The 54,117-nt window shown below is 68.4% G+C and carries 55 protein-coding genes (2 of these 55 only partly in view); 32 read left to right on the top strand and 23 right to left on the bottom strand.

The window, feature by feature from the left end; all coding sequences use genetic code 11:
* Positions 1-823: the 3' portion of a pirin family protein gene (locus ACX9OW_RS10145; protein ID WP_065174835.1), read on the top strand. 29 nt of this gene lie to the left of the window's left edge; only the last 823 of its 852 coding nucleotides appear in the window; its start codon lies beyond the left edge, outside the window; it ends in the stop codon at positions 821-823.
* A gap of 161 nt (positions 824-984) precedes the next feature.
* On the opposite strand, the gene ACX9OW_RS10140 is transcribed toward ACX9OW_RS10145, so the two are convergent.
* The 4 genes from ACX9OW_RS10140 to ACX9OW_RS10125 all read right to left on the bottom strand — a co-directional run bounded on the left by ACX9OW_RS10140 (position 985) and on the right by ACX9OW_RS10125 (position 6,035).
* A complete protein-coding gene (locus ACX9OW_RS10140) occupies positions 985-1,443 on the bottom strand; it encodes a hypothetical protein (protein WP_053518999.1) in 459 nt (152 codons plus the stop codon).
* A 197-nt stretch (positions 1,444-1,640) separates the two neighbouring features.
* Positions 1,641-2,360: an aquaporin Z gene (gene aqpZ / locus ACX9OW_RS10135; RefSeq protein ID WP_340043890.1), complete on the bottom strand. Its 720-nt coding sequence runs from the start codon at positions 2,358-2,360 to the stop codon at positions 1,641-1,643.
* A 121-nt stretch (positions 2,361-2,481) separates the two neighbouring features.
* Positions 2,482-3,345 (bottom strand): pirin family protein, encoded by an 864-nt coding sequence (locus ACX9OW_RS10130; RefSeq protein WP_053518997.1) that lies wholly within the window; start codon positions 3,343-3,345, stop codon positions 2,482-2,484.
* Between the two features lie 626 nt (positions 3,346-3,971).
* Entirely contained in the window at positions 3,972-6,035 is a 2,064-nt protein-coding gene (locus ACX9OW_RS10125) for a 3-hydroxyacyl-CoA dehydrogenase NAD-binding domain-containing protein (RefSeq protein ID WP_368866169.1), read from the bottom strand.
* Between the two features lie 235 nt (positions 6,036-6,270).
* Here ACX9OW_RS10125 and rpoE point away from each other — a divergent pair, with 235 nt between their 5' ends.
* The 9 genes from rpoE (at position 6,271) to recO (ending at position 14,920) form a co-directional block, all read left to right on the top strand.
* Positions 6,271-6,891, top strand: a complete 621-nt coding sequence (gene rpoE / locus ACX9OW_RS10120) for an RNA polymerase sigma factor RpoE (protein WP_065174837.1) — start codon at positions 6,271-6,273, stop codon at positions 6,889-6,891.
* Positions 6,888-7,775, top strand: coding sequence for a sigma-E factor negative regulatory protein (locus ACX9OW_RS10115; protein ID WP_053520401.1), 888 nt, complete (start codon positions 6,888-6,890; stop codon positions 7,773-7,775). Before rpoE ends, ACX9OW_RS10115 begins: the two co-directional genes overlap by 4 nt.
* Positions 7,776-7,849: 74 nt before the next feature.
* Entirely contained in the window at positions 7,850-9,382 is a 1,533-nt protein-coding gene (locus ACX9OW_RS10110; RefSeq protein ID WP_263175256.1) for a DegQ family serine endoprotease, read from the top strand.
* A 173-nt stretch (positions 9,383-9,555) separates the two neighbouring features.
* Positions 9,556-11,349 (top strand): translation elongation factor 4, encoded by a 1,794-nt coding sequence (gene lepA, locus ACX9OW_RS10105; RefSeq protein ID WP_053520238.1) that lies wholly within the window; start codon positions 9,556-9,558, stop codon positions 11,347-11,349.
* A gap of 54 nt (positions 11,350-11,403) precedes the next feature.
* Positions 11,404-12,198: a signal peptidase I gene (gene lepB, locus ACX9OW_RS10100; protein ID WP_053520237.1), complete on the top strand. Its 795-nt coding sequence runs from the start codon at positions 11,404-11,406 to the stop codon at positions 12,196-12,198.
* 37 nt (positions 12,199-12,235) lie between these two features.
* A complete protein-coding gene (locus ACX9OW_RS10095) occupies positions 12,236-12,619 on the top strand; it encodes a DUF4845 domain-containing protein (protein WP_053520236.1) in 384 nt (127 codons plus the stop codon).
* Complete coding sequence (rnc, locus tag ACX9OW_RS10090; RefSeq protein ID WP_053520235.1) at positions 12,609-13,289, top strand: ribonuclease III; 681 nt, start codon at positions 12,609-12,611, stop codon at positions 13,287-13,289. Before ACX9OW_RS10095 ends, rnc begins: the two co-directional genes overlap by 11 nt.
* Positions 13,286-14,182, top strand: coding sequence for a GTPase Era (gene era / locus ACX9OW_RS10085; protein ID WP_053520234.1), 897 nt, complete (start codon positions 13,286-13,288; stop codon positions 14,180-14,182). The genes rnc and era overlap by 4 nt, the downstream gene beginning before the upstream one ends.
* 18 nt (positions 14,183-14,200) lie before the next feature.
* Positions 14,201-14,920, top strand: a complete 720-nt coding sequence (recO, locus tag ACX9OW_RS10080) for a DNA repair protein RecO (protein WP_053520233.1) — start codon at positions 14,201-14,203, stop codon at positions 14,918-14,920.
* A 99-nt stretch (positions 14,921-15,019) separates the two neighbouring features.
* Here the strand turns inward: recO and ACX9OW_RS10075 are convergent, their stop codons facing one another.
* Positions 15,020-15,748, bottom strand: a complete 729-nt coding sequence (locus ACX9OW_RS10075) for a response regulator (protein WP_053520232.1) — start codon at positions 15,746-15,748, stop codon at positions 15,020-15,022.
* A gap of 129 nt (positions 15,749-15,877) precedes the next feature.
* Between ACX9OW_RS10075 and rlmD the strand changes: the two genes are divergently transcribed.
* The 9 genes from rlmD to ACX9OW_RS10030 all read left to right on the top strand — a co-directional run bounded on the left by rlmD (position 15,878) and on the right by ACX9OW_RS10030 (position 23,203).
* Entirely contained in the window at positions 15,878-17,212 is a 1,335-nt protein-coding gene (rlmD, locus tag ACX9OW_RS10070) for a 23S rRNA (uracil(1939)-C(5))-methyltransferase RlmD (RefSeq protein WP_065181808.1), read from the top strand.
* A 33-nt stretch (positions 17,213-17,245) separates the two neighbouring features.
* Positions 17,246-17,731 (top strand): CYTH domain-containing protein, encoded by a 486-nt coding sequence (locus ACX9OW_RS10065; RefSeq protein WP_053520230.1) that lies wholly within the window; start codon positions 17,246-17,248, stop codon positions 17,729-17,731.
* Between the two features lie 49 nt (positions 17,732-17,780).
* Positions 17,781-18,473, top strand: coding sequence for a DsbA family oxidoreductase (locus ACX9OW_RS10060; RefSeq protein ID WP_053520229.1), 693 nt, complete (start codon positions 17,781-17,783; stop codon positions 18,471-18,473).
* 103 nt (positions 18,474-18,576) lie between these two features.
* Positions 18,577-19,584 carry a beta-N-acetylhexosaminidase gene (gene nagZ / locus ACX9OW_RS10055; protein WP_111186713.1) on the top strand — a complete coding sequence of 336 codons (1,008 nt, stop codon included), beginning with the start codon at positions 18,577-18,579 and terminating at the stop codon, positions 19,582-19,584.
* On the top strand, positions 19,584-20,138 hold the full coding sequence (locus ACX9OW_RS10050) for a hypoxanthine-guanine phosphoribosyltransferase (RefSeq protein ID WP_053520227.1): 555 nt from the start codon (positions 19,584-19,586) through the stop codon (positions 20,136-20,138). Before nagZ ends, ACX9OW_RS10050 begins: the two co-directional genes overlap by 1 nt.
* Before the next feature lie 82 nt (positions 20,139-20,220).
* Positions 20,221-20,967 carry an S-methyl-5'-thioinosine phosphorylase gene (locus ACX9OW_RS10045; protein WP_053520226.1) on the top strand — a complete coding sequence of 249 codons (747 nt, stop codon included), beginning with the start codon at positions 20,221-20,223 and terminating at the stop codon, positions 20,965-20,967.
* 88 nt (positions 20,968-21,055) lie between these two features.
* Positions 21,056-21,262 (top strand): cold-shock protein, encoded by a 207-nt coding sequence (locus ACX9OW_RS10040; RefSeq protein WP_005410590.1) that lies wholly within the window; start codon positions 21,056-21,058, stop codon positions 21,260-21,262.
* 221 nt (positions 21,263-21,483) lie between these two features.
* Positions 21,484-22,752: an FAD-dependent oxidoreductase gene (locus ACX9OW_RS10035; RefSeq protein WP_262218612.1), complete on the top strand. Its 1,269-nt coding sequence runs from the start codon at positions 21,484-21,486 to the stop codon at positions 22,750-22,752.
* A gap of 178 nt (positions 22,753-22,930) precedes the next feature.
* Positions 22,931-23,203, top strand: a complete 273-nt coding sequence (locus tag ACX9OW_RS10030) for a hypothetical protein (protein WP_053519542.1) — start codon at positions 22,931-22,933, stop codon at positions 23,201-23,203.
* A gap of 18 nt (positions 23,204-23,221) precedes the next feature.
* On the opposite strand, the gene pdeM is transcribed toward ACX9OW_RS10030, so the two are convergent.
* From pdeM to ACX9OW_RS10010, 4 genes are read right to left on the bottom strand one after another with little or no spacing between them, the layout of a single operon-like run.
* Entirely contained in the window at positions 23,222-23,863 is a 642-nt protein-coding gene (gene pdeM / locus ACX9OW_RS10025) for a ligase-associated DNA damage response endonuclease PdeM (protein ID WP_065181810.1), read from the bottom strand.
* Positions 23,853-26,312: a ligase-associated DNA damage response DEXH box helicase gene (locus ACX9OW_RS10020; RefSeq protein WP_459062229.1), complete on the bottom strand. Its 2,460-nt coding sequence runs from the start codon at positions 26,310-26,312 to the stop codon at positions 23,853-23,855. Before ACX9OW_RS10020 ends, pdeM begins: the two co-directional genes overlap by 11 nt.
* The gene (locus ACX9OW_RS10015; protein WP_459062228.1) at positions 26,309-27,916 is read right to left on the bottom strand and encodes an ATP-dependent DNA ligase; all 1,608 of its coding nucleotides are present in this window, start codon (positions 27,914-27,916) and stop codon (positions 26,309-26,311) included. Before ACX9OW_RS10015 ends, ACX9OW_RS10020 begins: the two co-directional genes overlap by 4 nt.
* The gene (locus tag ACX9OW_RS10010; protein WP_459062227.1) at positions 27,913-28,911 is read right to left on the bottom strand and encodes a ligase-associated DNA damage response exonuclease; all 999 of its coding nucleotides are present in this window, start codon (positions 28,909-28,911) and stop codon (positions 27,913-27,915) included. Before ACX9OW_RS10010 ends, ACX9OW_RS10015 begins: the two co-directional genes overlap by 4 nt.
* Positions 28,912-29,023: 112 nt before the next feature.
* On the opposite strand from ACX9OW_RS10010, the gene ACX9OW_RS10005 reads away from it, so the two are divergent.
* On the top strand, positions 29,024-30,661 hold the full coding sequence (locus tag ACX9OW_RS10005; protein ID WP_053519547.1) for an acyl-CoA dehydrogenase family protein: 1,638 nt from the start codon (positions 29,024-29,026) through the stop codon (positions 30,659-30,661).
* Between the two features lie 59 nt (positions 30,662-30,720).
* Here the strand turns inward: ACX9OW_RS10005 and ACX9OW_RS10000 are convergent, their stop codons facing one another.
* From ACX9OW_RS10000 to ACX9OW_RS09990, 3 genes are all read right to left on the bottom strand, one after another.
* A complete protein-coding gene (locus ACX9OW_RS10000; RefSeq protein WP_053519548.1) occupies positions 30,721-31,131 on the bottom strand; it encodes a hypothetical protein in 411 nt (136 codons plus the stop codon).
* Positions 31,132-31,277: 146 nt separating this feature from the next.
* Positions 31,278-31,619 (bottom strand): hypothetical protein, encoded by a 342-nt coding sequence (locus ACX9OW_RS09995; RefSeq protein ID WP_053519549.1) that lies wholly within the window; start codon positions 31,617-31,619, stop codon positions 31,278-31,280.
* A 122-nt stretch (positions 31,620-31,741) separates the two neighbouring features.
* Positions 31,742-32,917: a thiolase family protein gene (locus tag ACX9OW_RS09990; RefSeq protein WP_053519550.1), complete on the bottom strand. Its 1,176-nt coding sequence runs from the start codon at positions 32,915-32,917 to the stop codon at positions 31,742-31,744.
* Between the two features lie 183 nt (positions 32,918-33,100).
* Here ACX9OW_RS09990 and ACX9OW_RS09985 point away from each other — a divergent pair, with 183 nt between their 5' ends.
* A complete protein-coding gene (locus tag ACX9OW_RS09985) occupies positions 33,101-35,929 on the top strand; it encodes a S8 family serine peptidase (RefSeq protein WP_459062226.1) in 2,829 nt (942 codons plus the stop codon).
* A gap of 58 nt (positions 35,930-35,987) precedes the next feature.
* Here ACX9OW_RS09985 and ACX9OW_RS09980 read toward each other — a convergent pair whose 3' ends face one another.
* Complete coding sequence (locus ACX9OW_RS09980; RefSeq protein WP_053519551.1) at positions 35,988-37,085, bottom strand: Glu/Leu/Phe/Val dehydrogenase dimerization domain-containing protein; 1,098 nt, start codon at positions 37,083-37,085, stop codon at positions 35,988-35,990.
* Between the two features lie 280 nt (positions 37,086-37,365).
* Between ACX9OW_RS09980 and ACX9OW_RS09975 the strand changes: the two genes are divergently transcribed.
* The gene (locus tag ACX9OW_RS09975; protein ID WP_065181815.1) at positions 37,366-38,448 is read left to right on the top strand and encodes an HDOD domain-containing protein; all 1,083 of its coding nucleotides are present in this window, start codon (positions 37,366-37,368) and stop codon (positions 38,446-38,448) included.
* A gap of 3 nt (positions 38,449-38,451) precedes the next feature.
* Here ACX9OW_RS09975 and ACX9OW_RS09970 read toward each other — a convergent pair whose 3' ends face one another.
* From ACX9OW_RS09970 to ACX9OW_RS09960, 3 genes are read right to left on the bottom strand one after another with little or no spacing between them, the layout of a single operon-like run.
* Complete coding sequence (locus ACX9OW_RS09970; protein WP_197601114.1) at positions 38,452-40,020, bottom strand: phospholipase D family protein; 1,569 nt, start codon at positions 40,018-40,020, stop codon at positions 38,452-38,454.
* Positions 40,021-40,062: 42 nt separating this feature from the next.
* Positions 40,063-40,761, bottom strand: coding sequence for an RNA pseudouridine synthase (locus ACX9OW_RS09965; RefSeq protein ID WP_459062225.1), 699 nt, complete (start codon positions 40,759-40,761; stop codon positions 40,063-40,065).
* 48 nt (positions 40,762-40,809) lie between these two features.
* Positions 40,810-41,310, bottom strand: coding sequence for a M48 metallopeptidase family protein (locus ACX9OW_RS09960; RefSeq protein WP_459062224.1), 501 nt, complete (start codon positions 41,308-41,310; stop codon positions 40,810-40,812).
* A gap of 63 nt (positions 41,311-41,373) precedes the next feature.
* On the opposite strand from ACX9OW_RS09960, the gene ACX9OW_RS09955 reads away from it, so the two are divergent.
* On the top strand, positions 41,374-41,931 hold the full coding sequence (locus tag ACX9OW_RS09955) for a DUF2058 domain-containing protein (protein ID WP_053519556.1): 558 nt from the start codon (positions 41,374-41,376) through the stop codon (positions 41,929-41,931).
* A gap of 125 nt (positions 41,932-42,056) precedes the next feature.
* A complete protein-coding gene (locus ACX9OW_RS09950) occupies positions 42,057-42,323 on the top strand; it encodes a DksA/TraR family C4-type zinc finger protein (RefSeq protein ID WP_053519557.1) in 267 nt (88 codons plus the stop codon).
* A 10-nt stretch (positions 42,324-42,333) separates the two neighbouring features.
* Here ACX9OW_RS09950 and ACX9OW_RS09945 read toward each other — a convergent pair whose 3' ends face one another.
* Both ACX9OW_RS09945 and ACX9OW_RS09940 read right to left on the bottom strand, forming a co-directional pair.
* Entirely contained in the window at positions 42,334-42,927 is a 594-nt protein-coding gene (locus ACX9OW_RS09945; protein ID WP_080375333.1) for a mechanosensitive ion channel family protein, read from the bottom strand.
* A 35-nt stretch (positions 42,928-42,962) separates the two neighbouring features.
* Positions 42,963-43,142: a hypothetical protein gene (locus tag ACX9OW_RS09940; protein WP_053519558.1), complete on the bottom strand. Its 180-nt coding sequence runs from the start codon at positions 43,140-43,142 to the stop codon at positions 42,963-42,965.
* Between the two features lie 124 nt (positions 43,143-43,266).
* Here ACX9OW_RS09940 and ACX9OW_RS09935 point away from each other — a divergent pair, with 124 nt between their 5' ends.
* The 3 genes from ACX9OW_RS09935 to ACX9OW_RS09925 are packed head-to-tail and all read left to right on the top strand — an operon-like array spanning position 43,267 to position 45,271.
* Entirely contained in the window at positions 43,267-43,845 is a 579-nt protein-coding gene (locus ACX9OW_RS09935) for an RNA polymerase sigma factor (protein WP_065174854.1), read from the top strand.
* A 2-nt stretch (positions 43,846-43,847) separates the two neighbouring features.
* A complete protein-coding gene (locus ACX9OW_RS09930) occupies positions 43,848-44,381 on the top strand; it encodes a hypothetical protein (protein ID WP_459062478.1) in 534 nt (177 codons plus the stop codon).
* Positions 44,382-44,389: 8 nt separating this feature from the next.
* The gene (locus tag ACX9OW_RS09925; protein WP_053519561.1) at positions 44,390-45,271 is read left to right on the top strand and encodes a DUF4097 family beta strand repeat-containing protein; all 882 of its coding nucleotides are present in this window, start codon (positions 44,390-44,392) and stop codon (positions 45,269-45,271) included.
* Between the two features lie 48 nt (positions 45,272-45,319).
* Here the strand turns inward: ACX9OW_RS09925 and ACX9OW_RS09920 are convergent, their stop codons facing one another.
* From ACX9OW_RS09920 to ACX9OW_RS09910, 3 genes are all read right to left on the bottom strand, one after another.
* Positions 45,320-45,502: a hypothetical protein gene (locus tag ACX9OW_RS09920; RefSeq protein ID WP_053519936.1), complete on the bottom strand. Its 183-nt coding sequence runs from the start codon at positions 45,500-45,502 to the stop codon at positions 45,320-45,322.
* Between the two features lie 11 nt (positions 45,503-45,513).
* Positions 45,514-45,807, bottom strand: coding sequence for a YkgJ family cysteine cluster protein (locus tag ACX9OW_RS09915; protein WP_080375345.1), 294 nt, complete (start codon positions 45,805-45,807; stop codon positions 45,514-45,516).
* A 229-nt stretch (positions 45,808-46,036) separates the two neighbouring features.
* Positions 46,037-47,398: an Hsp70 family protein gene (locus ACX9OW_RS09910; protein WP_459062223.1), complete on the bottom strand. Its 1,362-nt coding sequence runs from the start codon at positions 47,396-47,398 to the stop codon at positions 46,037-46,039.
* 167 nt (positions 47,399-47,565) lie between these two features.
* Here ACX9OW_RS09910 and ACX9OW_RS09905 point away from each other — a divergent pair, with 167 nt between their 5' ends.
* Entirely contained in the window at positions 47,566-47,901 is a 336-nt protein-coding gene (locus ACX9OW_RS09905) for a zinc ribbon domain-containing protein YjdM (RefSeq protein WP_053519938.1), read from the top strand.
* 7 nt (positions 47,902-47,908) lie between these two features.
* Here ACX9OW_RS09905 and ACX9OW_RS09900 read toward each other — a convergent pair whose 3' ends face one another.
* Positions 47,909-49,057 (bottom strand): transglutaminase-like domain-containing protein, encoded by a 1,149-nt coding sequence (locus ACX9OW_RS09900; RefSeq protein ID WP_459062222.1) that lies wholly within the window; start codon positions 49,055-49,057, stop codon positions 47,909-47,911.
* Positions 49,058-49,286: 229 nt separating this feature from the next.
* On the opposite strand from ACX9OW_RS09900, the gene ACX9OW_RS09895 reads away from it, so the two are divergent.
* From ACX9OW_RS09895 to ACX9OW_RS09880, 4 genes are all read left to right on the top strand, one after another.
* Positions 49,287-49,889 carry an HD domain-containing protein gene (locus ACX9OW_RS09895; RefSeq protein WP_053519939.1) on the top strand — a complete coding sequence of 201 codons (603 nt, stop codon included), beginning with the start codon at positions 49,287-49,289 and terminating at the stop codon, positions 49,887-49,889.
* Between the two features lie 50 nt (positions 49,890-49,939).
* Complete coding sequence (locus tag ACX9OW_RS09890) at positions 49,940-50,113, top strand: oxidoreductase-like domain-containing protein (protein WP_065174857.1); 174 nt, start codon at positions 49,940-49,942, stop codon at positions 50,111-50,113.
* Positions 50,110-50,727: a DUF998 domain-containing protein gene (locus ACX9OW_RS09885; protein ID WP_053519940.1), complete on the top strand. Its 618-nt coding sequence runs from the start codon at positions 50,110-50,112 to the stop codon at positions 50,725-50,727. The genes ACX9OW_RS09890 and ACX9OW_RS09885 overlap by 4 nt, the downstream gene beginning before the upstream one ends.
* A 93-nt stretch (positions 50,728-50,820) precedes the next feature.
* Positions 50,821-52,164, top strand: a complete 1,344-nt coding sequence (locus ACX9OW_RS09880; RefSeq protein ID WP_459062221.1) for a virulence factor family protein — start codon at positions 50,821-50,823, stop codon at positions 52,162-52,164.
* 52 nt (positions 52,165-52,216) lie between these two features.
* Here the strand turns inward: ACX9OW_RS09880 and mprF are convergent, their stop codons facing one another.
* A protein-coding gene (gene mprF / locus ACX9OW_RS09875) for a bifunctional lysylphosphatidylglycerol flippase/synthetase MprF (protein ID WP_459062220.1) crosses the window boundary here: on the bottom strand, positions 52,217-54,117 show its 3' portion. 664 nt of this gene lie beyond the right edge of the window; only the last 1,901 of its 2,565 coding nucleotides appear in the window; its start codon lies off the right edge, out of view; the stop codon is at positions 52,217-52,219.

Below are 54,117 nucleotides of genomic sequence, written 5' to 3'. Positions count from 1 at the left end.
GCGCACCATCCGTGGCATGCCCACGTCCGACGGCGCCGGCGTGCGCCTGACCCGTGTCATCGGCGGCCCGACGCTGCCGGATCTGGATCCGTTCCTGCTGCTGGATGAATTCGGTACGGACCGCGCCGAAGACTACATCGCCGGTTTCCCGGAGCATCCGCACCGCGGTTTCGAGACGGTCACCTACATGCTGGACGGACGCATGCGCCACCGCGACAACCACGGCAACGAGGGCCTGCTGACCCCGGGCAGCGTGCAGTGGATGACTGCAGGCCGGGGCCTGGTGCATTCGGAGATGCCGGAACAGGAAAGCGGGCAGATGCGCGGTTTCCAGCTGTGGGTGAACCTGCCCGCGCGCGAGAAGATGACGGACCCGAAGTACCAGGAGTTCGCGCCGGAACGCATCCCGGTGGTGCAGCCGGAGCCGGGTGTGGAGGTGAAGGTGATCGCCGGTACTGTCGATGGCACCACCGGCCCGATCGTGCAGCCGGCCACCGATCCGTTGTATCTGGACGTCCGCCTCGAGGCCGATCGTGCCTGGACCTACACGCTTCCGGAAGGCCACAACGCGTTTGCCTATGTCTTCGAGGGCGCGATCACGGTCGGCGAGCAGGATGCCGCACGTGATGTGGCGCGCCAGGAACTGGCGGTGCTCGGTGGCGGTGAACAGCTGCACGTTTCGGCTGGCAGCGAAGGGGGGCGGCTGATTCTGGTGGCCGGCCGGCCACTGCGGGAGCCGGTGATGCGGCATGGCCCGTTCGTGATGAACACGCGCCAGGAACTGATGCAGGCCTTCGTCGATTTCCAGGAAGGCAGGTTCTGAGGGCCGACGCCGCCCCCCAGGAGGAAGCCGGTAGCGCCGGGCCATGCCCGGCGGCTCTCCGGCACAGCACGCGTAAAGGACATCCATCAGGCCATGCCCGGCGTTGCCGCCAACGCGTCGGATCCGGCGGGGATGCTGCCAGGCAGTCATCCCCGTCACCGTCAACGTCCGGCGGCCACGGCTGAAGGCGTCAGGCTCATGCCCTGCGCCAGCTGCTGCAGCGACCCCAGTTCCTGCGTGCTGCCCGGGTACAGGGCAATCTGCGCATAGCGGCCCTTGTCCAGCTTGATCACGCTGATGCGTCGTTCGGCGTATCCCGGCGGCTGCTGTCCACCCAGATCGGGCTGGTACCAGTACAGTGACTCGCCGGCGAAACTGCCTTTTTCCTGGCGCAGCGAGCGGCTGAGCGGAATCGCCGGATCGCGTGCGCTCAGCATCAGGCTCAGTACTTCCCGTCCATCCTCGGTGCTGGCGCGGCAGAGCAGGAAGTCCGACTGCACCTGCTGCTGCCATTTCAGGCCGCTGCTCGCCGGCAGCGAAGGACATTCGGCGGGTGCCTGCGCGGCGGCCTGGGCCGCAGCAAACAACAGGCTCGACAGGACAACAGGCGCGAACTTCATGCATCCCCCAAGGTGGCGTGTCGTGTGACGCCGCCATGCTGCTGGCGGCCGTGGCATCCCATCCCCGGATGCCATCCCCGCCCGGCATGTGCACGGGCGGTCAAACAGACCTTAACGGAACGTGAGTGCCCGCACAAATTGCGGTTACAACCGTAACCATTGCGGCCGACTGTCGGCCGCAATGGTCCGGGCAGCACTCAACGGTCGTTACCGACCCACTTGTAGATGATGCCGCCGATCATGCCGCCCAGCAGGGGGGCGACCCAGAACAGCCAGAGCTGGCCGACCGCGCCGCTGCCGGCGAAGAACGCCACCGCGGTGGACCGAGCCGGGTTCACCGACGTGTTGGTGACCGGGATGCTGATCAGATGGATCAGGGTCAATGCCAGACCGATCGCCAGCGGAGCGAACCCTGCCGGCGCCTTGCCATGGGTGGCGCCCATGATCACGACCAGAAATACCGCAGTCAGCACCACTTCGCACAGGAAGGCGGCCGCCACGCTGTACCCGCCGGGCGACAGCACGCCGTAGCCGTTGCTGGCGAAGGCCCCGGCCTGGCTGCCGTCGATGGCGAAGCCGCTGGCGCCGGAAGCGATCTGCAGCAGGATGAAGCCGGCCAGCAGGCCGCCCGCGACCTGGGCGATGATGTACGGCACCAGGTCGCGGGCCGGGAAGCGGCCGCCGGCCCACAGGCCCACGCTGACTGCCGGATTGAAGTGCGCGCCGGACACGTGACCGAACGCGTAGGCGCCGGTGACCACGGTCAAGCCGAACGCGAGTGCCACGCCCAGGAAGCCGATGCCCAGCGGATTGCCGTCGCCGCCGAACTTGGCAGCCAGTACCGCACTGCCACAGCCACCCAGAACCAGCCAGAAAGTGCCGAGGAACTCGGCGGCCAAGCGTTTACCCATGCTCATGAACTGCACTCCTTTGATGAACTAAAATGTGAAACAGGTCACATTTCAGTGACCGGCGAGTGACGATAGCGTCAAAGGCCGGTGCAGGGATACACCTCAGGGTGTGTGCAGCGCGCGATGCTCAGTACTGCGGCAGCGGGATGAACTCCTTGTCGTCGCCGGGAATGCTGCCGAACCGGCCGGCTTCCCAGTCCTGTTTCGCCTGTTCGATGCGCTCCTTGGAGCTGGAAACGAAGTTCCACCACAGGTGACGCGGGCCATCCAGCGGTTCGCCGCCGAACAGCATGGCCTTGAGCGGGGTCTTCGCGCGCAGCCGGCCGCGCGCGCCGGCCTCGGGAATCACCAGGTGCTGCGCCGGGATGTCCACGCCATCCAGCTGCGCCTGGCCTTCGAGGATGTACAGCGCCCGCTCGCGGTGGCCGTCATCGATGTCGATCTCCGCGTCGGGATCGAGGTCGATGGCTACATTGAGCGTGTCGGCGAAGACCTTCACCGGCGACTCCTCGCCATAGGCGCGGCCTGCGATCACGCGCAGCCAGGCACCGTTGCGGCGCTGCTCCGGGAGGGTCGCGGCGGCGTGGTGATAGAACGCCGGCTCCACTTCCTCGTGCGACTTCGGCAATGCCACCCAGGTCTGCATCCCGTGGATCGGATGGTCGTGACCGCGCTCCGGCGGGGGCGTGCGTTCGGAGTGCGCGATGCCGCGGCCGGCGGTCATCCAGTTGACGTCGCCGGGACGGATCACCTGGTCCGAGCCGAGCGTGTCACGGTGGCCGATGGCGCCGGACCAGAGGAAGGTGACGGTGGCCAGGCCGATATGTGGATGAGGACGCACGTCGATGCCGGTACCTGCGGTAAGGACGGCCGGGCCCATCTGGTCGACGAATACGAACGAACCGATGCTGCGGGCCTGCAGGGTGGGGACGGCGCGGCGGACTTCCAGGCCGCCGATGTCGTGTACGCGCGGGGCGATGATGGTGGTCATGCGGGCGTCTCGCTGGCAAGGATCAAGAGTGCCAGCATGGCATGCGGCCGTGACGGGCACATGCCCCATGCGGGTAACAGGGTGTTCCAGCCAACGGCGCAGCCCCTCGTGGCTGGCTGCTTGGCCGAGTAAAGCAACAGCCGCGCTTGGCCGGGCGGGGTGGGTTCGCGGGGGGCGCCGTGAACCCGTCCATGGGGGCTTGGCCGCGGCATCCATGCCGCGGACACCCCCGCGAACCCACCCCGCCCGGCCCCTGACAGTTTCCGTGTGCGTCCAGCCACGGAGAAGAAAAAAGAAAATCAACATCAAACGCCGGTCGCTTCGCTCCTGGTGGCGACCAAGGTCGACACCCACCAGTTCGCAGTGATCCACACCGGAATCGAGATTCACCACCGTCACCGGGAAACTGTCGGGGGTGGGGCGGTGTCGGGTTGCGGGGTGTCCGCGGCATGGATGCCGCGGCCAAGCCCCCAGGGACGGGTTTACGGCGTCCCCGCAACCCGACACCGCCCCGCCCGACAAACAGAAAAGCCAGAGCCGGCTGTTGCTCCGGCTCTGGCTTCTGCTGTGGAACTTGACGTTGCCTCTGCGGGTGCCGGGCCGCAGGCCCGGCCGATCACATCACATCACACCACCGGTTCGCGCAGGGCAGGGTTGTCCCAGCCCGGGCGCGGGGCAAAGCGGTCACCGTGACGCTGCTGCAGCGCCTTCAGGCGCTCGACGATCACATCGGCACCCACCGCGCGGATGTGCTGGATCGGACCCCCGCGGAACGGCGCGAATCCGGTGCCGAAAATCACGCCGGCATCCAGCAGGTCCGCATCGGCCACCACGCCTTCGTGCAGGCAGGCCACCGCCTCGTTGAGCAGCGGCAGGATCAGGCGATCTTCCAGGTCCGCAGGGGCCTGGTAGTCGCTGGCGACATCGGGCTTCTTCGGCTTGCCGTTCTCCCAGGTGTAGATGCCCTGGCCATCCTTCTTGCCGCGCTTGTCGGCTTCCACCGTCTGCAGTGCCGCCGGAATCTGCAGGCCGAGGAACGGCGCCAGCTCGCGGCCCACGCCGGCGGCGACATCCAGGCCGACCGTGTCGATCAACTCGATGGGGCCCATCGGCATGCCGAACTTCACCGCTGCCTTGTCGATCACCGGGCCCGGGATACCTTCGGCATAGGCGGTGGCCGCCTCCAGCATGTACGGGAACAGCACGCGGTTGACCAGGAAGCCCGGGCTGCCCGCCACCGGTACCGGGAACTTGCCCAGCGCCTTGCAGAACGCTGCCAGACGGCGCTCGGTCTCCGGCGCCATGCCGTCGTGATGGATGATTTCCACCAGCGGCATCTGTGCCACCGGATTGAAGTAGTGCAGGCCGGCGAACTGCGCCGGGCGCTGGATGTGGTCGCGCAGTTCCACCAGCGGAATCGACGAGGTATTGGTGGTCAGCAGCGCATCGGCCTTCATGCCCGGCTCCAGCGTCTGGTACAGCGCGCGCTTGGCCTCCGGGTTCTCGATGATCGCCTCGATCACCAGATCAGCGGCGGCCACGCCTTTGCCCTCCAGATCCGCCCGCAGCCGCGCCGCCACCGCCGGACGCTTGCTCTCGTCCTTCACCTTCCTGGCGAACAGTGCCTGCGCGCGTTCCATCGCCGGATCGATGAAGCGCTGCTCGCGATCCTGCAGGGTGACCTCGAAGCCCTTGTAGGCCGCCCACGCGGCGATGTCACCGCCCATCACGCCGGCGCCGACCACGTGCACGTGGCGGATGCCGGAATCGCCGCCGCCCAGACCCTTCAGGCGCTCGGTCAGGAAGAAGATGCGGATCAGATTGCGCGCGGTCGGCGTGCTGGCCAGTTTGACCACCGCGCGGCGTTCGGCATCCAGGCGGGCCTGCACCGGCTTGCCGGCGCTGCGCTGCCAGGTGCTGATCAGTGCATAGGGCGCCGGGTACTGGTCCTTCTTCGCCTTGCGCGCGACCTGCTTGATCATCTGCGGTGCCAGCACCTTGCGCGCCAGCCAGGTGTTGCTGGCCCATGCCAGCGCACGCTGCTTGAACGGCCGCGTGGTACCGGCCAGCGCCAGTGCGACGGCGGTGTCGAGCACCACCGCCGGTGCCACCACCTTGTCGACCAGGCCGATGCCACGCGCGGCCGAGGCCGAGAGGGTGCGGCCGGTCAGCATCATGTCCATCGCCGCCGGGGCGCCGACCAGCTGCGGCAGGCGCGCGCTGCCACCCCAACCGGGGAAGATGCCCAACTGGGTTTCCGGCAGCCCGATGCGGGTGCTGCTGTCGTTGGAGGCCACGCGGTAACGGCAGGCCAGGGCCAGCTCGGTGCCGCCACCCAGGCAGTGGCCATGGATGGCTGCAACGGTCGGGCAGGGCAGCTCTGCCAGCTTCTGGTAGGTGGATTGGCCGCGACGGATGGCATCGTTGACGGTGCCGCGCCGGTCGAACTCCTGGAATTCCTTCAGATCGGCGCCGGCGATGAAGCCGGCCTTCTTCAGGGACTGGATCACCACGCCCTTCGGCGGATCCAGCGCGATGCGTTCGAGCAGATCGCCCAGCTCCAGCAGCACGTCCTGCGACATCGCGTTGACACTGCTGTCCTGACGATCCAGGGACAGGACCACCACGCCGTCGTCGCGGATCTCGGGGTGCCAGTGGCTGAAGCGGAGACCATCGAAGCCTGAGAGCATGGACGTTCCATCCGGTTGTGTATGGAGAAGCGGCTATGATCCAGAGGTTGTTTCCCCCGCGTCAAATCCCTATAGCAGGGGAGTGGCGGTTCCGGATCCATGGCCGTGGAACAGAACGCTAACGGAACAGTGGTTAAAAGCTGGTGCGGCGCCGGGTGATCGGCGACTGAACTTTTCCCGGGATTGGCAGTCTCATTGCCCGACGTCGGTTGGGCTGACAGGAGTGCGGCCCCCCATGGCCGAGGTTGAAACACCACAGGAGCTGGATCTGGAACTGGTCCGGCGCGTGCAGCGCGGCGAGAGCGCGGCTTTCGATGTACTGGTGCGCAAGTACCAGCATCGGGTCGTGGCCCTGGTCGGTCGCTACATCGCCGACTGGAGTGAATGTCAGGACGTCGCCCAGGACACTTTCATACGCGCCTACCGCGCGATCGGAAGCTTCCGCGGCGATGCCCAGTTCTCAACCTGGTTGCATCGGATCGCCGTGAACACCGCCAAAAACTACCTGGCTTCACACAATCGACGCCCGCCGACCGATGACATCGACATCGGCGATGCCGAACAGTTCGACAGCGGCACGCGCCTGCGCGACACCGACACGCCCGAACGCGAGTTGATGCGCCAGGAGCTGGAACAGACAGTGATGAAGGCCGTCAACGCGCTGCCGGAAGAACTCCGGTCGGCGATCACCCTGCGCGAGGTGGAAGGCCTGAGCTACGAGGAAATCGCGCAGAAGATGGGGTGCCCGATCGGCACCGTGCGCTCTCGGATCTTCCGGGCGCGCGAGGCGATCGACACCGAACTCCGGCCGCTGCTGGACATCGGCAGCGCCACCCGCGAGAAGAGCCGCGTATGACCAGTCATCCATTCAACGAATCGCAGAATCATCAATCGCCGGCCGGGCTGCGGCTTGACCAGCGCCATCGGGAACAGCTGTCGGCCCTGGTCGATGGCGAGCTGGGGGCCGACGAGGCCCGCTTCCTGCTGCGCCGCATGGAGCATGACCCGGAACTGGCCGGCTGCCAGGAACGCTGGCAGCTGCTGGGCGACGTGATGCGCGGGCAGGCCTCGGTGCTTGCGCCCGCCGGCTTCAGCGCCGCGGTTGCCTCTGCCATCGCCGCCGAACCCACGCCCCGGTCCGGGCCTCAGGACCGGCAGGTGCGCCGCAGTGGCTGGCGTACCTGGGGGGGCGGTGCCGCATTGGCTGCCTCGGTCGCTGCGGTGGCCCTGTTGATCGGCGGCGAGAAGCTGAAGGAGACCCCTCCCGGAGAGCCGCTGGCACCCCAGGTGGTCGCCAGCCAGGCCGAGCTGCCGCCGGCACCGGTATCGCCCGCGACGGTGACCGAAGCCTCGGTCGATCCGGCGGTGGTGGCGGTGGCCAGTGTTCCGGCGGCCGCATTGGCCGCCAGCCGTCGCCAGGACGCACGCCGCGCCAGCGCCAGTGCCACCCGCGGCCAGCAGGCTGCGCGGGTGGCACAGCGTGACGACGGGGCGCAGCGGGCTGTGGCCGCCGCCCAGGCGCCCTTGGTGCCGACCGTGCCGGCCGGTGCCAGCCGCAACCTGCCGTTCGGCGAGGTGGCCGGCCTGCAGGCCCGGCCGTGGCCGCGCTCCAGCCTTGCTCCGGCCGCGGGGGGCGCGCTCAACGCCAGCTTCCCGGCGCATGCCGACAGCGCCACGTTCTACCCCTTCGAGCCGCGCCTGCAGGACGACCTGCCGCCGCCGCCCCGCCCGCGCGACTGAGCCGGGTGCCGCCACGCCCCGCCGATCGCGGGGCCCTTCTTCTCCCTTCCATCCGATCCGGAGGTTGCCGTCCGATGACTCCCCGATTCCGCACGCAGGCCATCGGCCTGCTGGCCCTGACCCTGCCGCTGGTGGCCTGTGCCCAGGCGCCGTCCCCGGCTGCCCAGACCGCGCCGGCCGCGGCCGCTGCCGCGCCGCGCGCTCCTGCGCAGCCGCTGGTCACCGGCCTGCCCGATTTCACCAACCTCGTCGAGCAGGTCGGCCCGGGCGTGGTCAACGTCGACACCACCATCGTCCGCAGCAACCGCCAGGCGCGTGGGCCGATGGGGGACGACGACATGCCGGAGTTCTTCCGTCGCTTCTTCGGCCCGGACTTCCCGATGCCGGGGCAGGGGCCGGGCGGCCCCGACGGCGGTCCCAGCATCAAGGGCCGCGGCATGGGGTCGGGCTTCATCATTTCGCCCGACGGCTACGTGCTGACCAACTACCACGTGGTAGCCGACGCCAGCGAGGTGAAGGTCAAGCTGGGCGATCGCCGTGAGTTCACCGCCAAGGTGGTGGGTAGCGACCAGCAGTACGACGTCGCCCTGCTGAAGATCGAAGGCAGGAACCTGCCGACCGTCCGTGTCGGCGATTCCAACAGCCTGAAGCCGGGCCAGTGGGTTGTCGCGATCGGCTCGCCGTTCGGCCTCGACCACTCGGTCACCGCCGGCGTGGTCAGCGCCCTCGGCCGCAGCACCGGCGGCCCGGACCAGCGCTACGTGCCGTTCATCCAGACCGACGTGGCGATCAACCAGGGCAACTCCGGCGGTCCGCTGCTGAACACCCGGGGCGAAGTGGTCGGCATCAACTCGCAGATCTTCTCTGCGTCCGGTGGCTACATGGGCATCAGCTTCGCGATTCCGATCGACCTGGCGATGAGCGCGGTCGAACAGATCAAGAAGACCGGCCGGGTCACCCGCGGCCAGCTGGGCGCGGTGGTGCAGGAGATCGACGGCCTGAAGGCGCAGGCCATGGGCCTGCCGGACAGCCGGGGTGCGCTGGTCAACCAGATCGTGCCGGATTCGGCGGCCGCCCGCGCCGGTGTGAAGGTGGGGGATGTGATCCGCACCGTGAACGGCGCACCGGTCAACAGCTGGTCCGATCTGCCGCCGCTGATCGGCGCCATGGCCCCGGGCAGCCGGGTCACCCTGGGCGTGATCCGTGACGGCAAGCCGCGCGACCTGAGCGCCACCCTGACCGCGCTGGCCGAGGATGACCAGGCCAGCGCCCGCAGCCCCGCCGCCGCCAGGGCCGATGCCGCTCCGCAGAGTGGTGCCAATGCCCTGCTGGGCCTGGACGTCAGCGATCTGACCGCGCCGCAGCGCAAGCAGCTGGGCCTGGAATCGGGCGAGGGCGTGCGCATCACCGGCGTCAAGGGGCAGGGCGCCCGGGATGCCGGCCTGTCCCCGGGCATGGTGATCCTGCAGGTGGCCAGCACCCAGGTGAGCGGCGTGGAGTCGCTGAACCGCGCGCTGTCCAGCTACAAGAAGGGCGATGTGGTGATGCTGCTGGTCCGCACCGGCAACGGCAACAGCGCCTTCGTGGCGGTCAAGGCCGGCGAGTAAGGACCGGGGCTGCTCCGGCAGCCGCTGCCCCCCGAAGCCCCGCTCAGGCGGGGCTTCGGTCGTTCCGGCCCTGGCCCGGCGAGGCGCCTTTCGCGGGCGGGCCCCGGGCGTGCGATAATCCACCGTTACCCTGACGACGCCGCGCGCCGCCGCCACCTATGTCATCTGATTCGATGCGGAACATCCGCAACTTCTCCATCATCGCCCACGTCGACCACGGCAAGTCCACGCTGGCCGACCGCATCATCCAGCTTTGTGGTGGCCTGCAGGCCCGCGAGATGGAAGCGCAGGTCCTCGACTCCAACCCGATCGAGCGCGAGCGTGGCATCACCATCAAGGCGCAGTCGGTATCGCTGCCGTACCTGGCCAAGGACGGGCAGACCTATCATCTGAACTTCATCGACACCCCGGGCCACGTCGATTTCTCGTATGAAGTCAGCCGCTCGCTGGCCGCCTGTGAAGGTGCGCTGCTGGTGGTCGATGCTGCCCAGGGCGTGGAAGCGCAGTCGGTGGCGAACTGCTACACCGCGGTGGAGCAGGGTCTGGAAGTGGTGCCGGTGATCAACAAGATCGACCTGCCTACGGCCGACATCGAGCGCGCCAAGGCCGAGATCGAGGCCGTGATCGGCATCGACGCCACCGACGCCGTGCCGGTCAGCGCCAAGACCGGCCTGAACGTGCAGGACGTGCTGGAGGCCATCGTCCACCGCATTCCGCCGCCGCAGCCGCGCGATACCGACAAGCTGCAGGCGCTGATCATCGATTCCTGGTTCGACAACTACCTCGGCGTGGTCTCGCTGGTGCGCGTCATGCAGGGCGAGATCAAAGCCGGCGACAAGCTGCAGGTGATGTCCACCGGCCGCAACCACCAGGTCGACAACGTCGGCGTGTTCACCCCCAAGCGCAAGGTGTTGCCGGCGCTGCGCGCGGGTGAGGTGGGTTGGGTCACGGCCAGCATCAAGGACGTGCATGGTGCGCCGGTGGGCGACACCCTGACCCTGGCCGGTGATCCGGCACCGAAGCCGCTGCCGGGCTTCCAGGAAATGCAGCCGCGCGTGTTCGCCGGCCTGTTCCCGGTCGACGCCGAGGACTATCCGGACCTGCGCGAGGCGCTGGACAAGCTGCGCCTGAACGATGCCGCGCTGCGCTTCGAGCCGGAAAGCTCGGAGGCGATGGGCTTCGGTTTCCGCTGCGGCTTCCTCGGCATGCTGCACATGGAGATCGTGCAGGAACGGCTGGAGCGCGAATACAACCTGGACCTGATCAGCACCGCGCCGACGGTGGTGTACGAGGTCCTGAAGACCGATGGCTCGATCATCAACATGGACAACCCGGCCAAGCTGCCGGCGGTGAACCAGGTCCAGGAGATCCGCGAGCCGATCATCCGTGCCAACGTACTCACCCCCGAGGAGTACATCGGCAACATCATCAAGCTGTGCGAGGAAAAGCGCGGCAGCCAGATCGGCATCAACTACCTGGGCAGCCAGGTGCAGATCAGCTACGAGCTGCCGATGGCCGAAGTGGTGCTGGACTTCTTCGACAAGCTGAAGTCGGTCAGCCGCGGCTACGCGTCGCTGGACTATCACTTCGTGCGCTTCGATGCCGGCCCGTTCGTGCGCGTGGACGTGCTGATCAATGGCGACAAGGTCGATGCGCTGTCGCTGATCGTCCACCGCAGCCATGCCGACCGCCGCGGCCGCGAGCTGTGCGAGAAGATGAAGGACCTGATCCCGCGGCAGATGTTCGACGTGGCGATCCAGGCGGCTGTCGGCTCGCAGATCATCGCCCGTACCACGGTCAAGGCCATGCGCAAGAACGTGCTGGCCAAGTGCTATGGTGGCGACGTTTCGCGCAAGAAGAAGCTTCTGGAAAAGCAGAAGGAAGGCAAGAAGCGCATGAAGCAGGTCGGCCGCGTGGAAATCCCGCAGGAAGCGTTCCTGGCCGTGCTGCAGATGGACAACAAGTAAGCGCGCACCGGCCCTCCGGGGCCGGTCGTCCGGTGACGTTGCAAAGGACCCTGAATGAAACTGTTTGAGATCCTCCTGGTCGTGCTGACCCTGGCCTCGGGCCTGATCCTGCTTGCGGACAAGCTGTACTTCGCCAGGCGCCGCGCCCAGCGTGCAGGCCTGCTCGACACCGAGCCGGTGCTGGTGGATTACTCGCGTGCATTCTTCCCGGTGCTGGCGATCGTGCTGGTCGTGCGCAGCTTCATCGCCGAGCCGTACAAGATCCCGTCCAGCTCGATGATGCCGAACCTGCTGATCGGTGATTTCATCCTGGTCAACAAGTTCGCCTATGGCCTGCGCCTGCCGATCACCAATACCCGCTTCGTGCCGGTGGGTGATCCCGCGCGCGGCGATGTGGTGGTGTTCCACTTCCCGGGCCACGGCGACAACGACCCGGCCAAGGGCGAGAACTTCATCAAGCGCGTGATCGGCGTGCCGGGTGACACCGTGGTGTTCGAGGGCGACAGCCTGGTGCTGAACGGCGAGCCGGTGAAGTACGACAACAAGGGCATCTACGCCGGCCACAAGGGCCAGGGCGAGGGCGCCAACCTGCTGGTCGAGCATCTCCCGGGCCGCACCCATACCGTGCTGGAGACCGACTATCCGCGTGGCCAGGGCCAGTGGACGGTGCCGGCCGGCAAGTACCTGGTGATGGGCGACAACCGTGACAACAGCGATGATGGACGCTTCTGGGGGCTGCTGCCGGAAGAGAACCTGCGGGGCAAGGCATTCCTGATCTGGCTGAACTGCCAGGGCTGGTTCTGCAAGGACGGTTTCGAACCGTCGCGGATCGGCTCGGGCATCAACTGAGTATTTTTACATCCAACGCGTATCTGGGGAGAACGCAATGAAGACGATGAACACGCAGCGCGGCATCACCCTGACCTCGTTTCTGGTGGTCCTGGTCGTGGTTGGCTTCTTCATCTACATCGGCATGAAGCTGTTCCCGATGTACCAGGAGTATTACGCGGTACGCTCGGCGATGAAGAGCCTGGCCAGCCAGCCGGGCGTGGCCAGCATGGAGCCGGCGCGGATCCAGGATCTGTTCTTCAAGCGGCTGTACATCAACTACTCGGACAACGTGAAGCCGGGCAACGTCAAGTTCGATCGCCGCGACAATGGCTGGACCCTCAAGGTCAACTACGAAGTGCGTCGCCCGTTGATCGGCAACCTCGATGTGGTTGGCAAATTCGATTCTTCCCAGGACCTGACCCGAAGCGGTGCCCAGTAAATTCATCCAACGTGGCGACCTGATCGGCCATGCCTTCCGCGACCCGGCGCTGCTCAAGCAGGCGCTGACCCATCGCAGTGCCGGCGTGCCGCATAACGAGCGCCTGGAATTCCTCGGCGACAGCATCGTCAACATGATGGTCGCCGAGGCGCTGTACCAGCGCTGGCCCAAGGCCGACGAGGGCGCACTGACCCGCGCCCGCGCCGAGCTGGTGCGTGAAGGGGCGCTGGCAGTGATCGCCCGTACCCTGCAGCTGGGCGAACGGCTGATCCTGGGCGCGGGCGAGATGAAGTCGGGCGGGCACCGCCGCGACTCGATCCTGGCCGATGCACTGGAGGCGGTGGTGGCCGCGATCTACCTGGACGCCGGTTTTGACGCGTGCCGGGAGACCGTGCTGCCCTGGTTCACGGCCTCGATGGAGGCGCTGCCGGCCACCGGCCGCCCCGAGAAGGATCCCAAGACCCGCCTGCAGGAATGGCTGCAGGCCCGGCAGAAGGCGTTGCCCCAGTACGAACTGGTGTCAGAATCCGGTGACGACCACGCCAAACATTTCCGGGTACGCTGCAACGTGGCCGACCCGGCCGCCAGCACCGAGGGCGAAGGCGCCTCGCGGCGGCTTGCCGAACAACAGGCGGCTGCAGCCGTCCTAGAACAACTGGATTCCAAGTGAGCGAACAAACTTCCCATCATTGCGGCAGCGTGGCCGTCATCGGCCGCCCGAACGTCGGCAAGTCGACCCTGACCAATGCCCTGGTCGGGGCCAAGGTCAGCATCGTCTCCAACCGGCCGCAGACCACCCGCCACCGCCTGCTCGGCATCGCCACCTATCCGGAAGGCCAGCTGGTGCTGGTCGATACCCCGGGCCTGCACAAGGTGCAGAAGCGGGCGATGAACCGGGTGATGAACCGCGCCGCGCGCGGCTCGCTGGAAGGCGTGGATGCAGGCCTGCTGGTGATCGAGGCCGGGCGCTGGGATGACGAAGACAGCCTGGCCTTCAACGTGCTGCGCGATGCCGGCATCCCGGTGGTGCTGGTGGTCAACAAGATCGATCGCCTGAAGGACAAGGGCGCGCTGCTGCCGTTCCTGCAGGAGGTGACCGCCGGCCGTGATTTCGCCGCCGTGCATCCGATCTCGGCGCAGAAGCGCAACGGCCTGGACGCCCTGGTGCGTGACGTGCTGGAGCTGCTGCCGGAAGCCCCGCCGATGTTCGGCGAGGACGAGATCACCGACCGCAGCCAACGTTTCCTTGCCGGTGAACTGGTACGTGAGCAGCTGATGCGCCAGCTTGGCGAGGAGCTGCCCTATGCCACCACCGTGGAGATCGAGCGCTTCACCGAGGATGGCAATCTTCTGCGCATCGGCGCGGTGATCTGGGTCGAGCGGGAAGGCCAGAAGGCCATCGTGATCGGCAAGGGGGGCGCGCGCCTGAAGGAGATCGGGGCCAAGTCGCGCCTGCAGATGGAGCGTCTGTTCGGTGCCAAGGTGTTCCTGGAAACCTGGGTGCGCGTACGTGAAGGCTGGTCCGACGACGAGGCCGCGCTGAAGGCCTTCGGTTACGAGTAAGCCACGGCGATCGCTTCGGTGATCATCGAGGACGACACGGGGTTCGTGCTGCATGCACGGGCCTATCGCGAAACCAGCCTGCTGGTGGAGGTGCTGAGCGCGGAGCATGGCCGGATCGGCCTGCTTGCGCGCGGCGTGTCCACGGCCAAGGGCCAGGTGTTGCGCGCGGCCCTGCAGCCGCTGCAGTGGATCCGCTTCAGCGCACAGCAGCGCGGCGAACTGGCGCAGCTGCGTGCCGCCGAAGCGCTGGACGCGGCGCCGCGGCTGGTCGGCCAGGCCATGCTGGCCGGCTTCTACCTGAGTGAACTGACGCTGCGGCTGGCGCCACGCCAGGATCCGTTGCCGGAGGTGTACCTGGCGTACGGCGAGGCACGCGCGCGGCTGGCAGTGGGCGCCGGACTGGCCTGGACGCTGCGCCGCTTCGAGCGCGAGCTGCTTGCCGCACTGGGGCTCGGTTTCGATCTGGAAAGCGCCAGCGATGGTCAGCCGATCGATCCGGCAGCGCGTTATGCGCTGGATCCGCAGGAAGGGCCGCAACGGCTGCTCAGCGAGCGCGGTGGAGAGCGCAGTGCGGCGGCCACCGGTTCGGCGCTGTTGGCGCTGGCGGCCGACGAGGAGCCGGGGCCTGCCGATCTGGCGAGCCTGCGGCTGCCCATGCGGCGGGTGCTGGCGCACCACCTGGGGCCACGGGGGCTGAAGTCCTGGGAGCTGCTGGAGCAGTTGGCCCCCCGGCGGTAGGCGGACGGGGAGCAGATCCGTCTTCCGCAGGGAAAGGGATCTGACCCCGGATTGATTTCGATATCCGACGGGGCAGGGCGCACCCGTGCCGGGCAACCCTCAGTGCAGCAGTGCCGCTACCGCGGCGCGGAAGCCCGCTTGTGCCAGGTCCGACTCCGGCATGTGGTGCAGCTGGCGCACCGCGCGGCCCAGCCGTGCTGCACCGACGAAGCCGCAGCTTGCCTGCAGCCGGTGCAGCTGGCTGCGCAGCTGGCGTTCATCATGCTGGTCCACGGCCTGCTCGACCGCATCGCGGACGCCCGGCAGTTCCGCAAGGAACAGCTCGCGCAGGGCGATCAGGTGGTTGCGCTGGCCATTGAGAGCGGCCAGAGCGGCGGTCTCGTCCCAGTCCTGCCCGTTCAGCTCGATCGCAGCGGGGGCCGGAGCGACGGCGATGCCGGCCGGCGAGTTGACCAGGGCGCGGCGGACCGCCTTCAGCAACTGGTCGCGGCCGAGCGGCTTGACCAGGGTGTCGCTGAAACCGGCCTCACGCAGGCGCGCATGGATGGACGTGTCACCGTCGGCGGTATGCGCCAGGGCAGGCGTGTCCGGATGCGAACGGCGCAGTTCGCGCAGCAGCTGCGCGCCATTGCCGTCGGGCAGGTTGACGTCGATCAGCCACAGGTCGTGAGCCCCGGGCTCGGCGCTTGCCAGGGCACTGGCAAGGGAGTCCGCGGTATCGACGTCCGCCGGCAGGGTTTCCAACGCCGCCTTGAAAAACCCGCGGCTGATGATGTCGTCCTCGACAAGCAGGAAGCGGGGCCGACCGGCCCGCGGGGTCATCTGCATCAGGGGCTGCCTCCATGTCAGCTGGTTGACATCATCAAGCACGGCGGCGGCTGGCGCAAGCGGCGGCAGGCCCCGCCGGTCAGGATCTGCGACAATACGCGCCCATTTTCGCCCGCAGCCTGTTGCCACGTGGCCCGATCCCGCTCCCGCATCGACCGTACCCCGTTCCAGACCGAGATCCTCGACCTCAGCCATGATGGTCGCGGCGTCGCCCGCCGTGAAGGCGAAGGTGGCAAGGTCACCTTCATCAGCGGCGCTCTGCCGGGCGAGGTGGTCATGGCTGAACAGACCGCCCGCAGCCGCCATTTCGACGAAGCACGCACCGTGGAAGTGCTGCAGGCCTCGCCACAGCGGGTGACGCCGAAGTGCCCGCATTTCGGCACCTGCGCCGGCTGCGTGCTGCAGCACCTGGATGAAGACCAGCAGATCGTTGCCAAGCAGCGCGTGCTGATGGACAACCTGGAACGCATCGGTCACGTGAAGCCGGGCCGCGTGCTGCCACCGCTGGTCGGCGACAGCTGGGGTTACCGCCGCAAGGGGCGCTTCTCGGTGCGCCGCGTCGAGAAGAAGGACAAGACCCTGGTCGGCTTCCGTGAACAGGACCCGCGCTTCGTCGCCGATCTCAGCCAGTGCCTGACCGTGATCCCCGAAGTGGGCACCAAGGTGCAGGCGCTGTCGACCTTCATCGAGTCGCTCGACGGCAAGCGCGACATCCCGCAGATCGAGTTCATCGGCGGTGACCAGGCCATCGCGCTGACCGTGCGTCATCTGCAGCCGCTCAGTGATGCCGACCGCGCCGCATGGGCCAGCTTCGGCCAGCAGCACGGATTCGCCATCTACCTGCAACCCGGTGGCGTGGACACCGTCCATCCGCTGGACGGGCAGGGCGTGCCGCTGTCGTTCCGGCTGGCGCCGTGGGATGTCGAACTGGCATTCCGGCCACTGGATTTCATCCAGGTCAATGCCAAGCTCAACGAGAAGATGATCGCTCACACCCTGGATCTGCTGGAGCCGGGTGAAGACGAGCGCGTGCTGGACCTGTTCTGCGGGCTGGGCAACTTCACCCTGCCGCTGGCGCGCCGAGTGCGCGAGGTGGTGGGCGTGGAAGGCGACGCGGGCCTCGTTGCCCGCGCACGTGAGAACGCCGAGCGCAACGGGCTGGGCAACGCCCAGTTCTACAGCGCCGACCTGACCCAGGACCAGCGCGCCACGCCGTGGATGCGCCAGGGCTTCGACAAGCTGTTGCTGGACCCGCCGCGCTCGGGCGCGATCGAGGTGCTGCAGCAGCTGCCGTTGAAGCAGTTCAAGCGCATCGTGTACGTCAGCTGCCATCCGGGATCGCTGGCCCGGGACGCGGGTTATCTGGTGAACGAGCAGGGCTTCAGCCTGGTCAGTGCCGGCGCCATGGACATGTTCCCGCACACCGCGCACGTGGAAAGCATCGCGGTGTTCGAAAAGCGCTGACCCGCTGTCATGCCCATCGCGCATAATGGCGCGATGGGCATCGAGATCGAACGCAAATTCCTCGTCAGCAGCGACGGCTGGCGTGCGGCCGCACACCGGGTGATTCCGATGGCGCAGGGCTACATCAACGATCTGGGCGCGCTCGACAGCGGTCGCCAGAACGCGTCCGTGCGGGTGCGCATCGAAGGTGAGCACGCCGCGCTGAACCTGAAGTCGCGCACGATCGGCCATACCCGCCAGGAGTTTGATTACCCGATTCCGGTGGAGGATGCGCGCGCGCTGCTGGCGCTGTGCGTGGGGGGCCTGATCGACAAGCGTCGCCACCTGGTCGAGCATGCCGGCCTGACCTGGGAAGTGGATGAGTTCCTGGGTGACAACGCCGGCCTGGTGGTGGCCGAAGTCGAGCTGGAAAGCGCCGGGCAGGCCATCGTCCTGCCGGACTGGGCCGGCGCGGAGGTCACCGACGACCCGCGCTACTACAACGTCGCACTGGCCAGTCATCCCTATTCACGCTGGTGAAAGGGGCGTTCCCCCTTTTTTCGGGGCGCCCGGACCCCATGTCGGTGGGATGAGAATCGACATCTACTCCGACGTGGTCTGTCCCTGGTGCTGGATCGGCAAGCACCGTTTCCAGCAGGGGGTGCAGTTGCTGGGGGCCGATGCCCCAGTACTCGACATCCACTGGCAGCCGTTCCAGCTGGACCCGGATGCGGGCACCACGCCGGTGCCGCTGCGCGAGGCGTATGCGCGCAAGTTCGGCGGTGTCGAGCGCACAGAGCAGATTCTCGGCCAGACCCAGGCCACCGCCCGTGGCGAAGGCCTGCCCATGGACTTCAGCCAGGGCCAGGTGCGGGTGACCACCCTGCCAGCGCACCGGCTGCTGTGGCTGGCCGGCCAGCACGGTGTGCAGGACGCGGTCGGAGAGGCGCTGTTCCGCGCTCATTTCGAGCACGGCCAGAATCTGGCGGACACAGAGGTGCTGACCCGGGCCGGTGTGGCAGGCGGACTGGATGCGGCAGAGATCGCCCAGATGCTGGCCTCCTCACGCGGCCTGGCCGAGGTCGAAGCGGGACTGGACCAGGCCCGTGCGCTGGGTGTTTCCTCGGTGCCGACCTTCGTCATCGACGGCCGCTGGGCGATCTCCGGCGCCCAGCCTCCGGAAGCCTTCGCCCAGGCGCTGCGGCAGATCGCGGCGGAGCAGGGCACGGCAACCGGGCGCAGTGGCGACGACGCCTGTGGCGCGGACGGCTGCAGGGTCTGATCCTTCGAGGGGGCGCGCGATGGACGCCCCCACCTGCGTCCAACGGCCGGTTCTGCGACAATGCGGCACTGCGCCATGCGGGCGCCCGTTGTGGAGAACGACCATGCTGCTGATCGGCGTTGCCGGCACTGAACTGACCCCCCAGGAACGCGACTGGCTGCAGCACGATGCCGTTGCCGGGGTGGTGCTGTTCACGCGCAACTTCGCCTCCCGCCAGCAGGTGAGCGAGCTCAGCGCCGCGATCCGCGAGGCCGCGCCGCGCCCGCAGCTGATCTGCGTCGACCAGGAAGGCGGTCGCGTGCAGCGTTTCCGCAAGGGCTACAGCGATCTGCCGCCGCTGCAGGAGATCGGTGCCGGCTATGCGAAGGATCCCGGCGCCGCGTTGGCGCTGGCCGAGCAGCACGCCTGGCTGATGGCCAGCGAAGTGCGCGCCAGTGGCGTGGACCTGAGCTTTGCCCCGGTGGTCGACCTGGGCCGTGGCAACCTTGCGATCGGCAACCGCGCTTTCAGTGAAGACCCGCAGGTCGTGGCTGCGTTCACCGAGGCCTACGTACGCGGCATGCACGCGGCCGGCATGGCGGCCACCCTCAAGCATTTTCCCGGCCATGGCACCGTGCTGGAAGACACCCATGTCGATACCGCGGTCGATCCGCGGACGCTGGACGAACTGCGCGCGCAGGACCTGGTGCCGTTCCGGGCCGGTGTTGCCGCCGGTGCCGACGCCGTGATGATGGCGCACGTGATCTACCCGCAGGTGGCGCCGGAACCGGCCGGCTATTCGCCGCGCTGGATCCAGGAGGTGCTGCGTGGCGAGCTGGGCTTCCGCGGCGTGGTGTTCTCCGACGACATCGGCATGGCCGCTTCGCACCATGCCGGTGGCGTTGCGGCACGCGTGCACGCGCACCTGGATGCGGGCTGCGACGTCGTGCTGGTCTGCCATCCGGAGCTGGTCGATGAAGCCCTGCACGCGGTGCAGGGACGCTCCCTCAATACCGCTGCGCTGCTTGGCCTGCTCGGCCGCGGCGCGCTTGGCTGGGATGGCCTGCTGGCCGATGCCCGCCATGGCGACACTCAATCCCGTCTGCTTGAAACCCTTGGAAGAACCGTCTGATGCCGAACCTCACCATTTCCCAGGCCCTGGCCCAGGCCGACCTGCTGGTTGACCGCCCCACCATCGACAAGGCCATCGCCGGTATCGCCGACGCCATCGCGCGCGATTACAAGGGCGAGGTGCCACTGTTCCTGTCGATCATGCACGGTGCGCTGCCGTTCGCCGGCCAGCTGGCGCTGGAGCTGGGTGCACGCGGCCAGGACGTGCAGTTCGATTACCTGCACGCCACCCGCTATCGCGGTGAAACCACCGGCGGCGACCTGGTGTGGAAGCACAAGCCGGCCACCGCGCTGTTCGGCCGCCGTGTGCTGCTGGTCGATGACATCCTCGATGAGGGCTACACCCTGCAGGGCGTGCGCACCTGGTGCCTGGAACAGGGCGCGACCGACGTGCGCATCGCGGCGATGACGGTGAAGAAGCACGATCGCGGGCTGCCGGATGTGACGGCTGACTACGCCGGTATCGAACTGCCCGACCGCTACGTGTTCGGTTTCGGCATGGACGTCAACGAGACCCTGCGCTGCGTGCCGGCCATCTACGCGATGAAGGAATAACAGGCACGGCCGTCCGCGGCCGTCCTTTGCCGCCGCCGGCATCCTCGGGTGCCGGCGTTCGTCTTTCTCTGGAGTGCTTTCGATGCAACAGATCGCCCTGGCCGTGATCGGCGGTACCGGTGTCTACAACCTGGCCAAGCTCGACGATGTGCAGACCCACGAGGTCGAGACCCGCTTCGGCCGTCCCTCCGGCCCGGTGCGCGTGGGCACGCTGCTGGGCAACCGCGTGGCGTTCCTTGCGCGCCATGGCGAGGGCCACTCGCTGCCGCCGCACAAGATCAACTACCGCGCCAATCTGGCTGCGCTGCAGCAGATCGGCGCCCAGCGCGTGCTGGCGCTGAACACCGTCGGGGGCATCACCGAGCAGGTCGGGCCGCGCGTGCTGGCCTGCCCGGACCAGATCATCGACTACACCTGGGGCCGGATCAGCACGATCTGTGAAGAAGAGGGTACCGAAGTGCTGCATGTGGACTTCGGCCACCCGTATACGCCGATGCTGCGGAGCAAGATTCTGGCTGCTGCCAAAGTGACGGGTGTCACGGTCCATGACGGTGGCTGCTACGGTGCGACGCAGGGGCCGAGGCTGGAAACCATCGCGGAAATCGCCCGCATGCGGCGCGATGGCTGCGATCTGGTGGGCATGACCGGAATGCCCGAAGCCGCGCTGGCGCGGGAGTTGGGACTGGATTACGCGTGCCTGGCGATCGTGGCGAACTGGGCCGCGGGCTGTGGTGATGGCGAGGAGATCACGATGGCCGAAGTGCTGGCCAATGTGCAGGCGGCGAGCAATGGACTTCCGGAACTGATCGGCGAATTGGCACGGGGGTGATTGTCTTCGCCGAGCAAGCTTTGCATACTCAGCCGGTACGCGGGTTCAGCGTACACCACCCATTCATTGCATAAGGTCTCGCATCACCATGCCGAACGGTACCGTCAAGTGGTTCAACGACGCCAAGGGATTTGGCTTCATCTCGCCGGAGGATGGCAGCGCCGACGTGTTCGCGCACTTCTCCGCCATCAACTCCAAGGGCTTCCGCAGCCTGCAGGAAGGCCAGCGTGTCACCTATGACGTGACCCAGGGCCCGAAGGGTGCCCAGGCTTCGAACATCACGCCGGCCGAGTGATCCACTCGACAGTGCGTTGAGAACCCCGCTCCGGCGGGGTTTTTTTTTGCGCCCATCGCATGGGACCGAACCCAAGCCGCGCGCGGGCGGGCCGCCCTGCCGGCGAATGTCCCCCGGCGCCGGCCTTCGACCGTCGCCTCCTCCTTTACTTCGCCGGCAGGGCGGCCCGCCCGCGCGCGGCTTGGAGAACGATCCGGATCCGGCTGGGGCACAATGTGCGGATGACGGAACGACTTCGCATTGCCGTGATTGGATACGGCACCGCTGGCCAGGCGATGGCCATCCTGCTGACCCGCGACGGGCACGACGTTGAGATCTTCGAGCGCGTGCCGACCCCTGGGCCGGTCGGCGCCGGTTTCCTGTTGCAGCCCAGCGGCCTGCAGGTGCTGTGGCAGATGGGACTGCTGGAGGCCGTGCGCGCGCATGCCGCGCCGGTGCATCGGCTTTATGGCGACACGCCGTGCGGACGTGCGGTGATGGACATGGGCTATGGCGGCCTCGATGTCCGCCTGCACGGTCTGGGCATGCAGCGCGGCGCCCTGTTCTCGCTGCTGGACCTGGCCCGCGATGGCGCCGGCCAACTGCATGCGGGGACCACCATCGACGCGGTCGATACCGCGCGGGGGCAACTGCGCGACAACGAAGGCCGCACGCATGGCCCGTTTGACCTGGTGGTGGCGGCCGACGGCGCAGCGTCGTCCCTGCGCGCGACCATTGCCGGCGGCGCTGGCCTCGACCGCGTCTATCCGTGGGGCGCATTGTGGTGCCTGCTGCCGGCCGGAGAGTGGCCGCACGTGCAGCAGCTGCGCCAACGCTACGTCGCCGCGCGCAAGATGATCGGCCTGTTGCCGGTGGGCACGCGTCCGGGTGATGACACCCCGCGCCTGAGTTTTTTCTGGAGCCTGCCACGCGCCGACTTCGCGCGTTGGGAAGATGAAGGCATGCAACCGTGGCTGCAGGAACTGCATGCGCTCTGGCCCGAGGCCAGCGCACGCTTCGATCACCTGCACGATGCCGGACAGCTGTCCCGGGCGGTTTACCGCGATGCGGTGATGACCCGTTGGCATCAGGGGCGCATGGTCCTGGTCGGCGATGCAGCGCACGCGATGAGCCCGCAGCTGGGGCAGGGGGTGAACATGGCGCTGCTCGATGCGCTGGCGCTGCGAGACGCGCTGCGTGTGCATGGCGCTGGTGAGACGGCACTGCAGGCTTACCAGGCGCAGCGACGTGCGCATGTGGCGGTGTACCAGCGCTGGAGCCGCTGGCTGACGCCGCTGTTCCAGTCCGATCGCGATGCGTGGGCCAAGGCGCGCGACGCACTGCTTGGCCCGATGGGGCGGCTGCCGGGGGGACGCGGGCACATGCTGCGGGTGCTCAGTGGAACCCAGCACGGCTGGTTCGGTTCGCTTGCTCTGGATCCAGCCTTCCTCGAAGCCCTGGCCCGGCCGCCCGTTGCGCTTGCCACGCAGGCTGCCACGGCGGCTGCGTGAATCGCATCATCACGTGAATTAACGGTTACCTCACCGCGTATGTGCGACAAGAGTGAAGCACGCCACAGCGGCGTCGCCCGTTTTCCTCTCCGTGATTCGAACATCGCGTGGCCCGGGTGGCGCCGCCGTCGCGGCCTGCTGCGGCCCGGATGTGCTGCGAGTTCACGAGGAGGACGCCATGTTGTTCGCGGTCGAAGAGCTGGAATCGGAAATCTGCAAGCTGCGGGGATTGCTGCAGATGCTGCACGAGGACCAGCCCGACGTTCTGGAGGATGTGTTCGAGTTCCATGTGGGCAGCCTGATCAGTCATGCGCTGCCGGAACACCACACGCACATCCGCGCCTGCGCGCAGGAAATGCTGTCGGCCGTCCAGGCACTGCCGCGCCGGCAGAGCAACGACACGCCCGATTTCCATCTGATGCCGGCGCTGGCGGGCGTCCGGCCAGCCTGACCGTCGCGCCCGCTGGCCTTACCGGCCAGGCATCGCCACCAGACCCTGTTCGACACAGGCGATGCGCCGTTCACCCTGCGCCGGTGCGATGACCCAGCCGCCGGTGAAGGCGGAGAATGCCGGCAGCACCGTCAATCCTTCGCGGAGCCAGAATGCCGGAAAGCGGCGGCGCAGCGCCGGCAGTGCGATCTGCGGATGGATATGGCCGGCAATGACGTGCGCCGCGGGCATGTGCCGTGGTTCATGGCACAGCAGGAAAGCGCCCAGTTGCACCTCCTCATGCAGCTCCACCTGCAGCGCCGCGTGCGGCAGGTGCCGATCATGATTGCCGCGTATCACATGCACCGCCAGCGCGGAGTGCTGCTCTCGCCATCCCAGCCATTGCCGGTACCACGCCGCACGATGCGCCGGCCCATGCAGCACATCGCCCAGTATCCACAGCTCGCGGCAAGCCCTTGCCTGCACCAGCCTCTGCAGGCGCTGCAGGTCGTCGCGGGTGCCGCCGGACGGCAGCGCGATGCCGGCGCGGCGGAACAGGTCGGCCTTGCCCAGGTGCAGGTCGGCGATCAGCAAGGCCTGCCGGGCCGGCCACCACAGTGCGCGCGCACCGAGCAGCAGCATGGGTTCACCGCCCAGCGTCACGGCCAGCTCATCGGCCATGGCGTCTCTCCAGCTGCTGTGCGGCACGCAGCACGCGGGTGCGCCAGTCTTCATTGCTGAACTGTCCTCGCAGGCGCTCGGCCCACAGCGGGAAGCCCAGCGGTGTCAGCGAGGCGGGATGCTGCAGTGACAGTGACTGCGTGCCGATGCGTTCGAGCACCTGCTGCAGGCCCGGCAGATCCAGGCTGTCCTGCAGCACTTCATGCTCGGCCAATGCCAGCAGCAGATGCTCGGGGTCGTGCTCGCGCAGCACGTCGTACAGCAGTCCGGCCGAGGCCTGCAGCTGGCGCAGCGAGCGCGGCGCGCCACCGGGCAGGCTGGGTACCAGCAGGCCAGCGACGCGTGCGATTCCGCGGAACTGGCGTCGCGCGAGCTCGCCCAGATTGACGGCGGCACGCAGGTCCTCAAGCAGCTGATCGGCCGCGAACAGTTCCTTCCATTGCTCCGCCTGCAGCTCGATCGGCTGCGTCGGTGCCAGCACCAGCCCGTGGTCATTGACGGCATAGCCGATGCTGTTGCGCTGCCGGCGCGTGCAGCGCAGCGCCAGCAACGCCGCCAGTGCCTCGTGGATGTGGCGCCCGGCAAAGGGATAGACGAACACGAACTGGCCTTCGCGGCGCCGGACATCCTCCAGCAGCAGGTGCGCGGGCGATGGCCGGGCAGACAGGCGTGACTGCAGTGCCATCAGGGGGGCCAGCCAGCGCGACTCGGCGCTGTCGTCCGCGCCGGACAGCACCGCTTCCAGCTCGCGCCCGAGCGGCATGGACAGGGGCAGCTGGCCGCCCTGCCAGCGCGGGACGGTGCCTTCACCGCCCTTGCGGGCCAGGCGCACATAGGCGGTCATGTCGCGCAGCTGCACCAGCTCCAGCATGCGCCCGGCGAACTGGAATCGATCGCCTCTGCGCAGGCGGCTGGCGAACTGTTCTTCCACCGAGCCGAGGCCACCGCCGCGCAGGAACTGCACACGCACGGCGCCATCGCTGCTGATGGTGCCGATCGACAAGCGATGGCGCAGGGCCTGGCGGCGGTCGTGCACGCGATGGTAGCCGTCCGCGTCGAGCACCACCTTGTGGAAGTCCGGGTACTGGGCCAGTGCCCGTCCACCCTGCACGATGAAGTCCAGGACAGCCTGCCATTGCGCGTCGCCCAGCTGCGCGAATGCGTGCGTGCGCCTCACCTGCGCCAGCAGCGAGCGGCTGGTGAATCCCCCCGCCAACGCGCGGCTGACCGCATGCTGGGCGAGCACGTCCAGCGACAGGGTTGGCGGTCGCCTGGCTTCAACCACGCCGTCGCGCAGCGCGCGGCGGACGGCGGCGTACTCGGCCAGTTCCAGCGCATGGCTGGGCACGCACAGGATTCTGCCGCTGGCGCCGGGGCGATGCCTGGCACGGCCGGCGCGCTGGCGCAGCCGCGCCACGCCCTTCGGACTGCCAAGCTGCAGTACCTGGTCCACTTCGGGAAAATCGACGCCCAGATCCAGGCTGGAGGTGGCAACCACGCAGCGCATCGCACCGGCGCGCAGGCCGTCTTCTACCTGCTGACGCAGTGCGGGGTCCAGCGAACCGTGGTGCAACGCCAGCGTGGCGGCATCCTCCGGCCACACCGCCGCCAGCGCCTGGTGCCACAGTTCGGCCTGCGCCCGCGTGTTGGTGAACAGCAGGCTGCTGCGCGCGGCCATCAGCGCTTCCAGCACGCGCGGAAGCTGCGCCAGGCCAAGATGTCCGGCCCAGGGAAAGCGCTCGCCCGGTGCCGGCAGCAGGCTGCTGACGGTGACCGGACGCTGGCGCGCGCCTTCGACGATGGGTGCATCCGGCCTGTCCGGCAGCAGCACGTCGCGCGCCTGCGGCAGATTGCCCAGCGTGGCCGACAATCCCCACAGCTGCAACGCAGGCGTGGTGTCGCGCAGCAGTGCAAGATTCAGCTGCAGCAGCACGCCGCGCTTGTTGCCCAGCAGTTCATGCCATTCGTCGACCACCACGCAGCGCAGCTGATGCATGCGTGGCAGGGTATCGGGGTAGGTGAGCAGCAGTGCCAGTGATTCGGGCGTGGTCACCAGCACGTCGATGCGCCCTTCGCGCGCCAGGCGCCGCTCGCGCTGGCTGGCGTCGCCGCTGCGCAGGCCCACGCGCCACCCCAGGCCCAGGCCATCGACGACCGATTGCAGTGCGCGTGCGGTGTCGCTGGCCAGGGCACGCAGCGGGGTCACCCACAGCACCTGCAATGGGCGCACCGCGCTGGGGCGGGCGGGTACGGGTGCGGGCGCGATCATCGCCTGCAGCAGCGGTCCGCCGAACATCGCCAGCGTCTTGCCGCTGCCGGTGGGGGTATGCAGCAGGCCCGATTCGCCTGCCAGGTAGTGACGCCACATGGCGCGCTGGAAGGGCAGGGGTTTCCAGCCGCGGCTGGCAAACCAGCCGTTCAGCCGCTGCAGGGCCTCGCTCCGCGTCATCGTGCCAGGGCCTGCAGCGTCGCCAGCTGATCGGCCTCGCTGGCCGGCTTGTCGTGGCGCCAGCGCAGGATGCGCGGAAAACGCACGGCGATTCCTGATTTGTGCCGTGCACTGCGGTTGACCGCCTCGAAGCCGAGTTCGAACACCTGCTCGGCGCGGACGCTGCGTACCGGCCCGAAGCGCTCGCGGGTGTTGGCGCGGATCCAGCGATCAAGGGCGAGGATTTCCTGATCGTCCAGGCCCGAGTAGGCCTTGGCCACCGGAACCAGCGCATCGCCGTCCCATACGCCGAAGGTGTAATCGGTGTACAGCGTGCTGCGCCGGCCATGGCCGGCCTGTGCGTACAGCAGCACGGCATCGATGGTGAGTGGATCGACCTTCCACTTCCACCAGTCGCCACGGCGCCGGCCGGACTGATACGCCGAGTTGCGGCGCTTCAGCATCAGGCCCTCCACGCCGCGCTCGCGCGCCGCGTCGCGCAGCGCGGCCGCCCGTGCCCAGTCCCCGGCGGGCACCTCCGGCGACAGCTGGATGCGCGCATCGCCGAGCGTGCCGAGCAGTTCCGCCAGCTGCACGCGCCTCTGCTGAAGCGGCAATGCGCGCAGGTCGTTGCCGTCGCGTTCGAGCAGGTCGTAGGCCAGCATCCGCACCGGTGTCGTACGCAGCGTGGTGGCGCCCGGCTTGCGGCGCTGGATGCGGGTCTGCAGGGCGGTGAAGGCTTTGGGAAGATCGGCCGGCTCATCCCAGGCCAGCAGTTCGCCATCCAGCACCGATCCCTCCGGCAGCAGTGCGGCGGCCTGCTCGATCTCGGGGAACCGGCCGTCCAGGCGCTCTTCGCCACGCGACCACAGCGCCACCTCGCCGCGACGACGCAGCAGCTGCAGGCGGATGCCGTCCCATTTCCATTCCAGCAGCCAGTCGTCGATGCTGCCCAGGCGATCACCGGGCTCAGCTTCCAGCGGCGAAGCGAGGAAGAACGGATATGGCTGCTGGCGGTCCAGCGGCAGTTCTTCCGGCGACATCAGCTGTGCGAGCAGGGTGGGCGAGGGCACCCAGGTGCCCAGCATGCGCTGCGCGATGCGCGCGATGTCCAGCCCGGACAGTTCGGCCAGTGCCTGCTGGACCAGCCGCTGCGACACGCCGACGCGCAGTGCACCGGTCAGCAGCTTGTTGAACACCAGGCGTTCGTTCGCGGGCAGCTGGCGCCAGCCCTCGACCACGGCTGCACGTCGCTCGGGCTCGGGCTGATTGGCCACGGCCAGCAGATGCTGTTCGATCCAGTCGGCCAGAGGGCGGTCCGGCGCCATTGCCGTTGGGTCGTCCAGCAGCAGGGTCAGTGTCTCCGCCAGATCGCCGACCTGCGCATAGCTGTCCTCGACCAGCCACGCAGGCAGTCCGGCTTCCTCGCCGATCCAGCGGCGCAGCTCGCCGCTGGCAGCGATCTTCCGGCGCGCCCCCCCGACCTTGCCACCACTGAGCAGGAACAGGGCCCAGGCCGCATCGTGCGGTCGCGCGTGACGGAAGTAATCGACCAGCGCCGCGCGCTTGTCCAGCGTGGCGGTGCTGCGATCGAGGCGTTGGTACAGCGCGGCGAAGGCCTTCATTCCTCGCTCCCGAAATCGGTGCGGAAAGCCTCCGCGGCGACACCGCGTTCGCGCAGGAACGGAATCAGCGCATCGGTGTTGCCATGCGTCGCGATGACGCGTCGTGCGCCGGTCTGCTCGATGGTACGCAGCAACGCGGGCCAGTCGGCGTGGTCGGAGATCACGAAGCCACGATCGACGTTGCGGCGCCGGCGGTTTCCGCGCAGCTGCATCCAACCGGAGGCGAAACCGAGCTGGTGGCGCCCGAAGCGGCGCAGCCAGGGCGTGCCGGCGGCCGAGGGCGGGGCGAGGATCAGCCGTCCGGCCGCATCGGCCTGGCGCCCCTGTTCGGCGACGGCGATCGTGTCCAGCATCGGTACGCCCGCAGCGCGATAGACGGCCACGCCATTGGCGATGGCACCGTGCAGCCATGCCGGCGGTTCGCCCCGTGCCAGCAGCTCGGCCAGCACGCGCTGGGCCTTGCCCAATGCGTAGCAGAGCAGGACGGCGGCTTCGCCGCGCTGCGCGCATTCCTCGCGCCAGGACGCGATCTCGGCAGCCACGGCTGCGGTGTCCGGCCAGCGGTAGATGGGCAGGGCGAAGGTCGCCTCGGTGATGAAGGTATCGCAGGGCACCACTTCGAACGGCGTACAGGTGGGGTCGGGCTGGCGCTTGTAGTCACCGGAGGCGACCCACACCTGCCGGCCATCATCGATGCGCACCTGCGAGGAGCCGAGCACATGACCGGCCGGATGCAGTGACACCTGCACCCGGCCCAGCGTAAAGGATGCGCCCTCGGCATGCGCGTGCAGCGGTACGTCGCCCAGCCGCCAGCGCAGGATCGGCGCGCTGCCCGTGCTGCAGTGGTATTCGCCCATGCCCGGGCGCGCGTGGTCACCATGACCATGGGTGATGACCGCGCGCGGCACCGGCCGCCAGGGATCGATGTGGAAATCGCCAGCAGCGCAGTACAGCCCTTCCGGGCGCAGCACCACAAGATCGTCGTTGCCTGCCATGGCTGCACTGTGGCGCGCGGCTCGTGCACGGGGTGAGAACCGGCCTGAACGCGGGCTTGGCGCAGCATGCGGCACAATCGGATCGCATACCTCTTGCCGCCGGATGGATCGCATGAGTGGACCGGGTTTCAGCAGCACTGCCCCCTTCGAGACCCATGTGGTGCTCAATCAGCCGCCACCGTTCGCCGGGCGCCAGCTGTGGACCGATGACGCAGCGTTGATGGAGGCGGTGCATCGCGAAGGCGCCGCAGCCTTCGTCCCGCGCCTGGCGCAGTACGGTGCGCTGGCCGGTGACGAGCTGTACCGGCTCGGATTCGATGCCAACCGCGACCGCCCGCGCCTACGCACCCATGACGCGCAGGGGCATCGCATCGATACGGTGGAGTTCCATCCGGCCTACCACCAGCTGATGACCGCCGCGAAGGCGCATGGCGTGGCCGGCCTGTCCTGGCATGAGCCGCAGCCGGGTGCGCATGTTGCACGCGCGGCGCTGAGCTATCTGCACCACCAGGCCGAGGCGGGTACCAGTTGCCCGTTGACGATGACCCATGCGGCGGTAGCGGTGCTGCGGTCGCAGCCGAACCTGGCCGAATGGGCGCGCAAGGCCGCCGCACCGGTGTACGACCCGCGCGACGTACCGGTGGCCGACAAGGCCGGCATCACCCTGGGCATGGGCATGACCGAGAAGCAGGGGGGCTCGGATGTGCGCGCCAACACCACGCGAGCAGAGCCCATCGACGGCGAGCGCTATCGGCTGGTCGGCCACAAGTGGTTCTTCTCGGCACCCATGTGCGATGGCTTCCTCGTGCTGGCGCAGGCACCGGGCGGACTGACCTGTCTGCTGATGCCGCGCCGGCTTGCCGATGGCGACCGCAATGCATTCCGCCTGGTGCGGCTGAAGGACAAACTGGGCGATTGGGCCAACGCGTCCAGCGAAGTCGAGTTCTGCGGCGCGCAGGCGTGGCGGGTGGGCGAAGAGGGGCGTGGCGTGGCCACCATCATCGGCATGGTGATGATGACCCGCCTGGACTGCATGCTGGGTGCCGCAGCGGAAATGCGCATGGCGCTGGCGCAGGCGCTGCACCATGCCCGCTACCGCCGCACCTTCGGCCGGTTGCTGGTGGAGCATCCGTTGATGGCCAACGTGCTGGCCGACCTCGCACTGGAATCGGAAGCGGCGACGGTGCTGTCGATGCGCATCGCGCGTGCGGTGGACCGTGCGTCCTTCGATGCCGGCGAGGCGGCGCTGGCCAGGCTGGGCACGGCGCTGGGCAAATACTGGGTGTGCAAGCGGGCGGCGACCTTCGTCAACGAGGCGCAGGAATGCCTGGGCGGCGCGGGCTATGTGGAGGAATCAATGCTGCCGCGCCTGTACCGGCAGGCGCCGCTGAACTCGATCTGGGAAGGCAGCGGCAACATCCAGTGCCTGGATGTGCTGCGGGCACTGGCCCGCGAACCGGAGACGCTGGCCGCACTGCAGGGCGAGCTGTCGGCGGTGGCTGATCGCGATGCGCGCTATGCCGCTGCGCTGCAGCGCTGGGTAACGACCCCGGCACCGGAAGAGTCGCAGGCGCGGATGTTCTGCGAGCGCACCGCATTGCTGCTGCAGGCGGCGCTGCTGCTGCGTGCACGCAGTCCGGTGGCGGATGCGTTCATCCGCAGCCGGCTCGGCGGTGAACATGGATGGGTGTTCGGCACCCTGCCGGCCGGGTTGGACCTGTCGGAAATCCTGGCGCGCGCGCTGCCGTAGCGTGGAATTCTGTAGAGCGCCGCAGCGTGGCTGCGGCGCTCTGCAGTACCGGACGCGGCTCAGTGCTTGGCTTCTTCCTTGGCCGCGTTCGCCTTCGCGTCATTTGCGACATCACGCGCCTTGTCGGCGACCTTCTGTGCGGCGTCCGCGGTCGCATCGCTGGCGTGTGCAGCGGCGTCGGTGGCGGCGACCTTGGCCTGGTCAGCAGCATTGGCGGTAGCGTCGGCCGCCTTGTCCAGCGCCTGCTGGGTATCGGCCGCCGCCTGCTCGGATGCAGCTGCCGTCTTGTCGGCGGCCTCGCGGGTAGCTGCGGCGGCCTGGTCGACTGCGTCACGGGCGGCGGCGCCTGCGCTGTCGGCAGCCTGCCGCGCATCCTGGCGGGCCTGTTCGGCTTCCGGCCCCTTGCAGGCGGCCAGGCCGATCAGCAGCGAAGCGGCCAGCAGGGACAGGGTCAGCGAGCGGATCTTCATGGCGGTCTCCGGTAGTGCACTGCGGCAATGGATGGGGACGCCAGCCTATTCACGCCCTTGTGAAGGCGGGGTCGCGGAACGCGATGCAAAGAAAAAGCCGCTGGCGAACCAGCGGCTTTTCCAGAACAGCGTGAAGAAAGAAGTTATTACTTCTTGGCTTCTTCAGCAGCGTCCTTGGCCTGCTCGGCGGTGCCTTCGGCAGCCTTGGCAGCGTCCTTGGCCTGTTCAGCAGCAGCGTCGGTAGCGGCGCCAGCAGCCTGGGCAGCGGCGTCAGCCGAAGCGTCAGCAGCGGTGGCGGCGGTGTCGGCGGCCTGCTGGGCAGCGTCGGCGGTCTGGGCGCCAGCAGCGGCGGCCTGATCGGCAGCAGCCTGGGCTTCGGTGGCGGCTTCGTTGGCCGAAGCAGCGGCGTCCTGGGCAGCTTCCTGCTTCGAGCAGGCGGCCAGGGCCAGAGCCAGGGACATCGCGACCAGCAGCTTGTTGATGCTCATTGTGTGAATCCTCGTCGTTAGATTAGGCAACGCGCAACTGCGCGCCGACAACATGATGACAAGCCACGTTTGGCTGTCAAGCGATCCCGCATTCATTTTTGCGAAATCGCAGTTAAACCTTTTTAAATCAATTCGATGGCAATTGCGGTCGCCTCGCCACCACCGATGCACAGGGTGGCAATGCCGCGCTTGCCACCGCGCGTGCGCAGGGCGTTGACCAGGGTCACCACCAGGCGTGCCCCGGATGCGCCGATCGGATGGCCCAATGCGCAGGCCCCACCATTCACGTTGAGCTTGTCGTGGGGAATGCCCAGTTCGCGCATCGGGGCCATCGCCACCACGGCGAAGGCTTCGTTGATTTCGAACAGATCCACCTGGTCCAGCGACCAGCCGGTCTTCTGCAGCAATGCGTGGATGGCGCCGATCGGTGCGGTGGTGAACCACTCCGGCTCCTGCGAATGCGTGGCGTGGCCGACGATGCGTGCCAGCGGGGTGATGCCGCGGGCCTTGGCGTCTTCCTCGGTCAGCAGCACCACGGCGGCGGCGCCGTCGGAAATGCTGGACGAGCTGGCAGCGGTCACGCTGCCGTCCTTCTTGAATGCCGGGCGCAGGGTCGGAATCTTGGCGATGTCCGAGCGGCCGGGCTGTTCATCGGTGTCGACCTCGACCTCACCCTTGCGGGTGGCCACCTTCACCGCGACGATCTCGTCGGCGAACGCACCGTTGGCCTGCGCCGCCTGCGCGCGCTTGACCGATTCGATGGCGTAGGCGTCCTGCTCCTCGCGGCTGAACTGGTACTTGTCCACGGCGCACTCGGCGAATTCACCCATGGCCTTGCCGTCGTAGGCGTTGACCAGGCCATCGTGGGCCATGTGGTCCACCGCCTGGAAGTTGCCGAAGCGGTTGCCGGTGCGCGAGTTGGGCAGCAGGTGCGGCGCATTGGACATCGACTCCATGCCGCCGGCAACCACGACCTTGGCCGAACCGGCTTTGATCAGGTCATGCCCGAGCATGATGGTCTTCATGCCCGAGCCGCACACCTTGTTGAGGGTGCTGGCACCGACGGACAGCGGGATGCCGGCGGCGATCGCGGCCTGGCGGGCGGGCGCCTGGCCAAGGTTGGCCGGCAGCACGCAGCCCATCAGGACTTCGGAAACGTCGCTGGCCGGGACACCGGACTGCTCCAGCGCTGCGGCGATGGCGGCCGCGCCGAGGGTCGGGGTCGGCACACCGTTGAACTGGCCGAGGAAGGAGCCGATGGCGGTGCGTTTGGCGGCGGCGATGACGATGTTGGACATGGCAATCTCGTTGATGCGTAAGCAATGTTCGGAAAGGAGACCGGGGGGCGTTGGATGCGCTCCGGTTTCCCGGCAGACTGCGTGGGGGTCGGCCCAAGTATAGAGGGTCGGGGATGGCTGCCGCTGGATGGCGCCGCATGCCCGCCGGGATGAAGGCGGGCCAACGTTCATGGGATGGAATCGATGGAACGCACGACGATGGCACGGTCGGTCCTGGCAGCGGCGCTGGCGATGGCGCTGACGGCGTGTGGGGGCGGAGGTGGCGGTGGCAACGTGCGCGTTGACCCGCCGCCCACCACGCCGCCGCCCGCACCACCGCCGCCGACCACGCCGCCCCCGCCCAAACCGCTGGAGCCGGCCTTCGATGCGCACCTGTCGGTCACCCATGCGGGTGCCGCGCAGGCCACCGGTGCCACCGGCAAGGGCGTGCGCATCGGCATCGTCGATTCGGGCGTGCAGCGCACGGCCGCCGCGCTGAACGGGCGGGTACTGGCCAACCTCACCTACATCGACCCTGCCCGCAACAATCTGGGCGTGGACGATGTGGTCGGCCATGGCACTGCCGTCGCCAGCCTGGCCGCGGGCGCAGCGGTCGGGCGCTGGCCCGGCGGCATCGCGCCCGGTGCGCAGATCGTGTCGGCGCGGATCATCTCCGACAAGCCGCCGGCGGACGACGGCAGCGGCCAGGGCAATTCCTTCAGCGGCACCCTCGGCGTGGCCCAGGTGCACCGCGACCTGATCAGCTACAACGTCAAGGTGATGAACAATTCCTGGGGCGGTCTGTACTGGACCGACCTGCCCACCACCGCCCAGGTCGCCGGCGAGTACCGGCCTTTCGTCATCAATCACGGCGGGCTGGTGGTGTTCGCCGCGGGCAACGACGCGCGCAGCGAGCCCAGCAGCCTGGCGGCATTGCCGGGCCAGGCGGGCGTGGCAGGCTCGCGGCCGGCTGCGGATCTGGAGCGCGGCTGGCTGGTGGCCACGGCCGTCGATCCCTACGCGCCAGACACGCTGGCCGGTTACGCCAACGCCTGCGGCCAGGCGGCACGCTACTGTCTGGCGGCGCCCGGCAGCGCGGTCTATCCGGATGACGCGGGCACCAGCTATTTCTGGAACTACGGCACGTCCTTCGCCGCACCTCTGGTGTCGGGCGCGGCCGCGCTGGTGTGGGAGCGGTATCCGTACTTCGACAACAACCTGGTACGGCAGACCCTGCTCGGCACGGCCAAGGACATCGGCGCCCCCGGCGTGGACCCGGTGTTCGGCTACGGCCTGCTCGACATCGGCAGGGCCATCAACGGGCCGGGACGTTTCGACTGGGGCGACGTGATTGCCAATGTCGACGCAGCATCCACCGGTTCGGTCTGGAGCAACGACATCGTCGGCAGTGGCGGCCTGGTCAAGCAGGGCGCCGGCGTGCTGGCGTTGACCGGCAACAGCAGCTACAGCGGTGCCACCCGCATCGAAGGCGGTGTGCTGTCGCTGCGCGACGGCGGCGTGATCCGTTCCAGCGTGAGCATCCTGCCGCAGGCCGATCCATCATCCAGCGGCCTGCAGTTCAATGGCGGCACGCCCCGCGTGGTCGGCAACGTGACCAACGGCAGCAGCGTGTTCCTGACCACCGCCAATACCACGGCGACCATCGAAGGCAACTACGTGCAGCAGGCCGGCGCACAGCTGATGATCGCGCTGGGGGCCAACGCGCTGCAGGTCACCGGCAGCGCCCGTCTGGACGGTGGCGTGCACGTCCACGGATTCGTCGATGGCTACGTGCCGCAGGACGGTACCCGGCAGGATCTGATCCATGCCGCCGCCGGCGTGACCGGCACCTTCAGCACCGCGGCCACATCCAGTGGCCTGCAGGGGCTGGCCCTGCTGCAGACCAGCTATGGCTATGACAGCAACAACGCATGGTTGAACCTGACCCGGATCAGTGTCACCGCCGCTGCGCGTGGGCTCGATGCCGGTGTGCAGACAACTGCGGCGCGGCTGGAAGGCGCGTTCGTCGAACTGGACGGCAACCACGCGTTGCAGGATTCGCCATTCGGTGGTGCAGCGGCCGGCCTGCAGCGCAGCACGGGCCTGGCGGCCACGCTGGAGAGCCTGTCCGGCAAGGCCCACGCGCGTGCCGAGGCGGCGACCTTCGACAGCATCGACATGTCGCGACGCGCGGTGGCCGCCCGTTTCGATCGCGTGCAGGCTCTGCCTGCGCTGCGCGGTGCCTGGCAGAGCACGTTGGGCGAGGCAGGGCAGGGCAGTTTCGCTGGCAGCGCCACCGACAGCCGGGGCTGGATGGCCGGTCAGGACGTGCCGCTGGGCAGCCATGGCCTGCTGGGCATGGCGTTCGGTGAAACACGCAGCAACGGTGGCAGTGCCTTCAACGGTGATCGCGGGCAGGACCGCCAAGCGCAGGCGCAGCTGTATGCCGGCTGGAGCGTTGGGCGCGGTTATGCACTGGCGCAGTTCGGCGCAGGGCGGTTCACCCGCGAACTGGACCGGCAGCTGCTGCTGGGTGCAGGTGCCTACGGCGTTTCCGCGCGCTACGGCGGTCGATTCAGCAGCGCCAGTGTCGAAAGCGGCTATCGCTTCGGCACCGTCGGCGCGTCGTTGACACCGTATGTCGGTGCCAGTGCCACGCGGGTGGATACCGCGGCGTTCAACGAGCGCGGCGGCTTCGGTTTCGGCCTGCGGGGTGAAGCCAATCGTGCGCAGCGCAGTCAACTGCTGGCGGGGCTGCGCGGCGAGCGTGGCTGGGGACGCTGGACGCTGCGCGGGCACGCCGAATGGCAGCAGCGCCTTCAGGGCGGCGCCGGGGAGTGGCAGGCCAGCTTCGTCGGTGTCGACGCGTGGGCACCGTTGCCCGGTGCCGACTCATCGCGTGGCAGCGCGCTGCTCGGGCTTGCGCTGGAGTCGTGGTGGGGACGGAGTGGCCGTCTGAGCCTGGGCATCGATCAGCGTGTCGGCGGTGATGACGCACGGCAAGCGGCGCTGCGTTACAGCGCCGGGTTCTGATCCATCATGGGGTTGCCGGCGCCCGGAGGGGCGCCGGGCCGAGGCCCGGCAGGGGCGGTCAACCGCCGCGCAGATTGCCCAGGCGCGGGGTGCTGCGGCCCAGCGGCATCTTCAGCTTGCCGATCGACAGGATGCGGCTCTCGGCGATTCGGTCGGCCGCACGTTGCGGCGCGATGTTCTCGCGCTGCGACAGTTCAAAGATGCGTGTCAGGTTGTGGTAGATGCTGCGGATCAGGCGCATCGCGCGCTCGCGGTTGTAGCCATCGATCTCCAGCGACACGTTCATCACGCCACCGGCATTGACCGCGTAATCGGGTGCGTAAAGGATGCCGCGCGCGTGCAGTTCATCGCCGATTTCCAGGCTGGACAGCTGGTTGTTGGCGGTGCCACAGATGATCTTGGCCTTGATCCGCGGCAGGGTGTCGGCATTGATCGAGCCTTCCAGCGCGCACGGCGCGAAGACGTCGGCATTCACTTCGTGGATCTCGTCCGGCTTCACTGCTTCGGCGCCGAAATCGCTGACTGCGCGATCGACCAGGGCCGCGTCCAGGTCGGTGACATACAGCTTCGCGCCGCGGTCGCGCAGCAGCTTGACCAGTTCCATGCCGATGTGGCCCAGGCCCTGCACTGCGATGCTGGTCTTGCCCACTTCCTCGTGGCCGAACTTGAAACGCATCGACGCCATCAACGCCTGCAGCGCGCCGTAGGCGGTGAACGGTGCGGGATCTCCGGAGCCGCCATGCACCTGGTGGACGCCGGTCACGAACTGGCTTTCCAGGTAGATGTTCTCCATGTCGTTGACGTCGGTACCGACGTCTTCGGCGGTGATGTAGCGGCCACCCAGCGAATCGACATAGCGACCGAAGGCGCGGAACAGGACTTCGGTCTTGTCCGCTTTCGGATCGCCGATGATCACCGCCTTGCCGCCACCGACATTGAGGCCGGCCAGCGCATTCTTGTAGGTCATCGTCCGGCTCAGCCGCAGCACGTCGGCCAGCGCTTCGTCGGTGCTGGCATAGGGACGCATGCGCACGCCGCCCAGGGCCGGGCCCAGGGTGGTGTTGTGGATGGCGATGATCGCCTTCAGGCCGGCGTCATGGCTGTGGCAGAACACCACCTGTTCGTGGCCGGTGGTGGCGAGGGTTTCGAATAGCATGGCGTCTCCGATGGTGCGAACGGCGGCGAACTGCAGCGAACGACCAGTGAACGGTAGGGTCCCAAAACAAAAAAAGCGACGTCGTCGGTGCAGGGGGACGGGTCGCGCGGCGCCATTCTAGTCCATTCCCCGAGTGTCTGCCGTCGACGTCGATGGGCACTGCGGGTTAAAGAAGATGAAAGCGCGGCCGATGCTGCGTCGATGGCCAGTGGCCGGATCGTGTGAAGAGACAGAGACGGGCCATGGCGAGCGCAGTACGACATCGACAGGATCACGGCCGGTGACGCTGGCCTGGGCACGCAGGGTACGCGGCTGGCTTGCGTCGCTGACCGGCGCGGCGCCGTCGCGTCTGTCGGCGGGGCCGCGTCAGGCGGTGGCCGCTGCGGCTGCCCGCCTGCAGGGAGACCCAGTGCCCCCGGGAGAGATCGCCGCGCAGCTGCAGCGTGGCCTGCACGCGCTGGCGCTGTACCCGCGACTGGCGGGCGAGCCCGGCCCTGTCGATGCCGCCAGCGCCGGACTGGCACAGGCGGTGGCGGACGCGCTGCAGGATCGCGACTGGGCGACGCGGCAGCTGCCGCGCCGGCCGCAGCTGCTGCCGCAGCTGATCCAGACCGTCAACGATGATGCCGCCTCGGCACGGGTGATGGCGGCGATCATCGGCCAGGATCCGGTACTCACGGGCAACCTGCTGCGTATCGCCAACAGTCCCGCGTACAAGGTGCACGAACGCCCGGTCGAGAGCCTGCAGCGGGCGGTGACCCTGGTCGGCACGGAAGGCGTGCGGCAGATCATCAGTGCGGTGCTGGTGCAGCCGGTGATGCAGGTTCAGTGCGAGCGGTTCCCGCAGTTCAGCACGATCACCTGGGAGCACGCCCTGCTGGCATCGCGTGCTGCTGCCGACCACGCACGCAGCGTGAACTCCGGCGATGCCTTCGCTGCGCAGTGGCTGGGCCTGGTGCAGGGACTCGGTGCGGCGCTGGTGATGCGCCAGCTGCTGCAGGAAGCCCAGGCGCGCGGCGAGGACGTGCAGCCGGCCCTGGCCCTGCAGCTGCTGCAGCAGTGGTCGTTGCCGCTGGCACAGCGGGTGGCCGCCGCCTGGGAGCTGCCCGACCCGGTGCACCAGACCCTGGCGGCCGACGCCTCGGGCCCGCTGTCCGACAGCCTGCGGCTGGGCAGCGCAGCGGCGGCGGCGAGCCTGCTGTGCCGGCATGGCCACGCCACCCAGGGCCGGATGCTGGCCCTGCTGGAGCAGCTGCCGTCGGCACCGCCCCATGCGTTGCGCTGGATCTGGCGGCGCCTGCATGGTCGCAGCGTGGAAACACTGGACGACGCCCCGCATGAAGGCGAGGCCAGGGCACACTGAGCGCTACAGCTGCGATTCCACCGGCAGCCAGCTGATGATCCGCGACAGCCAGCGCTGGCGCCGCGTAGCACCTGGCTCGTCCTCCACCCAGCGCGGCGGAGGCTCACGCTCCAGCCAGCGCAGCCGATCGCGGTTGTCCACTGCCAGCCACCAGCTGTGCCTGGCGTCGGCCAGGCGCAGGTACTCGTCGCGCAGCTGCGCGCCCAGCACGGGGTCGTCGAACAGCACCCCCATTTCGGTGTTGAGATAGGCCGAGCGCGGGTCGAGGTTGAAGGAACCGACAAAGCCACGGCGGTCGTCCACCAGGAAGGCCTTGGTGTGCAGGCTGGCCCCGCTGCTGCCGAACAGGCCTGCATCGCCCGCCTGGCCCTGTGCCTTCAGCTCATACAGGTGCACGCCGGCGTTCAGCAGGGGCACGCGGTAGCCCATGTAGCCGCCGTGCACGGCCGCAACGTCGTTGGCGGCAAGGGAGTTGGTCACTATGCCCACGTGCACGCCGCGCGACGCCATTGCCGAGAGCCCGTCCAGGCCCTCGTTGCCCGGCACGAAGTAGGGCGAAATCAACAAGGCCTTGCTGCGCGCAGACTCCAGTTCACCGATCAGCCCGGTAACGAGCCAGCTGCCGCGGTCGTCGTTGCGGTGTTTCATCGGCGGATCCGAGACGATGCGCACGGTGCTGCTCCAGTGCAGCGGCTCGGGGCTGGGACGCTGCCGATGGCGTGATTCGGCCACGCGCGCAAGATAGGGCCGGGCAGCATCGCGCTGCGCTTCATGGTCGGACTCACGCACCAGAAGGCGAAGCTGCGCGTCGGTATGGAAGGCCAGCGCGGAGACCGGAATCGCCGCCGGGCTGTTCCAGTAGTCGTCGAATATCCGGTTCGCCTGTGCAACGGCAGGGCCGGCGACCAGCAGGTCCAGGTCCTGGAAGTTCACATCCGTGCGCGCGCTGAAATACTCCTCGCCGATGTTGCGGCCACCGACGATGGCGACACGGCCATCGGCGATCCAGCTCTTGTTGTGCATGCGGTGGTTCACGCTGAAGAAGCGCTGCACCATCTCCACCATGCGCAGGATGCCGCTGCGGTTGCGGAACGGATTGTAGAGCCGGATCTCGATGTTCGGATGCCGGTCCAGCGCCATCATCAGCGCGTCCTTGTCCTTGGCATTCATGTCGTCCAGCAGGATGCGCACGCGCACCCCGCGCTCGGCGGCGTCATGCAGCGCTCTGGCCATCAGGTGACCGATCAGGTCGTCGTGCCAGATGTAGTACTGCAGGTCCAGACTGCGCCCGGCCTGCGCGGTGATCATCGCGCGCGCCGCGAATGCATCCATGCCATCGCCGAGGAAGGCCACGCCGGATTGCCCGGGGTGCGCCTCCTGCAGCGGCACGACCTGCTGGTCGATGCGGGTCTGCGCCGGTTGCAGCGGCAGTACGTGCGACGGCTCACCGTGCGCCTGTGGCGTCAGGTGGTCGGCCAGCAGCAGTCCGGACAGGACCAGCAGCAGGAGGATGGCGAAGATGATCGCAACGACGCGCAACAGGCGTCGCCACACAGGCGCAGGCGGGCTCATGGCCCCATGCTAGTGGATCGGCGTGCCGCGCGGCGGCGCGCGTCAGAACCGTTCGTCGCTGCCCACGTAGCGCCACTGTCCCGGCGGCAGCGGGCCCAGTGCCACCCGGCCGATGCGCAGGCGGCGCAGGGCGGTGACCTGCAGGCCAGCGGCAGCCACCGCGGTCTTCAGGCCCTTGGCCGTCAGCCCCTTGCCGGCGAAGCGCAGCCGCTGCTCGCTCTGCCAGCTCGCCTTGGCCCCGCCCGACTCCTGCTGCAGCCGGGCCAGCAGCCAGGGGCCCCGTTCCGGCCCGCCTTCTGCCACTTCGACCAGATACTCCTGTTCGGTGCGGCCGAGATTGCGCTGCAGGTGGGCCAGCGTGGCCGGGTCCTGGCTGACCACGACCAGGCCGCTGTCTGCCGCGGGCAGGGACGCAGCCAGCTGCAACCCGTGGAAATGGCGCTGCAGTGGCCGGATGCCGCTGGCGTCCAGAGCGCTGTGGCTGTTGCTGCTGACCAGCGCACACAGGGTTTCGGCGGCAGCACCAGCCGGCTTGTGCAGCAGCATGCCCACGCGCTCGGCCTTGCTGTCATTGGCCTGTTCATCGACCACGATCACCGCAGTGTCATCGACCGGGCGCTGTGGCTGTTCGACCACCTCGCCATCGACCGTGACCCAGCCACCTTCAATGTAGCGCCGCGCTTCGCCGCGCGGGATGCCGAGCAGGGCGGACAAGCGTTTGTCGAGGCGTATCGGTTCCATGGGCGGGCAGGTCGGGCGGGGGCCGCGCAGTGTAGCCCCTGCGCGCGGTCAGCGCTGGCTGCGGTTGGCCAGCTCGGTCAGGTACAGGCGGGTGTCGAATTCCAGCTGCAGGTAATCGGGCTCCATGTGATGGCAGAGCTGGTAGAAGGCCTTGTTGTGGTCGGCTTCCTTCAGATGCGCCAGCTCGTGCACCACGATCATGCGCAGGAAGGCGGCCGGCGCCTGCCGGAACACCGTGGCGATGCGGATCTCACGGCTGGCCTTGAGGCGGCTGCCATGCACGCGGGAAATGGCGGTATGCGTGCCCAGTGCATGCTTGATCACTTCCAGCGTGTTGTCGTAGCAGACCTTGTTGAGCGGTACCGACTTGCGCAGGTAGCGGTCTTTCAGCTCCTGGGTGTAGTCGTAGAGCTGGCGGTCGCTGCGCACCTCATGGGGCTCGGGATAGCGCTGCTGCAGCCACGGGCCGAGCCGGCCCTGCGCCAGCAGTTCGCTGACCTGGGCGACCAGGGGTTCGGGATAACCGGTGAGGTACTTCAGGACTGCCATGCAGGGGCGGCGGGGCGTCGGTAGAATGGGGGCATCCAAGATTACACGCGGTACGCACCGACCATGGCAAAGCCCAACGCGCTGCAGGAACAATTGCTCAAGGCCGGCCTGGCCAAGAAGTCGCAGGCCAGCGCCGCCGCACGCGAACAGGCCAAGGCGCGCCAGGGCAAGGCTGAATCGACGTCGGCCGAGGTGCAGCGTGAGGCTGAACGCGCCCGCGCCGAGAAGATCGAGCGTGATCGTGCCCTGGCCGCCGAGCGCAACGCACAGGCCAGGCTGGCCGAGCAGAAGGCGCAGGCAAAGCAGATCATCGCCGCCCATGCCGTGCCGCATAAGGGCGAGGACGAGTATCGCTTCAGCGATGGCAGCACGATCCGTACCCTGCTGATCGACCCCAAGCTGCGCAAGGCGCTGTCGGTGGGCGTGCTGGTCATCGTCGCCCAGGGCGAGGGTTACGCGTTGCTGCCCCGTGCTGCGGCGGAAAAGGTGCGCGAGCGTGCGCCGGAAGCCATCGTGGTCGACCACGGGCAGCCGGGCTCGACGGAGGAGATCTCCACCGGCAACGCCGAAGATGATGCCTATTACGCGCAGTTCCAGATTCCTGACGATCTGGTCTGGTAAGCCGCTGCCGCAGGCGTCCCCACGGGCAGACAGGTAGCTGAAGCACGGGCCGGGCGGGGCACTGCCCGGCCTTTTCCGTGGGTGTATCGTCCCCATATCAGGCCACACACCTGCGGAGGACGGACATGGCTACCGGTTGGGCGGGAGATGGCGCGGTCCAGGACCAGATCGACGCGACGGTAGACGATGCGATTGCCCGCGCGCGGCGCCAGCTGCGCCAGGGCCCGGGTCTGGAGCACTGCGAGGAATGCGACGCACCGATTCCGTTGGCGCGGCGCAACGCCGTGCCCGGCGTACGGCTGTGCGTGGCCTGCCAGCAGGCGCACGATGAGGAAGAGCAGGCGCACAGCAGCTACAACCGTCGCGGCAGCAAAGACAGCCAGCTGCGTTGATGTGGGCGGCTCAGCCGTCGCCCTGGATGCCGCCCGGCGCCTGTGCCGGATCGCGCCAGCGGCGTACGGTGCGCTGGAAGAACAGGTTGTTCGGCAGCTGCAGTACCGTGCCTTCGTGGCCTTCGCCGGTCTCCTGCAACGTGGTGTAGATCAGGTTCACATCGATCACCCGGCCCTTCAGTCCGGGCTTCTCGCCGTTCTCCAGCACCTCGATGTAGTCATGTAGGCGGAACGGGCGGGTAGTGAAGATCAGCAGCGTGCAGAAGATGTTGGAGAGCACGCTCCAGGCCGCGAAGAAGGCCACCGCACCGACGGCTGCAAAGCCCGTGAATGCCGTCCACAGCACTGCCGGTGAGGCCCCCAGCAGGCTCAGGATGTACAGCAGTGCACTGAAATAGACCACGAAACTGGTGATGCGGCGCGCGCCCATCACCATTTCCGGCGGCAGGGTGTAGTGGTCGGCGAATCGGCGGATCAGGCGGCGCGCCAGCAGCCGCAGCAGCCAGGCGGCCAGCAGGACGAGCGCGATCTGCAGGGCGATGCCCATGTTGTGCAGCCAGGGATGGGTCCAGGCCGGCAGGTGATCCTTCAGCGACAACATCATGGGGCGACAGCAGGTAGCGGTGGTGGTCGCCGATGTTACCCGGCACGTGCCGGCGATTCGACCATCGGCCTCCACGCCAGGCACACCAGCTCCTGGCGCTGCTGCTGCAGGCAGGCCCGGCCGCGCTCGGGGTGGAGCTGCAGCGACAGGCCAAGCACCTGCAGCGCGACGCAGGCAGCGACGGCCAGCAGGGCGGCACACGATGGGCTGGACATGGCGGGCTCCCGGACGGTATTTCACGAAGGACCCTCCATGGATGCAGCGGCCGCCGAAAAGGTTGCATCGTGCCTGGCAGGAATCCGATCTAAACCTTCTGCGGGACTGGCGCATCCAAGGACTATGCTCGACACCACCATGCCCGCACCGCCTGCTGCCTCCGACGCCGTCGACGAACCCGCCCTGGTACGGGCGGCAGCCGGTGGCGATACAGCGGCCTACGAACTGCTGTATCGACGCCATGCGCCACGGGTGTTCGCCGTGCTGTGGAGGCTGTGTGGCGGTCAGCAGGCACGGGCGGAGGATGCACTGCAGGAAGCGTTCCTGCAGGCGTGGAAGGCACTGCCCGGGTTCCGCTTCGAAAGCAGCCTGTCGACCTGGCTGCATCGTCTCGGGGTCAACGCCGCGCTGATGGAACTGCGCGGCCGGGCGGGAGGACACGATCACGACAGCCTGGATGACGTGGACGGTGGTGTACCGGAGCTGGCCGTGCATGACCGCTGCGCCGGCACGGAGCGCGACCTGGAACGTGCGCTGGCGACGCTGCCCCCGCGGGCGCGGGCGGTGCTGGTGCTGCACGACATTGAAGGCTGGAAACACCAGGAAATCGCCGAGCAGCTGCAGATGGCTGTCGGCAGTTCCAAGGCACAGTTGCATCGTGCGCGTGGCTTGCTGCGTGCACGGCTGGGAGACATGACATGACGATGAACGACCCCGACTACGACCACGACCACGACCTGCTCGCGCGCCTGCGCGCCTTGCCCCGCGAGCGCAGCGTTCCGGAGGACGGCTGGGTGCGGCTGTCGGCCAGCCTGCCACCGCGCGGGTCCGCCCCCGGACCGCTCCCGGCAGCAGGCACGGTGGTGGCGATGACGCCGCGTCCGCGACGGCGCTGGTGGCTGCCGGTGGGCGCGGCGCTGGCCGCCAGCCTGGCGGTCTACGCGGTGGCACCGTGGTGGCAGCCGCCGCAGGCCACGCCGGCGCCTTCCGGGCTGCAGCTGCAGGCCGCAGCGATGACCGAGCAGTACCAGCAGGCGGTGGCCTCCCTGCCGCAGGGCGGGGCAGCGGAGTGGCAACCGGCCCTGCACGAACTCGACCGCAGCGCGGAGCAGATCCGCGCGGCGATGGCGCAGGATCCACGTGCGCCGCACCTGCTTGGACAGCTCAAGCGCACCTATGCGCTGCGGCTGGAACTGACCCGGCAGGCGGCGCAGGCCGCCGCCGGACTGACAACCTGAGGAGACCCATGATGCGACCCCTTCTTTTCTGCTGCGCCGCGCTGCTGCTGGTACCGGCTGTGGCACTGGCCGACACGCGCGTCGACGAACGCCATGCACTCGCCACCGGTGGCCGGATTGAACTGAGCAACGTGGCCGGCAAGGTCACCGTGCGCGGCTGGGACCGCAACGAGGTCCAGCTCACCGGCAGCCTCAGCGACGGCCTGCAGCTGCGTCAGGAGAAGAGTGCCAACCGCGTGCGGTGGGAGGTGGAATATCCACGCCGCAGCAACAATGGCGGGGCCACCCTGGTGCTGAACGTGCCGCGCTCGGCGGAACTGCTGCTCAGCACCGTCAGTGCGAGCCAGGACATCAGTGGCATCGATGTGCGTCGGCTGCAGGCCGATACGGTCAGCGGCAGCCTGTCCGCGGCAGGCCGCAGCGGCGACACCAAGCTCAACACGGTCAGCGGCAGCGTCACTGCCCGCCTGCAGACGCCGCGGCTGGACGTGAACACCGTCAGCGGCCGCATTGACGCGGGGGGAGGCGTGTCCGGCGACATCGGTGCGCAGACCGTGTCCGGACGCGTGGATGTCGATGCGGGGCGCATCCAGCGCCTGGCGGTGGAGACGGTGTCAGGCAGCATCGAACTGGCCGCTGCCGGTCTGGCGCCGGGGGGGCGCATCAACGTCGAATCGGTGAGCGCATCGGTCAATCTGCGGTTGCCGCGGACCGTATCGGCGCAGCTGTCGGTGAACAGCTTCAGCGGCTCGATCAACAGTGATGCCGGCACGGTGGAGCGGCCGCGTTATGGGCCGGGCAGCAATCTCGACACGCGGCTGGGGGGCGGTGACGGCGATATCCGCATCCAGTCGCATTCGGGCAGCGTGCGGGTCCGACTGGACCGCTGAGCATCGACCGGCAGGCCGCGGCGGCAGCGCCGCCGCGGTCAGGGAGGGTCAGCTGGCTTTCTTCAGCGCCCAGGTCGTACCCAGCACTTCGATCTTGCCACCGGCCTTGCGGAACGCGGCCAGGTCAGACGCGATCGAGTCGCTGCTGACCACAGTACTGGCGGCTGCACCCTTGCGTTCGCTACGGATGCTGTTGTTAGCCTTCGCGGGGGTCTTTGCCTTGCGGGGCATGGTTGCTCCTGTCAGGTGGAAGGGGAGGAAAGCGCACAGGCATCGGCCTGGCGCAGGTAATCCTGCCGCTCGCGGCGGCAGTCATCGCCGCCCATCGAAAACTGGCGGCAGATCGCCGGGCGCTGCGAATAGATCGTGCAGCGCAGGTGATAGGGATCGATCGCCGCGCACCAGCCTTCCTCGTTGCGCGCCATCACGGCCCGGCCGTGGGCGTCGCGCGCGAGGAACTGGCCGGGCACGTGGTCGCCGGGCTGCAGCAGTACCGGCAGCCGGCAACAGACCGCGTCACAACGGCGGCAGTCGATGGGTGCAGGTGCGGCGTCAGGTTGTAAGGCCACAGGGGCCTGGCGGGTGCCCAAAGCGGGTCTCGATGGCGGCTCGGGTGATGCGCGGCCATGAACGAGCCAGGAAGGCACGGCCGCAAGACCCGCGTGGCGGGCCGCGCTGCACCCGGAACACACACCGGCAGGGCCGATGGAAGGTACAGCTGTGGATCAAGCCTACCGAGGGTAGCAAACCCTGCGTAACGTTTTGTTAATCCCGGCTGGCTGCGGCCAGCGCCAGGCCTTGTACCACCCCGAGTGAAGGCTCCCCGTAGACCATCCGGGCACCCGGAAACGCCTCCGCCACGGCCTGGCGCAGGTAACCCGCACGGGACATGCCACCGGTCAGGAACACCGCGTCCGGGTCGCCGCCGATGTCGCTGCGCACCTGGGCGAGCAGCGTGCGGATCTGTTCCAGGTAGCCATGGGCCGCACTGGCCAGGCCCTCGGCACTGCTGTCGGCGTGCAGGTCGCGGCCGATGTAGTCCAGCGTGCTGCGGTGCGTGGCAGAACTGCTCAGGGCGATCTTGGCGCGCTCGACATCACGGTACAGGCGCGCGGTGTTGCCGGTGTCCTGCAGTGCCTGCAGGCGCGGGCCCCAGGGTGCGTCGACCGCATCGTAGTTGTGCTGGCGGAAGTCGCGCTGGCGGGTCATGTCCTGCACGGTGGCGGCTTCCACGTAGTGGTGGGCGGGCACGCGGGTGATGCCACGACCGAACAGCGGCATGTAGCTGGACAGGCTCAGGGCCAGGTCGATGTCGGTGCCGCCACGGGCGATGCCCCAGGCACGGTGGATATGCGGGGGCACCGGTCCCCCCACTTCGGCATGGGCGATGTCGGTCGTGCCACCGCCGATGTCGACGATCACGGCCTGGTGCCGTGTCGCGCTTCCGGCGTGATAGTGCATCGCCGCTGCGGCAGGTTCTTCCAGGAAATCGATGCGGTCGAAGCCGGCCTGCGCCGCCGCCTCGCGCAGGATGTCCAGCGCCTGCGCGTTGCCGGCCTCGCCGATCGAGCTGCGGAACTGCACGGGGCGGCCGAGCAGGGCGGTGCGCAGCGGCTGGCCGAGCTGCGCGCTGGCGGTCAGGCGGATGTGCTCAAGGATATGCGCGGCAATGCCGGTGATGGTCTGCTTCGCGCGCGGGTGCAGGTTGTAGCCGAGCATCGACTTGGGGCTCTGCACGAGGTTGCCTTCATGCTCCTCGAAATAGGCTTCCAGCGCGTCATCGCCGTAGATCGCGTTCTGCAGCAGGTCGCTGGCGCTGCGCGCTTCGCGGGCACGGGCTTCCATCCATTCGCGGCGCAGTGCGCGCAATGCTTCGCGGCGCAGCGCCTGCGGCGGGCGCTCCTGGCCGGCAGCGCGGGCGGCACGCGCCGCGCTGTCGATCATCTGCTCCAGCGCATGCTGTTGGCTGGCATCGGGCTGGAAGTCGTCCGGATCGGGTACCACGCCTGGGAAGTAGACGCTGGTGCGGAACTGTTCGGCATCGCCGAAGCGGATCGGCAACAGGCGGCCCTCGTGCACGATGGCGGCGGCAGAATTGCTGGTACCGAAGTCGATGCCGAGGCGCATGCGGAATTCCAGGGACGGACAAGGGCCGCGCACTCTGCTGCAGTTTGCGGTCCGCTGCAAGCGCCCGCCGGCCATCTCGGGCGGGCGGGGGGAGCGGCCGCGGGAGAACGGGTGAAAAGAGCGGGCGGTTACAATGGCGGCCGTTGATTCATTTTGAGGTACTTGCAATGTCGTCCGTTCCCGCCTGTCCGCAGTGCACCCTGGAAAACACCTATGCCGATGGCGCGCTGTGGATCTGCGCCGATTGCGGCTTCGAATGGACCGCCGAGGAGGGCGCGGGGCAGGCGCTGGTCGTGCGTGACAGCAACGGCAACACCCTGCAGGCCGGCGACACCGTTACCGTGATCAAGGACCTGAAGGTCAAGGGCTCCTCGATTCCGCTCAAGCAGGGCACGGTGATCCGCAACATCCGGCTGGTCGAGGACGATGCGGAGCACATCGAAGGCAACTCGGACAAGATCAAGGGGCTGGTGCTGAAAACCTGCTTCCTCAAGAAGGCCTGACCGGCCCTCAGCGCCTGGCCTGCTGCTGCGCCCGCCAGCGGGCCAGGCTGTCCAGCTTGGCCTGGTAGCCGGCCTGCTGCGGCGCCCCGCCGAGTTCCTGGGCCCGTGTCAGTTCCTTGTCGGCGCGGGCCAGCTGGCCGGCGAGGAAGTACACCCTCGCCAGGCCGAAATGGAACTGGTGTGCGGAATCGGACAGGCGCACGGCCCGGCGGTAGCAGCGGATGGCCTCCGCCAGGTCGCCTGCGCGTTCGGCGCGGGCCCCGAGCATGTACTGGGTAAACGGATCCTCGCGCTGCACGGCGCGCAGGCGGCGCTCCAGCTGCTGGGCTGCTGCCACTAGGCCCAACCGCCGGTAAAGCGCACTGGCGTTGTTCAGTGCCGCATCCTGACGGCCGTCCAGGCGCAACGCCATTTCCAGCGCACGACGTGCGCCGGCGGTGTCTCCCTTCCGGTTGTCCAGCACGCCCAGGTTGTTCCAGGCCGGTGCGAATCGCGCGTCCTGCGCCACCGCTGCATCGAAGAACACCCGGGCACCATCCAGATCGTCGCTGGCCATGCGTTCGGCGCCACGATTGTTGTAGAAGTGCGCCAACGCACGGGCACGGTCGATCGGCTGCGGGCCGTGGCGGTCGTACAGCACGTTGCGGTCCAGATCGACCGTGCCGAAGCGGCCGCCGACGTCGACCCCGGCATTGACGTGGCCGACGCTGTAGACCACGCCCTGGTCCTGCTCCTGATACCAGGACACCACGCTGCCGACTTCCTGCACCCGGGCCTGGATGCCGGCCTCGCGTGCCAGCGACACGAACAGCAGCGTGAATGCCAGGCAGTTGGCGCGGCGGTACTGCCAGACTTCGCCGACGGTATAGGTCGCGTCGGCGTCGTACTGCAGATCCAGTCCTTGCCGATCAAAGATCATCTCCACCAGGGCCTGCAGGCGCTGGTCGCGCGAGTGGCTGCGCGCGATCACCTGTCGGGTCAGCATCGCGCGCAGCGCCGGCGGAATCGCCAGCACTTCGTCTGCGGTCGGCACGCTCGCTGGGGCGGGGCGGTACTGAGCGGCCGGTGCGGCGGCAGGACCGTCCAGGGCAACGGCGGCCGGCGCCGCCAGCGCGAGCAGGGCGAGCAGCAGGAATCGGGTGGCAGGACGTTGCATGGCAATTCCCGGCAGCGGCGGGCGCATCCGCCTGCCGCCGAGTGTAGTCCTGCCCGTGCGCCCGTGCATCGACCGTCGGTCGGCGGCGCGGTCATCCACAGGCGATGTGGACCAGCGCTCGGCAAAGCTGTGGACAACTGTGCTCCGCCCTTGCCGGACGGCGGCTGTGAGTGCGTGGTGAATTATTGTCCAGCTTGCTGGCCGGGGCGTCTGGCGGGATCATGCCGGCATGGACTTCGCCCCGATCCCGCTCGATCCGGCGCAGTGGCAGGCGTTGCAGGACCGATATGCCACGCCGCCACGCGCGTACCATCACTTCGGCCACGTGCGCGCGGTGCTGCAGCACTGCCAGGACGTCGCCGATGGACCGGGTTGGCGGCAGCCCGCCGAGGTCTTTCTGGCCGCGCTTTACCACGATGCGGTCTACGAGGCGGGGCGCAAGGACAACGAGGCACGCTCGGCGGCACTGGCCGTGCAGGCCATCGCGCAGGAGCCTGCGCTGGCGGGCATCGACGCCGCCCGCGTCGAGCAGCTGATCCTGCTGACTGCCCGTCATGGCGAACTCGGTCCTGCGGATGTCGACGCCGAAGCGGCGCTGTTCCTGGATTGCGACATGGCGATCCTGGGCGCGCCTGCACCGGTGTTCGATGCCTACGATCGTGGTGTGGCCGAGGAGTACCAGGGGGTGGTCCCGGGTTTCCTGTACCGCGCCGGCCGCCGCCGCTTCCTGCAGGGATTGCTGCGCGCACCGCGGATCTTCCTCAGCGACTTCTTCCACCAGCGCCTGGATGCCGCGGCACGCGCGAACCTGCGCCGCCGGCTGGACACCTGAGCGGGGCAGTTACACTGGCGGCCTGCATCTGCAAGGTAGCGCCGCCCACCGTGTCCGTTCCCGATCCTGATCCCCGGCCGACCGCACCGGAAGAACCTGGTCCCAACGAGTGCTGCGGCAGCGGCTGCCCGCTGTGCGTACTCGATCTGTATGCCGAAGAGCTGCAGCGTTACCGCAAGGCGTTGGCCGAATGGAAGGCGCGCCACCCGGAGGCCACGCCATGACCGGAGCGCGTCCGGCTGCGCTGCTGGCCCTGGTGGCGCTCCTGTTGTTCGTGGCGACGGCCCTGTGGACGCAGTTCGCGCGCGCTGATCTGGATTGGATGCGCGCGACCCTGAGCCTGTACCTGCACGGTCCCTGGGGTCTGGCGCTGCGCGCCGCCTACTGCCTGCTGGCGGTGGCGATCGCCGCGCTCGGCATCGCGCTCTATCGTCACAGCGTGGGGCCCCGCCGCAGCGCGGCCGCGCCGCTGCTGTTCACCGTGTCCGCCCTGGGCCTGGCGACGGTCGCCATCGGCGACAGCTGGCTGCCGCAGGCGACGCCGCTGCTGGCGCCGCTGGTGCATGGCGTGGCTGCCAACACGGCCTTCCTGTGTGCCAGCGTCGGCATGCTGCTGCAGGCGTGGTACCTGCGTCGCGAGCCGGGCTGGCAGCGCAGTGCTGCCCTGCTGTGGGGCTGGGCCTGGCTGGCCTTCGCGTTGCTGTGGCTGCATGTGCTCTGGCGTGACGGGCCGCCGCGCGGGCTGGGGCAGAAGCTGGTGATCGCCGTGATCGTCGGCTGGCTGCTCTGGCTGGCCGTCACCCTGTACCGGCGCGGTCTGGCGCGCACACGCGCCTGAACCCTGGCCGCGGGCCCGGCGAACGGCCGTGACCGGTACGTGTCGTGCACGCGGTGGCGGCGTATCGTGTGCGCATTCCACTGGGGTTGCGACATGACGCGTGCAGGGTTGGGCAGGGCGATGGGACTGGTGATGGCACTGGCGGCGTTGCCGGCGGTGGCCGCGGCATCCGTGCAGCAGGTCAGCCATGGCCGATTCGAGCAGGTGCCGGTGCATCTGCCGGCGGGAGTGCCGCAGCGGGTGGTGATCTGGTTCCACGAAGGTCCCTATGGCGCTGCCAGCCTGGCGCCGATCGAAGCACTGCGTGCCGACGGTGCGCTGGTGGCGGCGGTGGATGTGGCGCACCTGCGGGGCGTGCTTGAACGCGAAGGCGACAGCACCTGTTCGTTCGGTGCTGGCGACGTCGAGAATTTCTCGCGCTGGGTGCAGGCGTTCCTGCACCTGCCGGGTTATCACCTGCCGCTGGTCGGCGGCGATGGTGAGGGTGCCGAGCTGGCCTACAGCCTGGCCGCACAGGCCGACACCCAGGTGTTCGCCGGCCTGCTGACCTCCGGCTTCTGTCCCGACCATGCCCACGAACGCATGGTCTGCGGAGACGGCGTCAAGGAGGGGCGGCTGCAACCGGCCGAACTGAACTTTCCCTGGTTGAATGCCATCGGGGATGTGGGCTGCAGGGGCCAGGGCGCGGGTCCGTTCGTGCAGCAGGTCGCGATGGCGCGCGGATTCAAGCGCAGCGCCCGCGGCGATGCCACGCCGGGACTGGTGGCTGCCGCGCGGGTGATCGGTGCGCAGGCCGGCATCAGCCTGGCACCGCCGCCGGCGGCGTTGAAGGGCCTGCCCGTGGTGGAAGTCCCCGCGCACGGTGACGGCGATACGCTGGCGATCTTCGTCTCCGGTGATGGCGGCTGGGCGGGACTGGACAAGGACGTGGCCTCGTCGCTGGCCGAACACGGCGTGGCCGTGGTGGGCATCGATTCGCTGCGTTATTTCTGGAGCGAACGCACGCCGGAGGGGTTTGCCGCTGACCTGCAGAAGATCATCGACCACTACCGCCAGCAATGGCGGCGCGACAAGGTGATGCTGATCGGCTTCTCGCAGGGCGCCGACGTGCTGCCGGCCACCATCAACCGGCTCGATGCCGGCAGCCGCGAAGCACTCGAGCGCATCGTGCTGCTCTCCGTGGGGCGGAAGGCCGATTTCGAGTTCCATGTCAGCAACTGGCTGGGCGGTGGCGGCGATGGCCTGCCGATCGCGCCGGAAGTGGCCAGGCTGCCGGCGGCCAAGACCCTGTGCGTCTATGGCGACAAGGATGAGGACGCGCTGTGTCCGGACCTGCCTGCGAACGAGGGCGTGCGCAGGATCCGGTTGCCTGGCGACCACCATTTCGGTGGCGACTACGATCGTCTGGCCGAGGTCATCCTCAAGGGCGGCACGTAATCAGCACACGCCTGCAGGAGCAGCGCCGGGCCATGCCCGGCGGTCGGGTGGCTCAGCCGCGGCGTGGATCCAGCGAAATCAGGCGGGTGGCGTCCAGCAGGGCTGCCGGCAGGTGCATGCCACCGGGCGCCGCCAGGTAGCGCGGGCGCCACTGCGGATCGAACTTCGACTTGAAGCGGCGCAGGCCACTGAAACCATAGAAGCGCTCACCATGCCGTGCCAGCAGGCCGGCAAGACGATTCCAGCGGCCCGCCAGGCGATGCTGGGCCAGCCCAGACAGCGGCGCCATGCCCAGCGAGAAACGCGCATGGCCCTGCGCCCGGCCCCACAGGAACAGTTCGATGAACAGGAAATCCATCGTGCCTTTCGGCGCGTCGTTGACGTGCCGCATCAGGTCCACCGACAGCTCGGCACCGGCTGGCGCCTGCCACAGGTTGGCGAAGGCGACGATCCGACCTTCGGCCTCGACCAGCGCGACCGGGAAACGCACCAGGTAATCGGGATCGAAGCTGCCCAGCGAGAATCCTTTTTCGTCACCGGACTTGTCTTCCAGCCAGGCATTGGAGATCGCATGCAGGCGCGGCAGCAGGCTGGGGACCTCTTCCACCGGCGCCACCCGGAACGACAGGCCACTGCGCTTGCCCCGGTTCCATGCCTGGCGCAGGTCGGCGCGTTCGCGGCCTTCCAGACCGAAGTCGTGCAGCGGCACGATCGCTTCCTCGCCCAGCTTGACCAGGCCCAGGCCGAGATCCAGATAGGTCTGCCAGTAGGCTTCGCCCACCTGGTAGAACACCGGGCGCAGGCCGAGGCGGTCGGCTTCCTCACGGAAACGCCAGATCAACGCACGTGCGACCTCCGGCGGGCCGACCGGATCACCCATCGCGATCAACGAGCCGCCGTAGCGCTGCATCATCACGAAGCCCTGCCGGGCATCGTCGCGCAGCACTGCCTTGTCGGCGGTCAGCACCAGGCAGGCCTGGGTGTCGGTGGCGCTGGCCAGCACCGGTGCCAACGCCTGCAGCGTGGCTTCGTCAGCGGCCGGCAGCGGGCTGCGCGTGCTGTGCAGCAGGCGGGCGAGGCCGAACATCACCAGGGCGATGGCTACCACCAGCAGCGCACGCAGCGCACGCGGTGCGTTGCCGGACAGTGCGAACTGCCACCAGAGTTCGTTCTGGTACTCGACATGGCTGTACGTGAAGAACAGCAGCCAGGTGACCGCGACCAGGACCAGCCCCAGGTTGCGCAACCATGGCCACGACCACGCCTCATCCAGCAGCGCACCCTGGCGGTAGAACTCACGGCGTGCGGCCCACAGTGCCATCGCGACCAGTACGGCCGATACCGCGATCAACGGTTGACCGCCGCGCAGCCACAGCGGCAGCGGCGTGATCACGCAGACCGCCATCGCCAGCATCCAAGCGGCGTGGCTGCGCCGGGCCAGGCCCTGGCCGATCAGCAGCAGGGCGACACCGCCAAGACTGCCGATCAGGTGCGATGTTTCCAGGATCGGCAGCGATGCATTGAGCAGATGGCGACGCGGGGTCGGCAAGGTGCCATCGATGACCAGGGCGGCGCCGATGCTGAAAGCCGCCAGCGCGATGATCTGCGGCAGCCAGGGGCGCAGCGCGTTCCAGCCGGCGCGGGTGGCGCCGGCGCTGGCCCGCAGCGGTCGCCGCAGTGCAGGCGCAAGCGCGAGCACGGTGGCCAGCAGCAGCGGCAGGACGTAGTAGGTGACGCGGTAGATCAGCGCGGCCGCCAGCACCGCCGCCGGTGCCACCTGCGGCAGCAGCTTGAGCAGGCTCCACTCGAACACGCCCAGGCCGGCCGGAACGGTCGAGACCAGGCCTGCCAGCACCGCCACCAGGTACAGGCCGACGAAGCCGGGAAGCCCGGTGGGCGTGGAGTCCGGAAGCAGCACGTAAAACGCTGCGCTGGCCAGCACCAGTTCGATCA

It is taken from the genome of Stenotrophomonas genospecies 5, assembly GCF_054473825.1.
Note: the sequence above shows the minus strand (reverse complement) of the source record. Positions and strands in the feature narration are given on the sequence as shown.

What these genes read in the sequence shown, in the direction of transcription:
- ACX9OW_RS10140 (WP_053518999.1), bottom strand. Translation starts at nt 1,443, where the DNA reads ATGAAGTTCGCGCCTGTTGTCCTGTCGAGCCTGTTGTTTGCTGCGGCC.
- aqpZ (WP_340043890.1), bottom strand. Translation starts at nt 2,360, where the DNA reads ATGAGCATGGGTAAACGCTTGGCCGCCGAGTTCCTCGGCACTTTCTGG.
- ACX9OW_RS10130 (WP_053518997.1), bottom strand. Translation starts at nt 3,345, where the DNA reads ATGACCACCATCATCGCCCCGCGCGTACACGACATCGGCGGCCTGGAA.
- ACX9OW_RS10125 (WP_368866169.1), bottom strand. Translation starts at nt 6,035, where the DNA reads ATGCTCTCAGGCTTCGATGGTCTCCGCTTCAGCCACTGGCACCCCGAG.
- rpoE (WP_065174837.1), top strand. Translation starts at nt 6,271, where the DNA reads ATGGCCGAGGTTGAAACACCACAGGAGCTGGATCTGGAACTGGTCCGG.
- ACX9OW_RS10115 (WP_053520401.1), top strand. Translation starts at nt 6,888, where the DNA reads ATGACCAGTCATCCATTCAACGAATCGCAGAATCATCAATCGCCGGCC.
- ACX9OW_RS10110 (WP_263175256.1), top strand. Translation starts at nt 7,850, where the DNA reads ATGACTCCCCGATTCCGCACGCAGGCCATCGGCCTGCTGGCCCTGACC.
- lepA (WP_053520238.1), top strand. Translation starts at nt 9,556, where the DNA reads ATGCGGAACATCCGCAACTTCTCCATCATCGCCCACGTCGACCACGGC.
- lepB (WP_053520237.1), top strand. Translation starts at nt 11,404, where the DNA reads ATGAAACTGTTTGAGATCCTCCTGGTCGTGCTGACCCTGGCCTCGGGC.
- ACX9OW_RS10095 (WP_053520236.1), top strand. Translation starts at nt 12,236, where the DNA reads ATGAAGACGATGAACACGCAGCGCGGCATCACCCTGACCTCGTTTCTG.
- ACX9OW_RS10075 (WP_053520232.1), bottom strand. Translation starts at nt 15,748, where the DNA reads ATGCAGATGACCCCGCGGGCCGGTCGGCCCCGCTTCCTGCTTGTCGAG.
- ACX9OW_RS10065 (WP_053520230.1), top strand. Translation starts at nt 17,246, where the DNA reads ATGGGCATCGAGATCGAACGCAAATTCCTCGTCAGCAGCGACGGCTGG.
- ACX9OW_RS10060 (WP_053520229.1), top strand. Translation starts at nt 17,781, where the DNA reads ATGAGAATCGACATCTACTCCGACGTGGTCTGTCCCTGGTGCTGGATC.
- nagZ (WP_111186713.1), top strand. Translation starts at nt 18,577, where the DNA reads ATGCTGCTGATCGGCGTTGCCGGCACTGAACTGACCCCCCAGGAACGC.
- ACX9OW_RS10050 (WP_053520227.1), top strand. Translation starts at nt 19,584, where the DNA reads ATGCCGAACCTCACCATTTCCCAGGCCCTGGCCCAGGCCGACCTGCTG.
- ACX9OW_RS10045 (WP_053520226.1), top strand. Translation starts at nt 20,221, where the DNA reads ATGCAACAGATCGCCCTGGCCGTGATCGGCGGTACCGGTGTCTACAAC.
- ACX9OW_RS10040 (WP_005410590.1), top strand. Translation starts at nt 21,056, where the DNA reads ATGCCGAACGGTACCGTCAAGTGGTTCAACGACGCCAAGGGATTTGGC.
- ACX9OW_RS10035 (WP_262218612.1), top strand. Translation starts at nt 21,484, where the DNA reads ATGACGGAACGACTTCGCATTGCCGTGATTGGATACGGCACCGCTGGC.
- ACX9OW_RS10030 (WP_053519542.1), top strand. Translation starts at nt 22,931, where the DNA reads ATGTTGTTCGCGGTCGAAGAGCTGGAATCGGAAATCTGCAAGCTGCGG.
- pdeM (WP_065181810.1), bottom strand. Translation starts at nt 23,863, where the DNA reads ATGGCCGATGAGCTGGCCGTGACGCTGGGCGGTGAACCCATGCTGCTG.
- ACX9OW_RS10020 (WP_459062229.1), bottom strand. Translation starts at nt 26,312, where the DNA reads ATGACGCGGAGCGAGGCCCTGCAGCGGCTGAACGGCTGGTTTGCCAGC.
- ACX9OW_RS10015 (WP_459062228.1), bottom strand. Translation starts at nt 27,916, where the DNA reads ATGAAGGCCTTCGCCGCGCTGTACCAACGCCTCGATCGCAGCACCGCC.
- ACX9OW_RS10010 (WP_459062227.1), bottom strand. Translation starts at nt 28,911, where the DNA reads ATGGCAGGCAACGACGATCTTGTGGTGCTGCGCCCGGAAGGGCTGTAC.
- ACX9OW_RS10005 (WP_053519547.1), top strand. Translation starts at nt 29,024, where the DNA reads ATGAGTGGACCGGGTTTCAGCAGCACTGCCCCCTTCGAGACCCATGTG.
- ACX9OW_RS10000 (WP_053519548.1), bottom strand. Translation starts at nt 31,131, where the DNA reads ATGAAGATCCGCTCGCTGACCCTGTCCCTGCTGGCCGCTTCGCTGCTG.
- ACX9OW_RS09995 (WP_053519549.1), bottom strand. Translation starts at nt 31,619, where the DNA reads ATGAGCATCAACAAGCTGCTGGTCGCGATGTCCCTGGCTCTGGCCCTG.
- ACX9OW_RS09990 (WP_053519550.1), bottom strand. Translation starts at nt 32,917, where the DNA reads ATGTCCAACATCGTCATCGCCGCCGCCAAACGCACCGCCATCGGCTCC.
- ACX9OW_RS09985 (WP_459062226.1), top strand. Translation starts at nt 33,101, where the DNA reads ATGGAACGCACGACGATGGCACGGTCGGTCCTGGCAGCGGCGCTGGCG.
- ACX9OW_RS09980 (WP_053519551.1), bottom strand. Translation starts at nt 37,085, where the DNA reads ATGCTATTCGAAACCCTCGCCACCACCGGCCACGAACAGGTGGTGTTC.
- ACX9OW_RS09970 (WP_197601114.1), bottom strand. Translation starts at nt 40,020, where the DNA reads ATGAGCCCGCCTGCGCCTGTGTGGCGACGCCTGTTGCGCGTCGTTGCG.
- ACX9OW_RS09965 (WP_459062225.1), bottom strand. Translation starts at nt 40,761, where the DNA reads ATGGAACCGATACGCCTCGACAAACGCTTGTCCGCCCTGCTCGGCATC.
- ACX9OW_RS09960 (WP_459062224.1), bottom strand. Translation starts at nt 41,310, where the DNA reads ATGGCAGTCCTGAAGTACCTCACCGGTTATCCCGAACCCCTGGTCGCC.
- ACX9OW_RS09955 (WP_053519556.1), top strand. Translation starts at nt 41,374, where the DNA reads ATGGCAAAGCCCAACGCGCTGCAGGAACAATTGCTCAAGGCCGGCCTG.
- ACX9OW_RS09950 (WP_053519557.1), top strand. Translation starts at nt 42,057, where the DNA reads ATGGCTACCGGTTGGGCGGGAGATGGCGCGGTCCAGGACCAGATCGAC.
- ACX9OW_RS09945 (WP_080375333.1), bottom strand. Translation starts at nt 42,927, where the DNA reads ATGATGTTGTCGCTGAAGGATCACCTGCCGGCCTGGACCCATCCCTGG.
- ACX9OW_RS09940 (WP_053519558.1), bottom strand. Translation starts at nt 43,142, where the DNA reads ATGTCCAGCCCATCGTGTGCCGCCCTGCTGGCCGTCGCTGCCTGCGTC.
- ACX9OW_RS09935 (WP_065174854.1), top strand. Translation starts at nt 43,267, where the DNA reads ATGCTCGACACCACCATGCCCGCACCGCCTGCTGCCTCCGACGCCGTC.
- ACX9OW_RS09930 (WP_459062478.1), top strand. Translation starts at nt 43,848, where the DNA reads ATGAACGACCCCGACTACGACCACGACCACGACCTGCTCGCGCGCCTG.
- ACX9OW_RS09925 (WP_053519561.1), top strand. Translation starts at nt 44,390, where the DNA reads ATGATGCGACCCCTTCTTTTCTGCTGCGCCGCGCTGCTGCTGGTACCG.
- ACX9OW_RS09920 (WP_053519936.1), bottom strand. Translation starts at nt 45,502, where the DNA reads ATGCCCCGCAAGGCAAAGACCCCCGCGAAGGCTAACAACAGCATCCGT.
- ACX9OW_RS09910 (WP_459062223.1), bottom strand. Translation starts at nt 47,398, where the DNA reads ATGCGCCTCGGCATCGACTTCGGTACCAGCAATTCTGCCGCCGCCATC.
- ACX9OW_RS09905 (WP_053519938.1), top strand. Translation starts at nt 47,566, where the DNA reads ATGTCGTCCGTTCCCGCCTGTCCGCAGTGCACCCTGGAAAACACCTAT.
- ACX9OW_RS09900 (WP_459062222.1), bottom strand. Translation starts at nt 49,057, where the DNA reads ATGCAACGTCCTGCCACCCGATTCCTGCTGCTCGCCCTGCTCGCGCTG.
- ACX9OW_RS09895 (WP_053519939.1), top strand. Translation starts at nt 49,287, where the DNA reads ATGGACTTCGCCCCGATCCCGCTCGATCCGGCGCAGTGGCAGGCGTTG.
- ACX9OW_RS09885 (WP_053519940.1), top strand. Translation starts at nt 50,110, where the DNA reads ATGACCGGAGCGCGTCCGGCTGCGCTGCTGGCCCTGGTGGCGCTCCTG.
- ACX9OW_RS09880 (WP_459062221.1), top strand. Translation starts at nt 50,821, where the DNA reads ATGACGCGTGCAGGGTTGGGCAGGGCGATGGGACTGGTGATGGCACTG.